Below are 56,630 nucleotides of genomic sequence, written 5' to 3'. Positions count from 1 at the left end.
ATCGTGCCTCTTGCTGACGAACAGGGCCGGTTCACGCGCTGGGTCTCTGTGCAACGGGACATCACTGAGCGTAAGCGGACCGAACAGTGCTTGAGCGTGGAGCATGCAGTGACGCGCATTCTGGCTGAAGCCACCACGCTAGAGCAAGCGCTATCCCTGATCCTACAAACTGTTGGTGAAGGTTTGGGCTGGGAGCTAGGCGAATTTTGGAGTCCTGAGCTGGGCAACGCTCAGGATCTCCCCACCCTACGCTGTAGGCAAGTCTGGCATGAGCCATCGGTTGCAATCACTGATCTGGCAACTGCAACGCAGCAGCTCTCCTTAGCTTCTGGAGATGGGCTACCCAGTCGGATCTGGCTTAGCGAAGAACTTGTTTGGCTAGCTCCGGGCACACAAGATATTGACTTCTTTCCCGGTGCTAGCGCGTCTGATGCAGGGGTACAGGTTGCTTTTGGCTTTCCTGTCTGCTGCTGCCATGAAAGGCTGGGTGTTCTAACCTTCTTTAGCTGTGCCAGCCGACAGCCTGACGAAGCCTTGCTCAAGATGGTGACGTCGATGAGTAGTCAGATTAGTCAGTTCATCCAGCGCAAGCAGGTGGAGACGGCCTTGAGGAAGTCAGAGCAAAGGCTTTCCCTCCACGTGCAGAACACGCCGATGGCAATGATTGAATGGAACTTTGATTTTGAAATCACGGAGTGGAACCCGGGCGCCGAAAAAATCTTTGGCTACAGCAGAAGTGAAGCAATTGGCCGCAATGCAGCTGAGCTGTTGGTGCCTGAACAGGCTAGGGAGTGTGTGGATAACGTCCGATCTGCCTTAATCACGCAAATGGGAGGAATCCACAGCACCAATGAGAATCTGACCAAAGATGGCCGCGTGATCATTTGCGAGTGGTATAACACGCCCCTGATGGATAGGGATGGCAACGTCATGAACGTGGCTTCACTGGCTCAGGACATTACGGAACGAGTGCGCGCTGAGCAAGAACTGCGAGAGAGCGAAGCCTCTATTCGGGCTTTGTATAAAGTAATTTCAGCTCACGAACTAACCTTTGACCAACGCCTCCAACATCTACTCGCAATGGGCTGTCGCCGGTTTGGTTTGACCACTGGTGTCATCGCTCGGGTTAAGGGCGAACGCTATGAGATTCTTGCTGCTCGTTCCCCAGGTAACAGAGTGGCTAAAGGCGATGCCTGCAATTTAAGGCAGACGTACTGCTGCGAAACGTTTCAGTCAAGGACCCCCATCTGCTTTGAGTCTGCTAGCAATACAGAATGGCGTGATCACCCTGCCTATGCTGGCTTTGACCTTGAGAGCTACATCGGCACCCGCGTAGTTGTCGCTGGTCAGACTTTTGGGGTTCTCTGCTTCTATAGCCCCACCCCACGCAGTCGGCGCTTCAAATCAGTGGATAAGGAGCTACTGCAACTGATGAGTCAGTGGATCGGCGGTGAGTTAGAACGAGCCGATGCCGCTCTTGATCTAGCTCAGGCTCGCGACCAAGCCCTCGCTGCTGCCCGTGCTAAAAGCGAATTTCTAGCCACGATGAGTCATGAAATCCGCACTCCTATGAATGGGGTGATTGGGATGACAGGACTGTTATTAGGGACTGGGCTCACCCCTCAACAGCGAGATTTTGTTGAGACAATTCGCAGTAGTGGCGATGCTTTGCTCACAATCATCAATGACATTCTCGACTTCTCCAAAATTGAGTCTGGCAAGCTGGACCTAGAAGAACAGCCTTTTGATCTGCGCGTTTGTGTTGAAGAGACCCTGGATCTATTAGCACCTAGAGCTGCAGAAAAGGGCTTGGAGCTGGTCTATTTCATCTCGCCGCAAACGCCTGATCCTGTGGTCGGCGATGTCACTCGGCTGCGCCAGATTCTAGTGAATTTATTGAGTAACGCAGTTAAATTCACCAGCACCGGGGAAGTCGTAATTTCAATTACTGCGCGGCAACTCATTGAAAGCACCCATGGTCTCGGACCTATTGTGGGACCTGTTGGGGGACCTGCGTCGTCTACTTACGAACTTTGCTTTGCGATCAAGGATACGGGGATTGGCATTCCTGCCGATCGGATGGACCGCTTATTCAAGTCTTTCAGCCAGGTAGATTCTTCTACTTCGCGTCAGTTTGGCGGTACAGGACTTGGGCTAGCCATTAGCAAACGCTTGAGTGAGTTGATGGGCGGTCGCATGTGGGTTGAAAGTCAGGTAGGGCAAGGCTCTACCTTTTACTTCACGGTACTGGTCGAATCGCCACTAGCTAGCTTGCAAAGTAACTCTTGCGCTGTTCAGCCGGACCTGTTCAGCAAGCGGCTACTGATTGTGGATGACAACGCGGCTAACCGGCAAATGCTGCTCCTGCAAAGCCAAGCTTGGGAAATGCTGCCAAAAGCAGTAGAGTCGGGTGCCGAAGCCCTAGCTCATCTCAGCCAGGGAGAGCAGTTCGATCTGGTCATTCTAGATCTGCAGATGCCAGCAATGGATGGGCTAAACCTAGCCGCACTGATTCGCAAGCAGCCTGGCTGTCAGCAGTTGCCCCTGGTGATGATGACCTCAATGGGGCGCTTGGAGACGAGTGCTGAAGCAGCACAGGCCCATTTTGCTGCTTTCCTCAACAAGCCAATCAAGCAGTCTCAGCTTTACAACGTTCTGGTTAGTGTGTTGGGGGGGCAGCTCAGCCAATCGTTGCAAGTTCGCCCAAGCTTGCTTGCAAGTCCAGTAGGCTTGGCAATGCAGCGGCCCCTGCGTATTCTTCTGGCCGAGGACAATGTAGTTAATCAGAAAGTCGCTCTACATCTGTTGCAGCAACTGGGATATCAGGCTGACATAGCTGGCAATGGGCTAGAAGTGCTCGAAGCCTTAAGCCGTCAACCCTATGATGTCGTACTGATGGACGTGCAGATGCCAGAAATGGATGGTCTGAGCGCTACCCGCCGGATTCACCAACTCTGGCTGCCAACTTTACGGCCCCGCATTATTGCAATGACGGCTAATGCCATGCAGGAGGACCGAACGGCCTGCCTTGAGGCAGGGATGGACGACTATATTAGTAAGCCCGTTCGCCTAAAAGACTTGGTTCAAGCCCTGAGCCGTTGCCAACCACCATCTGTGAAGGCTACCAATATGAACTTCATTCCACCGACGGTGCTGGCTGTTGAGGCCCTTGAAGCAATTCGTGAGATGGCAGGTGATAGCTGCACAGAGTTTCTGGTTGAGGTGATCGACTGCTACCTGGAGGATGCTCCTAAACTGCTTCAAGACATTCGTGCAGGGATTGCTCAGGAGAATGTCGCTGCCTTGAGATTAGCGGCTCACACCCTCAAGTCAACCAGTGCAGCTCTTGGCGCTACTGCTATGGCTCAGCTTTGCCAGAAACTTGAATCGATCGGAGATGGATCTATCTCAGCCGGAGCCATTGAGCAGGTGGGACAACTTGAAGCTGAGTATGTAAGAGTCAAGACAGCACTGCAACTAGAGCGTCAGCAAGCTCAGTTGGCCTAAGTAAGCCGAGCTCTGCTCACTCACGGAATTGAATTTGCTGGATGACTGGCAAAGCCCGTGTCTAAAACCTTGGTCTAAACATGGGAGGGAATTGTCTTCACGGGCTCTCAAATCAAGTGACCCAAGGTAGCGGAGATTGAGACGTAGGCCACGCCAATGAAAGAATTCGATAGCAAGCAGCCATACCAGTCCTAGCTTCCACAGATAGCAGTGCTCATGTGGAATAAAGCCGTTACTGGTCCAAAGCTTGGACAGTAGTCTCGGCCAAAACAACATGAGTGCTAGGGCAATGACCAGGACAGTAAAATCAAAGCCAAGGCCGTTTCAGCCTTCTGAATCATTGCTTCTCCTTACCTTTCCTGAACCGGGGATTTGCGCCTGCACCCCAAAACCACAGCGCAGAGCCTAGTGACCTAGGCATTAAATTTAGCTGCTCAGCCCCATTCAACTTCTAAAACCTAATAGTTCTAGAAGCGCTGCCAGAGTTTGTCGGCTTGCGGTTGTTAAGTTCTGCTACGCATCCTCTCAAGACTAGTCAAACTTAGGGCTGGCCGCGACTGCCTACTAATACTCAAGTTGGATCTATTTAGTTTTCATCTAGTTACCTAAAAGTATTTGTAACTAAAAGCTAAATCGTTGCGGTTTTAAACGCTAATTTTTGCAACCAATTGGACTGCTGCAAGCCAATTGTCTGGACAACTGCTTCAATAAGCGTAATCTTTGCTAGCAGTTCATAAGGCAGCATTCGTATCATGGACACCTGCATCTTTCTAAGATCTGTCTAACTCTTTAAAAGAAGGCGCATCTTGCAGGAGCTTCCGATGACGATGCCTTTAACTTGCTTGAACTATATAAACGGAGAGTGGCTTTCTGCCCACACAGAAGCCACGCTAGAAAGTCGTAATCCTGCGGATTGGCAGGAACTGGTGGCTACCTGCCCCCGTTCGGGAGCGCAGGAAGTTGAAGCCGCAGTAGCAGCAGCCCAACGCGCTTTTGCCTCCTGGCGGTTAGTGCCTGCACCCGCTCGGGCGGAGCTGATTTACCGCATTGGCGAACTCTTGCGTCAGCGCAAGGAAGAACTGGCTCAATTGATGAGCCGTGAAATGGGCAAACCGCTCACCGAAGCGCGAGGCGATGTGCAAGAGGGCATTGATTGCGCCTTCTACAGTGCAGGTGAGGGTCGGCGCTTGTTTGGGCAAACCACGCCTTCCGAAATGCCCAATAAGTTTGCGATGAGTGTCCGAGTGCCAGTGGGCGTCTGCGCGCTGATCACGCCCTGGAACTTTCCAGTAGCGATTCCCTGTTGGAAGGCATTTCCTGCACTTGTATGTGGCAACACGCTGGTCCTTAAGCCCGCTGAAGATACTCCCGCCTGTGCCACGCTGCTGGTCGAGATCCTCCAGGAAGCAGGCCTGCCCGCGGGTGTGATTAACCTGGTGCATGGTCTGGGCGAAGAGGCGGGTCGAGCGCTGGTTGAACATCCAGATGTGGCGCTGGTATCGTTCACAGGTTCCTCAGAAACCGGCGCAGAGGTTGGGGCTGTCTGCGGTCGCAGCTACAAACGGGTTTGCCTGGAATTAGGTGGCAAGAATGCCCAGGTCGTGATGGAGGATGCCGATTTAGAACTGGCGCTAGAAGGAGCGCTTTGGGGCGCGTTCGGCACGACGGGTCAGCGCTGCACTGCCACCAGCCGCCTGATCCTGCACCGAGCGATCAAAGATGAATTCACGCGGCGGCTGCTCGAACGCGCCCGTCGGTTGCGGCTTGGTCCCGGTACTGAGCCCGAGACTGAAATTGGTCCGTTGGTGAACGCGGCCCAACTACAACGCGTTTCTGGCTATATGGACGTGGCATATGGTGAGGGGGCCAGGGTTCTACTAGGCGGCGAGCGAGTCAGCGAAGGCAAGCTCAAGCAGGGTTACTTCTTTGCGCCTACCATCCTCGACGAGGTTAAGCCTGACATGCGGGTAGCCCAGGAAGAGATTTTTGGCCCGGTGGTGTCTCTGCTAACGGTCGATTCTTTTGAGGAAGCTATTCAAGTGCTCAATGGCACGCCCTACGGTCTGTCTTCCTCGGTCTATACCCAGGATATCAATCGGGCCTTTCAAGCAATGCGCGATATCGAGGCTGGAATCACCTACATTAACGGCCCCACAATTGGTGCTGAGGTGCATTTGCCCTTTGGTGGCGTGAAGCAGACCGGCAATGGCCACCGTGAAGTGGGCAGTGCAGCCCTTGATGTCTTTACTGAATGGAAGACTGTTTACGTCGACTTCTCTGGTCGGTTGCAACGCGCCCAGATCGATAATCGCCAAGAGTAGTCTTATGCTTAGCCTCTCAACAACCTCAGCTCTACCCCGATTGCCTCGTCTCCTGGGTGAGCTGCCTGGCCCTCGGGCTCAAGCTCTGATCGAGCGTGATCAGGCAGTGACTTCACCCTCTTACACAAGGGGCTACCCATTGGTCGCTGCTCGTGGTGAAGGCTGCATGCTCGAAGACGTAGATGGCAACGTGTTTCTGGATATGACCGCCGGTATTGCTGTGACTGCGACCGGCCACGCCCATCCTCAAGTCGTTGCTGCAGTTCAGGCGCAAGCGGCTCAGCTGCTACACATGTCCGGCACTGACTTCTACTACGCGCCGATGGTGGAACTGGCTGAAGCCTTGGCGGCTCGGGCACCCTTCCCGGCATCAGCCCGCGTGTTCTTCACGAACTCTGGGGCTGAATCAAACGAAGCAGCTCTCAAGCTGGCCCGCTACTACACCGGGCGCGACCGAGTGGTAGCCTTCCTGGGGGCCTTTCATGGTCGCACCTATGGTGCGATGTCGCTCACTGGTTCTAAAGCAGTGCAGCGGCGTGGCTTTGGTTCTCTAGTCCCTGGCATCACGCACATCGCCTACGGGACCCAGGCGGCTCTCGACCATCTAGAAGAAAAGCTATTTCCCTCGGTGTTGCCGCCTGATGAGATCGCGGCCATTCTGGTGGAGCCGATTCAGGGTGAGGGTGGCTATGTCGTGCCAGAGAACGGCTTCCTAGGGCGCATCCGCGAAATTTGCGACCACCATGGCATTTTAATGGTGGTAGATGAGGTGCAGGCAGGTATGGGTCGGACGGGTCGCCTGTTTGCCATTGAGCACTGGGACGTGCAGCCTGACATCATCAGCCTCGCCAAAGGCGTTGCCAGTGGTCTACCCTTGGGCGCGATTCTGGCCCGTCCTGAATTGATGACCTGGCCCCCTGGGGCTCATGCCACCACTTTTGGGGGCAATCCAGTGGCTTGTGCAGCGGCAATAGCAACCTTGCGGCTACTGGAGGCTGGACTGATGGAGAATGCCCTCCACATGGGTCGGCTGTTGCAAGCCAGCCTGACGCAATTGGCGCAGCAGGATTCCCGCGTTTCATTGCCGCGGGGCAAGGGCCTGATGGTCGCGGTGGATTTGTTGGATGCTCAAGGCAAGCCAGATCCAGCTCTACGTGACCAAATCGTAGACCGGGCATTCTATCGAGGGCTATTGCTGCTGGGTTGCGGCAAAGCTGCAATTCGATTTTGTCCGCCGCTAGTGATTGAGGCTGACCAGATTGAAACCTGTTTGCAAATTCTCACCCATGTATTGAGCGAGATTGGGTGAGCCAGTGCAAGGGGCCAGTGCAGGGAGCTAGTCGCCTCACTTGATTACTCAAAAGCCTTGGAAGGTACCCGGCTGGGTACTATCCAACCCCTGAGAGGCGCTGCGAGAATGCAGACACCTCTCAAGTTTTGCTCATCCCAAATTTTGCTCATCCCAGATTTGCTTAAGAGAATCTTGCTTAAAGCTTTAGTCGTTACAAAACGCAGTTACAAAACTAAGCTTCAAGCTAAAAAGATCTGGGCATTTTCTCAGTGGCTGAGAGAGATGGCGGCTCAATCCTAGCTAGATATTCAACCTAAGTATTCAAAAGGGTATTGTCCATGAGTTCTCTGGATCCCACTGTCGTACTAGCCAATGAGCTAGCAAATTCTGAACTGCTGGCTTCAGCAGGGCCATCGACCGAAACTATCCCCTCTGGCTTGCCATTTACTCGGCAGGAATGGAGTCTGGACGAAGTCGCTCAGCACCAGGCTGCTGGATCTAGTGCTAGGGCTGAGGTTGTTCCCACCGAATCCACGGTACCGCCAGCTGTACCGCCAGTTCTGCTGGACAAGCGGACTGTGAGCGGACGATACCGCAGCAGTGGCGGCTCCTATCAGTTAGAACTGCGGTTGGACGTTGACGGTCGCCGTCCGACTATGCGCATCAGCGGGGATTTCTTCCGAACATCTGGCGCTACAGTGGTCTATTTCGGCTCCTTCAATGTCGATAGCGTATCTGTGAGCACCACCGATAGCACCGCCACGCTTGAGGGTATGGGCGCTTACACTTGGTCCACCGCTGCCGCTAAGGTCCAGGTCATAATCCCGCGTACCACTATTTCTCAGTCTGCGGCGGCAGCCACATTGCAGTTTTTCACTAAGACCGGCGCGCCTGGTGCCAGTTACGCTTGTGACTTTGAGTCCGGCTATTTCCGCACGGTGCAGTACGAGCAGGACCATGTGAGCGGTGTGACGCCCTTTGACTCCTATGACACTGGTTCTTTGCCCTCGGGTGGTCCGGCTCGGGTGCTCTCGGTGGTTAAAGCCTTTGCTGAGGCGGGTGTGGAGCTGCAAACCACTGGTGGCTGGAGCGAAGTCTCGATGACCAGTATTGGCTCTGCTTGGAGCGACGCCGAACTTCACGCCAGCATGGAAACCCAGTTTAGCCAGTGGCAGGACGAGCCTCAGTGGAAGGTTTACCTGTTAGCTGCGAACTTGCATGACATCGGCACTGGCCTGCGCGGCATTATGTTCGATCAGCATGGCAGACAGCGCCAGGGCTGTGCGGTGTTCCACGATGTCATCGGTGGCAGCAGCCCCGACAGCTTACGCGCCCAACTGCGTACCTATGTCCATGAACTGGGCCACTGTTTCAATCTGCTGCACTCTTGGCAGAAATCTCTAGCTAATCCGCCCGCCCCCAACCGCCCAGATGCCCTGTCCTGGATGAACTACATTCAGTTCTATCCCGGTGGAGCTCCGGCCTATTGGGCTAATTTTCCCTTTCAATTTGACGACATAGAGCTCGTGCACCTGCGCCACGGTGCGCGTAACGACGTGATTATGGGCGGCAATGCTTTTGCGGCAGGAGCGGCGTTGCTCGAACCCCAGGCACTAGCAGAGGTAGTCGATGATCGTTCGGGGCTGCAACTGCGACTGGAAAGCCGCAAAACCTACGCGTTTGGTGAACCGGTCGTTCTAGAAATCAAACTGGCAACGACCGATTTACGGGCTAAGCAAGTGCATTCCCATTTGCATCCCAAGGGCGGTTTTGTGCAAGTGGCCATCTGTAAGCCCAATGGTCAGGTGGTCAACTACGAACCCGTCGTGGAGTATTGCATTGACGAGTCGATGGTAACCACGCTCGATCAAGAACGGCCCGCACTGTACGAAAGCGCTTACATCGGCTTTGGTCATGAGGGTTTCTATTTTGAGCAACCGGGTGCCTATGAAATTCGAGCGGTCTACTATGCGCTGGATGGCTCTTTGGTGATTTCCAATCCAATTGGCCTGAGGGTACGCAGTCCCTTAAGCGTTGCTGATGAAGAGGTTGCTGAGCTGTTCTTAGGTGACGAGCAGGGCATGCTGCTGAGTATGTTGGGCTCGGATTCAGAGCATTTGAGCTCAGGCAATGGGGCATTCGATCTGCTGCTGGACAAGTACAACGACCACCCATTAGCGGTGTATGCCAAGTTGCTGAAAGGCATTAACGCTGGACGGGAATTTAAGACCATTACCCCAGATAAAATTTTAGCGGTACGCCAGCCTAAAGCTGAGGCTAGTGTTAAGTGCCTCTCGGGAGTGGTCAACGCTGCGGGCACAGGGCGTTTGGACAACATCACGCTCAACCTGGCAATGCGCAAACTTGTTAGAGCTTACAAACTGGTAGGTGATGAAGAAAAAGTGCAGAGTGTTAAGCAAAAGATGCTCAACTTCTTCCGTCACAAGGCTCTCAAATCCCAGGTTCTGCGTCAGATTGAAGCTCAGGTGTCGGCTCTCTAATTGCAGCTCAGCTTGATTTTCTTGAATGTATCTAGGGGCGCGGTTGCTGCGCCCTTTCTGCTGTTTGCAGACTCTTATACTTAGAGATACTTAGGAAAATCAATGCGCTCTGCTCGCTTGGCCCAGTTGGTGCTCAGTTTAATCCTGATCTTGGCAGTATTTGCGGTGTTTGCCCATACAGAGCTTGGCTGGGCAGTTCCTAAGACAGTAAGGCTGCAGGAGGCTGAAATGTCATTGCTACGTCTAGATCTGCAAGATGGTTTTCAGCAGGATACAGTGGTCATTCAAGTAAATGGCAAAGAAGTATTTCGCCGCTCTCAAGTCGAAACCCGTTTGCAATTAGGCTATGCAGATAGCGTCGAAGTCAATGTGCCTGAGGGGCTCACCAAGATTGAGATTGCGGTGCCCTCTCGAAAGCTCTCAGACTCGCTCAAATTGCAGATTGCTGCTCCAACTCACTTGGGCATTTCTTTGACCTCTAAAGGCAAAATTGACTACCGAACTACCTCTGAACCGTTTACCTACGAGTAGCCATGTCTAGCCAAGCTGCTGCGCAACTGTGGGACAACCTCTGGCAGAACTATCGTCAGCGGGTGAACTATGCCCAAGTCTACGAGCAAATGATCACTGAAGCACGGGGTACGGTTGCCAATGATCACATCGCCTTTCGCTCGCTGCGGTTGACAGCGAATGGCACCAACCTAGGTATTCCTTACCTGGCTCGAATTGTTGAGAAATTAGGCTATGAAGTGGCAGGGGAATATCAGTTTCCCGATCAGCATCTTTACGCTCAGCATTTTCGCCATCCTGAGCAGGATCAACTGGACTTGCCCAAGCTATTTATCAGTGAATTGTTGGTCGAAGAACTGCCAGAAAATATTGCTGACCTGATTGCGCAAACAGTTACAACAGACGCTTGCTTTCCAGATGTTGCTTCTCTTGAACTAAATCAGCTTGCGCGTGTGTTTAGCCGTCCCTGGGATGCTCCTCGCCACTCTGTGATTGAAACTGTAAATTCTGTCAGTCAGTATGGAGCTTGGGTCCTGTTGCACGGTTATGCCGTCAATCACTTTACCGGCTACGTCAATCGCCAAAACACATCTCGCTACCCCGATATCGAGAGCACGATAGCGGGTTTGGTAGAACGGCAGGTGCCAATGAAAGCAGCAATCGAAGGCTCCTATGGCAGTGGTCTACGTCAAACGGCAACGCAAGCAGTCAAAGAACAGGTCACGGTTCGTGATGATGCCACTGGCGAACTGATTCAGATCCCCTGGACCTACGCCTACTACGAAATCGCTGAACGCAACTCGATAGAAGTCGCCCCAGGGCGAAAACAGCTCTTTGAAGCTTTCCTCGGCCCTCAAGCCAAGAATTTGTTTGAAATGACCCGTCGCCAATAATGTTGTCAGCAATGCAGAACACTAATAATTCCACTTGCCAAACGCTAAGGTGGCATTGTGACCCCCGAAACCAAAGGAGTTAGAAAGAGCAACTTGAATGGTTTGCTCTCGACTGAGATTAGGAACATAGTCCAAGTCACAATCAGCATCTAGATTGGTCAAATTGATCGTCGGCGGTATCCGGTTATTGGTAATGGCTAGAACTGTAGCTACTGCTTCAATGCCACCTGCAGCTCCGAGTAAATGGCCGGTCATAGACTTGGTAGAACTAATCGCAACCTGATAGGCATGCTCACCTAAGGCTTTCTTAATTGCCAAGGTTTCAATTGGGTCGCCAGTCGGTGTGCTTGTGGCGTGGGCGTTAATGTAATTCACCTGCTCTGGTTGCAAATGCGCGTCTTTGAGGGCTAGTTGCATGGCCCGAGCCATCTCTACCCCGCTTGGGTTAGGAGCCGTCATATGATAGGCATCGCAAGTCAGGCCATAGCCTACGACCTCAGCGTAGATTCTGGCTCCCCGGTTCAAAGCAGAATCGAGGTCTTCTACGAGCAGAACCCCTGCTCCTTCGCCTAAGACAAAACCATCTCGATCCCGATCAAAAGGGCGGCTGGCTTGCTCTGGCTGATCGTTCCGAATAGAAAGGCCCCGAGCTGCAGCAAAACCTGCCACCGTTAGAGGTGTGATCGCTGCCTCTGTTCCCCCACAAAGCATCGCTTGAGCGAACCCTTGCTGAATGAAACGCAAGGCATCACCAATGGCATTGGCGCCGGTAGCACAGGCCGTAACTGGACAAGAGTTGGGACCTTTCGCGCCGACCTGAATAGCCGTCAAACCCGAGGCCATATTGGCGAGCATCATCGGAATCATAAAAGGGCTGCAGCGCTCTGGACCTTGGCTGAGGTAAACCCTGTGCTGGTCTTCAAGTGACTTCAGACCCCCAATGCCTGTACCAATCACCACGCCCACTTGCTCAGCATTGAGCTCGTTAATTTCAAAGTTGGCATCGGTTAGAGCTTGCTTGCTGGCAGCAATGGCAAAGTGGGCGCAACGGTCCATGCGTTTGGCTTGCTTAGCAGTCATAAAATCTAGGGGATTGAAACCTTTGACCTCCGCTGCAATCCGGCAGGCGTAACGAGCCGTATCAAACTGAGTAATCGGACCTACACCACTGCGGCTTGCCATCAGTCCTGCCCAGAATTCTGCTGAAGTATTGCCTAATGGCGTAATGGCACCAACGCCTGTGACAACAACCCGTTTACGTTCAAGCTTTGCCATAGTTCAGCTAAACCTTTGTTTGAGATTGAAATGGGAATAGACAGATTTTTGGCCAATGTATTTAGAAACCCTTGACCGCTGAATCGAATTGGCTATTTGCGCTAATACGCTCAAAACTCTCTCTAAAAACTCTCTACTGAAAGCTTGATTTCTAAGCGATGTAAAATAGCAGTTCGGGCCCTAGCGATAGCTTGTGGGTCCTCGTGAAGTTGGAGCACCCAATTGGCTCCCCACATCAGGGCGTGAATTTCAAAGGCGAGTTGAGCAGCTTCAAGATTGGGGTTGAGTTCTCCAGCTTCCTGGGCCTCTTGAATCAGGCTCTCAAGCCAACTCAGCCAACCTTTCATTACCTGAGCGAGCTGGTCACGAACTGGACCAGGACGGCTGTCAAACTCAATCGATGTCGCTGCAAAAAAACAACCGCCTCGAAAGACCTTGCGTTCTACAAAAGAGAACCAAGCCTGACAAAGTGCTAACAGACGCGCCCTGCCTACTGGAGCAGTTAAGGCTGGCTGCCTAACCTCAGCGGCAAAGATGGCACAAGCCGTTTCAATAACTGCTAGTTGTAAATCCTGCTTAGAGCCAAAGTGAGCAAACAAACCGCTTTTGCTCATGCCTAGCTCTGCTGCCAAACGACCAATGGTGAGGCCTTCCAAGCCCTCCGCAGAAGCGATATCAACGGCAACCTGCAAGATAGCCTGACGTGTCTGCTGCCCAGGAGCCTTACGCCTCGATGAGCCTGGGGTCTGAGCTTGAGCCATTGAATCCTCACTCTCTGTGTAAAACGAACGTTCGTTCTGATTACACCTTCTCAGCAATCTAGAAAGCCGTCAAGGGGAGCGCCTCCTTCTATGTGAAACTGTTTACATACAAACATTGCTTGTGATAGTCTGTGTTTGTTGCCGCACAGTATGGGCACGAACCTTAGAGTGAATAGGTCAATATCATGAGTACCGTGAATCCGGAGCCGACCATTGTTTCCTTGGACAAAGGCACACACTACCTCTGTACCTGTGCTCGTAGTCAGAACTCCCCCTACTGCGATGGCTCTCACAAGGGCACTCAATTTCAGCCTTTGGTTCTGGAACTAGAGGCTCCTCAAACTGTAGAAGTGACGCCTTAAGATTTGTCCAGTTTGAGTAGCTAACCAGGGCTAAGCGCGCTCATTGCTTGCCTAGCTTACCGAAGGATTTGTCAATGCAAAGCTGGAAGTTTGCAAGGTTGCTGCTTCTGCTGAGGCATTGCTTTGGTGTGGCTAATTAGTGGCGAGTTATTACTTTGCCTTGTGCCAAAAGTAATGCTGTATATCCAATTAAACGAAGGAGCCAAGTCATGAAACTGAAAATTCTATCCTCCAACGCCAACTCGGCCCAAATTAGCAAAGCTGAACGCATTAATGGTCGCTATCTTCCTGGCAAACAGCCTTTTGTGGGAGCTAACCAGATTATTCCATTGCTAGCGCGGGTTTTGCTGGCAGCGATTTTTCTATGGTCGGGCGTCAACAAAATTCTGCATCCAGTTGCCACTCAGCAATACATGGCAGCTAATGGTATGACCTTTACCGGCTTTTTTCTAGTCGCTGCGATTGCCTTAGAGTTGGGCGGCGGTTTATCGCTAGTTCTAGGTTATAGGCCGCGTTGGGGAGCGCTGGTACTGATTTTATTTTTGGTTCCTGCCACACTGATTTTCCATACCAACTTTAGTGATCAAATCCAGGCCATCATGTTCATGAAAAATCTGGCAATGTTGGGTGGATTACTGATGGTTGTGCAGTACGGGGCAGGTTCTTTGGCTATTGATCCAGACGTCTAAATTCAATCTGCGTTTGTACCCTAGGGTTCGTTGTCTGGCATCAAACTAGGCAGCGGGCTCTTGTTAGCTTGGCAGGCCATACAGCAGGCTCAGAGGAGATTGCTAACCTAGTTGACAAGAAGCAAACCCTCATCGCAATGCTGTCCGAAGAATTGTTGAGCCGTTACGCCGCTGGTGAACGGAACTTTCGTAAAGCCTATCTGGTCTGGGCAGACCTGCTGGGGGCGTACCTGGCTGGCGCAGATTTGTTAGGGGCCTATTTAATGGGAGCCTACCTGAACGAGTCCAGCTTGGCCGGTGCTGACCTTCGACGGGCCGACTTGAGTCGCGCCTACTTATATCGAGCTGACCTCAGTGGGGCCTATCTGCGTGAGGCCGATCTCAACCACTCCGATCTCAGCCGCGCCAATCTGAGCGAAGCGAACCTTAACCGCGCCAACTTGAGTGAGGCGAACCTGACTGAAGCCAACTTGAGTCAGGCTAATCTCACTGGCGCAGACATGACCTTGGCTTACTTGAGACGGGCCAATCTCGAAGGAACCAATTTAAGCCAGGCCAATTTGACTGGAGCCGACTTGAGCCGTGCCTATCTTAACGACACCGATCTCAGAGGGGCCGACCTCAAGCGAGCCAGTTTGAAGGGTGCCAATCTCAAGGGAGCTAAGCTGAGCGGTGCCAGGATGCCGGATGGCAGCTTTCACAGTTGAGGCGGGATGGAGAATAAAATACTTGGTCTAAGAACTTGAGTCTGGAATTACCTGAGACTCAACACTTGCCCAACTCTTTTCGTGCGATCTATGCCACTCAATCCTCCCCGGTTTCATCTGGCTTTTCCGGTCTCTGATTTAGCAAAAACTCGCGCCTTTTATAGTGGCTTGTTAGGTTGCCCAGAAGGACGCAGTACTGATACCTGGATTGATTTTGATTTATTCGGTCATCAGCTCAGCGCCCATCTCAAGCCGCAAGCCTGTAGCGATGTTGCAGCTAACGCCGTCGATGGCGATCAGGTGCCTGTTCGCCACTTTGGTCTGATTCTCGATTGGGAGGCGTGGCACCAACTAGCCGCGCGACTGAAAACCGAGGCTGTCGATTTCATTATTGAGCCTCGAATTCGCTTTCAGGGGGAAGTGGGTGAGCAAGCGACTTTGTTCATTCAAGATCCGAGTGGCAATGCTCTGGAGTTCAAATCGTTTAAGAGCCAGGACCAGATTTTTGCTCATTAAGCTGACCCTTTAAACCTAACTAAGGTTTCTGGAAACTCACCACCCGAACCTCCGCCTCAGTCGGTTCCTGGCTGAAGATTAGGACCCCTTCCGCCTGCGAATTGCCTGGTACAAAGTCGAACGTTGTACTGGCTGTTTCCTCCTGACCTGCAACTGTCAGCTTGCCTTCTAGCATGACTTCACTGGCGGTTGCGTCGCCGTCATTTGTGATTGTGACCGGCAAATAAAACTGATCTAGTTCCTGACGGGTTTCGCCTCGTTCAACCTTGAAACGGGCTGGAGCTTGCGGCGGTTTTGCCCATAGAAAAATCACAGTACCAATGACGCCGGTTAACAACAACAGAGAGATAACTAAGGAAATCCACTCTGCGGTGTTGCGTGGTTTGGCATGGCGTTCGGATTGGAACTGGTTCATATGGCTAGCCTGCCTGCTGCACCGCCGATGGTGGCGGGAAAGCCTAAGACAATCGTGTAACTAACCCATTGCATCAATGGATCACCCGGACGCAGTAACTGAAAGAGCCACAGCATAATGACGGCTGTTAACAACGAGAGTAGATAGGAAAGAACCGTTTCACCTAAAGGAGTTTGTAGAATCCCTTCCTGCGTCATCCGAACCGTTTGTGAACCGAATTTCGCCTGGAACACAATGACGTACGACACCATAAGAGAGGCTGCAATTAGCGCCAATAACCAAGGCGGCGATAGAGCGCTGGCAATCATTGGCACTTCATCTGTGGGCGCAATCGAAAAGGCAACGATAATTGCCCCCATCATGGTTGCCCCAGCATCAGCTAATGTTTGCTGCCAACCAGGCTTTTTAGGACGATTGGTTTGCTCTTGTTTTGAGCCTGGGTCTTTTGAATCTGTTTCTTGGTTTTCACTGTCGTCCGATTGCAACCAGCCGTTGGCAATGCCAACGCCAAGGCCAAATGGAATGCCTTCCAAAACGATGCGGCCCATCGTAGCTTCCAGGGCAACTTCAGCCGTGACGCGGCGCAACAGAATCAGGCTGAGGGCTGCCATCAAAAGACCAATGGCCAATGATTCAGCGCTGTCGGTTAACGTGCGTAGCCAAGTCATATGTTGCTGCTTGCGAAAGCCAGTAGTGCGATTGACCGCAAGCAGAACCACGTAGGTAAGACCTAGAACAAACAATAGCCGAGGAGGGCGAGTGAAGTTGCCTTTCCACCAAACTTCCATGGTGTAGAGCAGAGGAACGCCAAACAAAAATGCGCCAGCAATTCCCCTCAACAAGTCATCTAATTCACGCCGCCAAGCAGACGGCTGCTTTCGTTTTTTGGATGGCATTTAGCCTATTCGTGTTCCCAACTTTCTCAGCGCCCATTCCTCAGCGCCTAGTTTTCCCCGCGCCCAATTTCTCAGCATAGGTCACCTGTTTCTAGCCCTAGCTGTGGTGATGGGATTCTTTACAGAGCAAGCTTCAAGGACAATCTTTACAGGACAGCCCCTGCACAGGACAGGCTCTGCAGGTTTTAGCGGCGACGCAAGAACATCTGAGTGAAGTAATACTCACCTCGGCTGTTGCGGCTAACGCCAACACCCGTCAAATCATAGGAGCCAGTCAAGTTGGCGTAGTGTCCAGGGCTGTCAATCCAACCCTGCACGGCTTGGCGGACTGGGTCGGCAACGCCTCGATTGAAAGCCACATTCTCGGCTGTTTGGCGGTAAGGGATAGCGCGGCCAACTGTGCGCACACGTTGGTCAAACCCTTGGTGGCTAAAGGGTACTCTGCGGCTGGCCATGTTTTGACTGTGGGCCCGAGCTTGGGCGCTCAGCCTTGAGTCTAGGGTGAGTGGCGGCAGGTTACGCGAGGTGCGGTACTCGTTGATTTGAGCGTGAACAGCTTGCTCCAAAGCACTGGTCGAAGCCGTGGAGGACTGGTTAGGAAAGACTGGAAGACGGTAGGTCTGTTTGAGGAGTGTCTGATTTAGGTCTATTGGAGACTGTGTCTGAGGCTGTAATGAGCTTTGTGTGGTCAGTGTGTGAGCGGGCGGCGTTTGGGCTCGACTTTCTAAAAAGCCAGCGCTAAGGACCAAGGCGCCACAAGCAAGGCCAAGGCAAACGGGTCGAATCACGGGTTTCAAGGAAAAGCAAAAACGTCTGGTGTTGAGGCGTTTAAGCCTACAGGGAGATTGACTGCAAGAGCATTCTTGGGGTTCCCAGGCGATTCGAGCCGTTGTTGCAAGATCAATTGCCAGACAAGATCAATTGCAGGACAAGATCAATTGCAAGATCAGGAGAAGGGGGATGCAGGGGACTTAAGCTTTCCTAATGTATGGGTAGGCACTGTCGCAAACTGTCCTTAATTGACATTTTGGGCAACCCTCCTAGAGCATAATGCCGAGTAATTTGCACGCCAGTCAGGAGCTAGTAATGTCCTTTTTAAGAATGAGACGGCGACAGTTCATTCAACGCTCCAGCTTTTTCTTAATGGGAGCGGGCTTGTCAGCCTGTGGTTTTGCAGGTGGCTCTGCTTCTCAAAATGCTGAGAGCACGCCAGCCGCAACTGCAGCCAGCCCAACGACCGCCGCAACTGGCACGCTCAACCTCTATACCTGGGCGGACTATGTCAACCCCGAAGTTGCTCAAGCATTCACGCAAGAGACTGGCGTCAAGATCACTGCTGACACTTACGACGCCAACGAGACCATGCTGGCTAAGGTACAGGCGGGCGGCGGCACCGGCTACAGCCTGGTTTATCCCAGTGACTACATGGTTGCTCAGATGGTCGAGCTGAATCTGCTGGAGCCCTTAGACCAGAGTCGGTTGGAAGCAGTATACGGAGACCTGGGTGACAACTTCAAAAATCTCTACTACGACCCCGAGAACAAGTACAGCATCCCCTACACCTGGGGCACGACTGGCATTGCCTACAACTCTAAGGAGCTTAAGAAAGCGCCAACTGACTTCAACTCCTTGTGGGAAATGAGAGACCAGATCAAGGGCCGTCTGACCCTGCTTGATGACGTGCGCGAAGTCATGGGCATGTCGCTGAAGTCGCTGGGCTACTCGCTGAACTCCAAAGACAAAGCACAACTGCAAGAAGCCTACGATAAGCTGCGCGAACTCAAGCCTGCGGTGGCCACTTTCACCTCCTACGACTGGCGCGACCGCATGATTTCTGGTGACATTGTTGTCTCTCACGCTTACTCTGGCGACGGCTTGCAGGTTGGCAAGGAAAACCCAGATGTCAAGTATGTGGTCCCGGCTAGCGGCTGTACGCTGTGGAACGACACTATAGCCATGCTCAAGACAGCCCCCAACAAAGACGCTGCCTACGAGTGGATTAAGTACAGCATGGAGCCGAAGAACAGCGCCGTGATTACGGAAGCGATTCTATTCGGCAACCCGCTGAAAGCGGTGCCAGCTCTACTGCCTGAAAGTATCAAGAGCAACCCAGGCTGGGCTGTTGCGCCCGATCTGCTGGCGAAGACCGAGAAGATCGAGCCGCTCGATGACACGACGCAGGCAATCTACGACGATTACTGGACCAAGCTCAAGAGCGTATGAGTGCTTCCTCTGCTTCGCCGCCTGAAGCGGTTGACTACATTGCACCCAAGCGTCGCTGGCTGCGCTGGCTAGAACCTACCGCCCTACTCGGACCCGGTGGCCTATGGCTAGTGGCGTTTCTGGTGGCCCCGGTTGGGCTGATTTTGCTGCTGAGCCTGGTGCCTAACATCAAGCCGGACAACTTCAGCCGTATCGCCCAAATTGGCTTCAATCCTGCCAATTACCTGCGGGTTCTCGACCCAATCTACCTGCTGGTGATCTGGCGTTCGCTGTTGTTGGCCTTCAATGGGGCGCTGTTCTGCCTGTTGCTGGGCTTTCCGGTGGCCTACTGGATTGCTCTGTATGTGCCGAAGCGCTGGCAAAACATAGTGTTGCTAGCGTTTGTGCTGCCGCTGTGGACTTCTTCGCTGCTGCGCACCTACGCCTGGATTACGATTCTGCGGCCAACTGGGGTGCTCAATGGCTTCTTAAGCGCTGTGGGCTTGCCGACGGTGCAACTGCTCAACTCTTACCCCGCGATGCTGATTGGGGTGACCTACAGCTTCCTGCCCTACATGGTGCTGGTGCTGTATGCCTCGCTAGAGAAGCTGGACCGGCGGTTATTAGAGGCGGCAGCAGATTTGGGAGCCAATGCCTTTCAGACGTTCTGGAAGGTGACGGTGCCGCAGACTTTGCCGGGGATTGCGGCGGGTAGCCTGTTGGTGTTTATCACCTCGCTGGGCGACTTTATCAACCCAGACTTGCTGGGCGGCACTTCGGGGCTAACTGTGGCTCGCCTGATTCAAAACCAGTTCTTGGGTGCAACTCGTAACTGGGGTTTTGGCTCAGCGCTGAGCATGGTGCTGATTATGGGCGTTGCTATTAGCATTGCCCTGCTGTTGAAGTATGGCGACCGCAGCGCTGCTGATGTGTAGATGTGTAATGCACATATATAGGCCGCAGATGTGTAGACCCGTCAAAGCTGGAAGGGGTTAGTCATGGCAGTGAGCTTGGGCAGGAAGCCCCCCGCCTGGGAGGGGTTGTTCAGCGGGCTGATGTTCGTGTTCATGTACCTGCCGATCTTGGTTCTGGCAGTTTTCAGCTTCAATACCTCGCGCTTTAGTGCCCGCTGGGAAGGCTTCACGCTCAACTGGTATGGCCGCTTTTTGCAGAACGAGGCGCTGTTGGGTGCCTTGCGCAATAGCTTGGTGGTTGCCCTGAGCGCAGTGGCGGTGTCGATTGTGATTGGCACCTTGATGGCGGTAGGACTGGCCCGCTTTCGCTTCCCCGGCAAGGGGCTGTATCGGGGGGTGAGCTACTTGCCATTGATTGTGCCGGATATCTCAATTGCGGTGGCAACCCTAGTGTTTTTTGCCGCCGTTGCCTTTCCCTTGAGCATCATCACGGTGATTATCGCTCACACGGTCTTTTGCCTGTCCTACATTGCGCTGGTGGTTTCTAGCCGTCTGTCTGGCTTGAATCCACACCTGGAGGAAGCGGCGTTGGACCTGGGGGCTACGCCGGTGCAGGCGTTTATCAAGGTGTTGCTGCCGCAACTGGTGCCGGGGATTCTGTCGGGGGCATTGCTGGCGTTTGTGTTGAGCATGGACGACTTTTTGATTGCCAGCTTCACGGCAGGGGTGGGTTCTGCCACGCTGCCAATGGCTATCTACGCCTCGATTCGCTCTGGAGTCACGCCGGAGATCAATGCGCTCAGTGTGATCTTGATTCTGGCCTCAGCGTTGGTGGCAGGTTTAGCAGAGTTTGTGCGTCACATGGGTGACCAGAGACAGGTTCGCTAGAGCTAGACGGCCTTGGGAAGAGGGATAAGAACACTAGGATGCCTGTTGTGGCCAGCAGACAGGCGTTTCTGGCTGCGCGTAGGCGCAGTCATCAGGTTTGTTTAAGCGTTACTCGATTTTGTATAAGCGTTTATCGAAGATCGATGTCCTGTTAAGCTTCCAGACTTTACTGATTGGCTTGCAGCCAGGTCTGGATCAGCTTCCAGAGTTCGTTGATTAGCTTTCAGAGTTCATTGATCAGCTTCCAGCCTGAGCTGATTGGCCTCCAGAGGTTAGTGATCGTCTTCCAGAGTTGCCAGTCAGGCTTGCAGAACTCATGGGTCGGCTTCCAGAGTTCGCGTTTCGCCTAGCAGCCAACTCTGGAAACCTCAATGCTGAGCTGGGTAGCCCAACCAGCGAGACGTATCAAAGCAGCCATCTTCAGTCCAGATGTGTTTGATGCCCTGCATCTTGACGATCAGTTTGCCAGCGTGAAAAACCAATAGCCGACCGCCTGTGGCCGGTTTAATGGTGACTTCGTGAGACAGGATTCCCTGCAACCGCAGAACGTCGGGCCCGGCTTCGTTCTCGATCACGTCAGTGCCATCGCCCGGTGCGTAAACGTAGAGGTCGCTGCCTAAGCCGCCTGAGAGACGGTCGTTGCCCGGACCACCGATCAGGGCATCATCGCCGTCCCTGCCATAGAGGTGATCGTTACCTGGACCGCCATCCAAATAGTCATCGCCATCATCGCCAGACACCGAATCATCACCCTCACTGCCTTCAGCGCAGTCATGCCCAACCCCGCTGTTGATCAGGTCATTGCCTTCTCGGCCAATGAGGATGTCATTGCCTGCGTAGCCCAGGATGATGTCGTCATCCTGGGTTGCTTTGATGTGGTCGTTGCCAGGAGTGCCGTGAATCTCTGCCATGATGCAGTTTCCTCCAGGCTGGGATAGCCATTGTTGCAATCAGAGTTTCAGTGGGCTGGCAAGCAGCCTGCAATCTGAATTACAGCTCAGCTTAATGTTACGGCTTAAGCCATGACGCGACACGCTCTAATTCCTGACTCTCCCCTTTAAGCCAATTCCAGTTTCAACCTCCGGCCCCCTTCTCCGCGTCGGGAAGAGGCTGGGGGAGGGATCCTGGCCCAAAGTGATCCGGCAACTCCTCTGGCGTGATCTGCAACAGCCTCAAAAGCGCTTTGTATTGAATAGGTGTCAGCTTCGCTTCCGTTTCCCCAAGAACCCAGCGCTGATAGGTTCGTAGCGGCACACCACAATGCACCGCAAACTCAACCTGCGATAAGTCGGTTCGCTCCAGCCTTAGACGCTCTACTGGTGAGCTATTTTCCTCCGGCCTTTTGTCTTTCCTCATCGCGCAGTCTGACACGTCAGATTGACGTATTTGCGTTTGACATGTCAAAATGACGTATCTAAAGAGCAAGCGTAGCTATCGAAAGGAGCCAGCGAAGACGGGCTTCTAACGGTTCTGCTTGTTCTTCAGTCTCTCATCTCAATGTCTGTGCTCTGATTTTCGTGCCCTGATTCCCGTGCCGAAAGCACGGCAGCTTTCCTATGGAGATTTATGGCTCTCAACGATGATGCTCAGCAAGCCCGACTTTATCCCTGGCTAATCGTGCGCCTCTTGCCCAAAATGCAACGCGTCAGCATTGGCCGCTTTCGCAAACGCGTCTACGCCGAAGGACACCTGCGCTTGCTGCGGCAGGCAGTGCCTCAAGCTAGCTTCGCCATCGTCTTTGACTGTGAGCCCTTCGATTGTGGGCCCTTCGACTGTGAACCGCAGAAGCCAGCAAACACACCAGATTCAGGTTCTTAGGTCAAACCCTGGCGATCAAACTCCAAATCTGTCTTGCGGCAGAGGGTGCTGTGTGACCCTCTACACAAACTCAGAATTGATTCAGCACAATTTCCCCTAGCTGATTGCGTCCCGGCATCTACCCAGCCTGCCAACCAGCCATCTACCAACCAGCTTTGCGGAGAAACCCGGGAGACGAACTTGAAGGTCCCTCAACAGTTAATACCCTCATGTTTTGCTATAACTCAAACCCTTGGAAAGACGAGGAAACGCTGCGCCTAATTGCCCGTGGCGTCATTACTTACAGCAACAACTTAGACCGAGGCAATCCCCCCAACGCCTACCCCCCCAGCCTGGTGAAGGGGCTGAGGTATCTCCGGCTTGCCTGTAAGCAACACAAGATTGAAGAGCCGATGGGCTCCGCTGAGCTGCTGCGTTGGTGTCAAGAAAAACCTTTAAGAACCTGGCCCCTGAGTCTATATCCCAACTCGGTCGGTTGGGGCTCAGATTTGCTGATTGACCCCGATACCCGGCAACCGACACCGATCTGTGAGAGCTGGGCCTATCTAGAGCAAGTAGAGCAATAGAGGGCGCAATAAACTGCTGCCCACTTCCCATGCCCGATTCCAGCGTAGTCGGAGATAACCCCCGATAGGTAACAACAGCTCCCCAGAAAGACCTACTAAAGTGGTCAAGAGTGAGAGTTGGGAAAGAGCTTGTGAGTTATCCGATTGTTCTCGCCAGTGCAGAAGCTGCTGAAGGCCCACTAGTTCTAGCCGCAGTTCTGCTCAGTTTGGTCGTCACTTACCTGGCTAGCAAAATCGGGGGTGAAATCTGCGCTCGCATCAACCTGCCCTCAGTTTTAGGAGAGTTGGTATTCGGAGTTCTTGTTGGTGTCTCAGCCCTCCATCTGGTGATGCTTCCTGCCGATGGCATTACAGGCTCAGACTCGATGCTATTGAAACTGCTCAACCAGAGCACACCAATGGCGTCAGAAACCTTGAACTCCGTCTTCCGCTCCCAAGGCGAGGTAATCAGCGTCCTCTCTGAGCTAGGGGTGATCATCCTGCTCTTTGAGATTGGCTTAGAGTCTCAACTCAAAGAACTGCTGCGGGTCGGGCCACAGGCGGCTGTGGTCGCCTGCGTTGGTGTTGCTGCCCCTTTCATTGCCGGTACTGCTGGTCTGATCGCGATCTTCCATGTGGCAACGGTGCCTGCCATTTTTGCGGGTGCTGCCCTGACCGCCACCAGCATCGGCATCACCGCCCGCGTGCTGGCCGAATTGAACCGACTAAGCTCCAGTGAAGGCCAAATCATCATTGGCGCTGCCGTACTCGACGACGTGCTAGGCATCATCGTCCTGGCCATTGTGGCTAGCCTTGCCAAAACCGGCGAAGTCGAACTCAGCAAAGTCGCCATCCTGATTGTCAGCGCTGGGGTCTTTCTGGTAGGCGCAATTGTACTGGGGCGCTGGCTCAGTCCGCTCCTGATGAAACTTGTCTCCGAGATGCGCACGCGGGGCCAGGTGCTAATCACCGCTCTGATTTTCGCCTTCCTTCTGTCCTACGTCGCTAACGTGATCCAACTCGAAGCGATTCTGGGCGCGTTTGCCGCCGGTTTGATTTTGGCCGAAACCGAACGCCAGGAAGAGCTGATTGAGCAGATCAAGCCCATTGCTGACATGCTGGTGCCGATTTTCTTCATCACCGTGGGCGCCCGGACCGATGTATCCGTGCTCAATCCCTTTAACCCGGCTAACCGCGAAGGATTAATCATCTCAGCCTTCTTGATCGTCGTCGCCATTCTCGGCAAAGTGATCACCGGGTGGACCGTATTCGGCAAAGAGAAGCTGAACCGCTTAGCGATTGGCGTTGGCATGATTCCCCGAGGTGAAGTCGGCTTGGTGTTTGCCAGTGTCGGCACCGCCAGCGGCGTACTCAGCGATGCCCTCAATGCCGCGATCGTCGTGATGGTCATTCTCACCACCTTTTTGGCTCCGCCCCTGTTGCGCTTGGTGTTCCAAAACCCCAACGAAGTCGCCGCAGGTCTGCCCAGCCCTGTTGGCCTTGCAGCTGGTGGCGGTGCTGAGCTGAGCCTGCTCGACGGCCAAGCCGTAGAAGCCGAGCCAGCCAAGAAACCAGAAGAGGTGTGACCGGCTGGGCGATGCGCAAGCTAGAGCAAATCTGAGCCGTAATCAGGCTCAAACCCTAGGCCAAAACCTTAGGCTAGAACCTCAGGTCAAAACCTCAGGCTGAAACTTTACTGCCAGTGCTGGCGTCCGGGTCTACAAATTCCCCCAGCACTGGCGTTGTCCTGTATTGGCGTTGATCTATATTGATGAGGTTTTAGTGGGTGTGAGGAGAAGCAACGCTTGAGGCGACCCTGGCTGCTAAAGGCACCGCCGGTTTGCTTCGCAATCAGTATTCTGAGCACCTTGGTTTGGCTCCCCAAAGCCTGGGCTGGTCAGCTCCAGAGTTGGCAATTTGACCCGAACCAGAGCCGTCTGGAGGTGGTCACCGATACCAACGTCCAGCCTCAGGTCGTCCTGATCGCGAACCCAACCCGTATTGTCATGGATCTGCCCGGCACGATCCTGCCGTCCTCAGCAATCACGCGGGCTGTGGGCGGTGCTGTGCGCGAAATTCGTGTGGCTCAATTCGATGGCAGCACCACGCGCTTAGTCATTGAACTCGACCCCAGAATCAACCTGGCGCCGACCCAGATCCAAGTGCAGGCCGCTGCCGCCAATCGCTGGATCATTCAACTTCCCCGCTTTGGTGGGCAGGCCCCGGCGCAGAATGTCGGCTCTATCCCAGCTACCGATGTCGATGCTGGGGCTGACTTTCCCAGTGCCGAACTGCAAGGCATTCAGGCAACCAACGAAGGCTTTTTCCTGCGCGTCAGGGGACAGCCCCAAGTGAGTGTCCGTCGCATCACCAGTCCCGATCGGGTAGTTGTCGATCTGGTGGGAGCCGTTGTCAGCGACAACTTTAGTCAACGCGAATTAGCCGTTAACCGCTACGGTGTGGTTCGAGTGCGAGTAGGGCAATACCAAGCTTCGCCCCCCATTGCCCGCGTTGTCTTGGATGTGGATCCGACCAGCAGCGATTGGGAGGGTTCCTACAACGCTGCACGGGGTGGGGTGAGTCTCGCGCCTGCCGGTGGCGTTGCCGATGCAACCCTCAATCCTCAAGTGCCTCAGGGGGCGGCACCCGCCCAAATCCAGGCGATTACACTCGACTCACGCACCGGCCAACTGCTGATTCAAGCTGACCGCCCCTTGTACTACGCCAGTGGTTGGGATCCGCAGACTGGTGCCTACCGTTTGAGTGTATCCCCCGCTCAGCTACCCGCCCGAGTTCAAGGTCCCCGGCTCACTGCCGATAGCCCTCTAGAGCGGATCCGCTTGCGTCAGGACGGTCCGCGCACAGTGACAGTCTTGGTGCAACCTGCGGCTGGCTTTCAGGTGCGGGAGACCACAAGACCAGGACCGCAGGCAGTCGCTCTGCAATTTCAGCAAGCGGTCGCCGCCTCGCCACCTTTACAGTCTGGAATTGGCAATCGCCGTCCGGTGGTGATTATTGACCCCGGTCACGGTGGCCCCGATCCCGGTGCCGTCGGCATTGCTGGTCAAGAAAAAGACATTGTGCTCAGCATTGGTTTGCAAGTGGGCCGTCTCCTGCAAGCTGCTGGCGTTCAGGCGGTGATGACCCGTAACAGCGACATCGACCTGGATCTGGCTCCCCGGGTTCAACTGGCTCAGCAGGTCAATGCGACGCTATTTGTCAGCATCCACGCCAACGCTCTAGATGCCAGTCGCTCCGAGGTCCAGGGGGTTGAGACTTACTATCTGCGCCCAGATAGCGAACGGCTCGCTAGCGTCATCCACTCCAATGTCATCCAAGCCACTAGGGCAGTAGACCGGGGCGTGCTGCGTGCCCGTTTTTACGTCGTTCGCGAGACCACAATGCCCTCGGTGCTAGTGGAAACTGGCTTTGTCACTAGTTCGGCAGAAGGTCCTCGCTTGGCATCGCCCGCCTATCAAACCCTCATGGCGAGGGCAATTGCGCGTGGAATCTTGCAGTATCTCCAAGAAGGCAGACGTTAAGTGCAATCCGTGATCCGCTCCTCCGATCCCCCTCAACTGAGTGCCGATGCTCCGATCGGCCTGTTTGATAGTGGTGCGGGTGGTCTGACCGTCCTGCGCGAGGTTCAGCGCCAGCTCCCCAACGAATCTGTGATTTATCTGGGAGACACGGCTCGCCTACCCTACGGCAATCGATCAGCCGCCGAGATTATCCGCTTTACTCAGGAAATCCTGGCCTGGATGCGCTTGCAGCGGGTCAAGATGGTGCTGATGGCCTGTAACACCAGCTCAGCCCTGGCACTAGAGGTGGTCCGGCAGGAAGCAGGACTGCCCGTCTTGGGAGTGATCTTGCCTGGAGCCCGCGCTGCAGTGGCCACTTCTAGCCAGCGAGGACGACGGATTGGCGTGATTGCAACCCTGGCCACAGTTACAAGCCACGCCTATCAGCGTGCAATCCAGGAAGTTGATGCTCAGGTGCAAGTGGCAGAGGTTGCCTGCCCGGAATTGGTGCCTCTAATTGAACAAAACCGAGTCTCTGATCCGCAGACTCGCTCAGTTCTTCAAGCTTATTTGCAGCCCTTGCTCGATTGGGGCTTGGACACTCTGGTCTACGGCTGCACTCACTATCCCCACTTGGCTCCGGTGCTGAGGCAGCTCTTACCCACTGCTGTTGAGCTAGTCGATCCAGCAACACACCTAGTTGCGGCGGCAGCGCAAGAACTCGACCTCATGAATCTGCGTAGCTCTCAACCTGCTGGTGCGCCTCGCTTCTACGTCACTGGTAGCCCAACCCAGTTTGCTCGGCTCTCAGTGCAGTGGCTTGGCTACCAACCTGCGACAGAGCGCATTGTTCTGCCCCCGGTGCAATCACAGGCGCAATCGCAAGTGCAATCAGCTGTAGTCCCATCAAGCCATGGAGCTTGAAGTGAGGCCCTAAGTTGGTCCTAAGTTGGCTCTGAATTGACTCTAAATTCAGAGGTTTTAGTTTTAGGGGCTCGATCCATAAACTCGACCTATAAAGAAGGACCCCTAGTTTTCCGTAGGTTCCACTCTAGAGGGAACAGAAGCCTCAACGGTTGAGACCAAATCCCGCTGCCAAATCCACCAATTTTGGTGACAGTTAAGACATTGAGAGTAGACCCGCCACAGAACACCAACCTCGCAGTAGAGCACAGAACTCATATCTTCCCATTGCCTACCAACCGTTGGGCAGTCGCAGAAGGGACAAGCTGGGTAATCGCTGAACTCTGCTTTCTGAGTCCAGGCAGGAGGGCGTTGGCGCCAACCATCAAGTAGGGAATTGAGAACCAAGAACCCCCTCCAACCAGCAATAGCATGGCGAGATTGTCTACAGTTCTGATCGTCCCCCCAAGGGTAGATTTGGCCCTGCGCCAAATCGCTTAAGTCATCTTGCTATTTCGCGCAAGCTTTTTGAGTGAGTGAACTGAAGTAGCCAAGTCCTATCTCAAGACGGAACCAGCGCCTTTCTGCAGACGGATAGGGGATCGCGGTCGCCCCCATACAGTGAAGGAGCAGGAGAGATTACTTACCAAATTCTCCTGGTTACCTTCTGTAAATTGTTGGGAGTTCGAGGAATTTTACATGAACCGCTCTAAATTGCCTTTGTTGCTTGCGACTGGTGCTCTGGGTGCTTTTGCCCTGTTAAGCAGCCCCGCCCAAGCTCAGAACCAAAGTGATCCGATAGACAACCGCCCGCAAACTTCGGCGGACGCCAACAATACTGAGCATACTCGGGACTTCAACAATCTAGGTTGGCTCGGTGCCCTCGGCTTGCTGGGTCTGATTCCCCGGAAGCGTCATCACTCGGTTGATGAGGATCGTGAGCCAGTGAGCACAACCACTAGCGACCGCTACTAAGGCATTTAGCGGGCCCATTCAGCGGGCTAATCATCACTGAGGATCTTGCTACAACCAAAAGGGTTGTAGCTTTTTTAGTCATTAAATTCAGTCATTAATATTGAAGACTCTTTTCAGTCGTGGGGTGAAAACTGTTATAATTCGGTTCGCGCCTGGAGAGGTGGCTGAGTGGTCGAAAGCGGCAGATTGCTAATCTGTTGAGGTCTGTATGGATCTCCGAGGGTTCGAATCCCTCCCTCTCCGTTCCAAAGTGCCCTTGCAAGCTAAGGTTCTGCAAGTAGTTCTATCGGTCTGTAGCCGCGGCCGTCAGCAGCAAAGATTGCTGTAATAATGAGAGGGTTTCGATTCCAGCCTTTCTCCCATGCGAACTTACTACTGCGGCGACCTGCGTGCTGAGCACATCGGCCAGACTGTGACTTTGTTCGGCTGGGTAGATCGCAGACGAGATCACGGCGGTGTGATTTTCTTAGATGTGCGTGACCGCTTGGGTGTAGTGCAGATTGTGAGCGACCCAGTGCGCACCCCAAACTCCTACGGTGTAGCGGGAGAGATGCGCAGTGAGTACGTGGTACGAGTGACAGGCAAAGTCACTCAGCGTCCTGCTGACTCCTTAAACCCCCGGCTGCCCACCGGTGAGGTCGAGATCTACGCCGACGAAATCGAACTGCTCAACCCAGTCCGTAAACAACTGCCGTTCCAGGTTTCAGGTAGTGAAGCAGAAGATGTGCGCGAGGAACTGCGCCTGCGCTACCGCTACCTTGATCTGCGCCGTCCCCGCCTGAACCAGATTTTGCTGTTGCGGAGCCGGGTGGTGCAGTTTTTCCGGCGCTACCTCGAAGACCGAGCAGGGTTTGTCGAAATTGAAACGCCAATTTTGACCCGTTCAACCCCAGAAGGGGCGCGGGACTATCTGGTGCCTAGCCGGGTGAACCCTGGTCAGTGGTTCGCACTGCCGCAGTCGCCCCAACTCTTCAAGCAGCTGCTGATGGTGTCTGGCTTCGACCGCTACTATCAAATCGCCCGTTGCTTCCGAGACGAAGATCTGCGTGCTAACCGACAACCCGAGTTCACGCAGTTGGACATGGAGATGAGCTTCATGGACCAGGAAGAGGTCTTGCAACTCAACGAGACGATGATCTGTGAGCTATTCAAGCAGACTATTAATGTTGAACTGCCACGTCCATTTCCGCGTCTGACCTTCGCTGAGGCGATGGCTCGCTACGGCTCCGACAAGCCGGATACGCGCTTCGGTCTAGAACTGGTGGACGTGTCCGATCTGTTTGCCCAGTCTGGCTTTAAGGTTTTTTCTAGTGCCATTGCTGGAGGCGGTTTGGTCAAAGCCCTGCCCGTTCCTGGTGGCTCTGACTTGGTCTCCAACACGCGGATCAAGCCCGGTGGTGATCTGTTCAACATTGTGGTTGAAGCGGGAGCCAAGGGACTGGCCTTCGTGCGGGTGCGCGAGGGTGGCGAGATTGACACGATTGGCGCGCTTAAAGACAGCCTGAGCGAAGAGCAGAAAACTGAGCTGTTGCGGCGCACAGGGGCAGAAGCTGGCACGATTCTGCTATTCGGCGCTGGACCTACCAACATTGTCAATGAGTCACTGAACAGGTTACGTCTGCGGTTGGGGGCTGAACTGAAGCTGATTCCGGAAGGCACGTTCAATCTGCTGTGGCTGATTGAGCCGCCCATGTTTGAGTGGAACGCTGAGGAAAAGCGTCTGGAAGCGCTGCATCATCCCTTCACTCGCCCGAATCCTGAAGATCTCAATGACCTCAAAACTGCCCGTGCTCTAGCCTATGACTTGGTCTGTAACGGTGAAGAGATTGGCGGTGGCAGCCTGCGCATCTATCAGCGTGAGATCCAGGAGCAGGTGTTTGAGGCCATAGGCTTAACTCCAGAAGCGGCTCGCGAGAAATTTGGCTTTTTACTCGAAGCCTTTGAATACGGGGCACCACCGCACGGTGGTATTGCCTATGGCTTGGACCGACTGGTCATGATCCTGGCTGGCACTGAATCGATTCGGGATGTGATTGCCTTCCCCAAAACGCAGCAAGCTCGCGACTTAATGAGCGAAGCTCCCTCCGGCGTGGACGACAAGCAACTGCGGGATCTGTATGTCAAATCGACCTATGTCCCACCAGAGACTAAGTCCTAGTCACATAATCTCAGGCACACCCAGTCTCAAATTCTCAGCCTCATAACCTAAATCACAGCAGCCCTGCCATAGCCCTACCCTTGTGTTGGGGTATTGTGTTGGGGCTCTGTGACAGAGTGCGTCATCCTGCTCTACGCAGGGAATAGATTCTACTGATACAGTGCTTGCAAGGGGCCGTGGGGGTACCAGACCTAGGTGGCCCTGGGTTTTTATTTGGGTTTTGAAGCAGGCAAACGCGAAGGGCGGAGCAAATGGTTAATACAGTCAGTACAAATGGCGCTACGGAAAATTCTGGTAGTGCCCTGCCCCAGGCATCAAATCAATCGGCATCGAGTCAACAGGCGAGCACTAAAAACATTGGTTTGCGGGGGATTCCCGTTGCCGATACCCGCATTTGCGACATTGATGGTGAGCAGGGCATCCTCATCTATCGAGGCTATAACGTTGTGCCTCTAGCGGAGCAGTCCACATATGAAGAAGTGGTTTACCTGCTGAGCTACGGTAACTTACCTAGCGCTGAGGAACTGGCTCAATGCCGAGCCATGCTTGCTGGGCTGCGTCCCATTCCTGAATCGGTGTTGCAGATGCTCAAAACCCGCCCAGCCAAGGCCCATCCGATGGATGTCTTGCAGTCGGCGGTGCCAATGCTGGTTGACCATGAGCCAGACTTGCGCGATGACTCCCGCGAAGCTAATCTGTGGCGAGCACTAGCCCTGACGGCTAAATTCGCGACGATTGTGGCAGCTTGGAGCCGGGTGCGGCAGGGGCTGGAGCCAATCAGCCCGGACCCTGAGTTGGGTCATGCAGCGAACTTCCTCTACATGGTGACGGGCGAAGTGCCGGGTCCTCAGGCCGAGCGCACCTTTGATGCCTGTTTGGTTTTGCACGCTGAGCACTCCTTCAATGCCTCCACCTTCACAGCTCGGCAGGTTGCTTCAACCCGTGCACATATGTACGCGGCAGTCACTGCGGCGATTGGGGCTCTGGGTGGAGCCCTACATGGTGGTGCCAATGAAAGGGTGATGGAAATGATGCAGGCAATTGGCAGCGTGGAGCAAGTCAAGCCCTGGATTACCAGCCGCTTTGAACGTAAAGAACGGGTTATGGGCATGGGTCATGCCGTCTACAAAACTGAAGACCCCCGCGCGCGCGTATTACGTCAGCTAGCAACTACCCTAGCAGTCGAAACCGGACGTGAAGAACTGCTAGCTTTGGCAACCGAAATCGAGCAGGTGACCCGGGAGGAGTTCCGCCGCCGTAAGGGGAGCGAACTTTATCCGAACGTCGATTTCTATGGGGCACCGGTCTATGCCATGTTGGGCATCGACACTGACCTGTTTACAGCAATCTTTGCGGTGTCGCGGGTCATTGGTTGGTGTTCTCATGTGATCGAAGAGAAGTTTGCCGAGGCGCAACCTACGCCTGCACTTTACCGGCCTTTGGCTGAATATATTGGCAGCTACTGTGGTCCAGCCGGTTGTCAGTATGTTCCTTTAGCAAAGCGTAGCGCTGGCTAGAATTAAATGCTGAGATTGGTCTAGAAGCTTAGGGGCGGTGTCGGTTCACCGATACAATAGGTCGCACAAGCTTTTGTCATGAGACTCACCGGGAGGATATTGTGGACTTTCTAAGCAACATCAACTTTGAAGTCATCGCCCAGCTCACGATGGTGATGCTGATTCTGGTTGCTGGACCTGCAGTGATCTTTCTGCTGTTTTTACGCGGCGGCGATCTGTAGTTCTGATCTATCCCGGAACCGTCCTGACATAACAGGTTTTCAACGGCTCTGGATGTGGGGGCTCAGTGTAGCTGATCTGGGCTGAGCCTCCTAAAATTGCCAAAGCTACGTTCGAGGATTGGCCATGATCGTGCTTTGCATTGATATCGGTGGCAGTGGTCTCAAAGGTGCTTTGGTTAACGAGCAATGCGAAATGGTGAGCGAACGGCTGCGCTGTGAAACCCCACAACCAGCTAGCCCTGAGCCAGTCCTAGCGGCTCTCACGACCCTGCTCAAGCCAATGAAGGGCTACGAGCGCATTGCCGTAGGTTTCCCTGGGGTTGTGACGGAGGGCATTACTCGCACAGCTCATAATCTTCACCCTGAGTGGCAAGACTTTCCCTTAGCTGAGCGACTGTCTCAAGTGTTTGATGTGCCAACGCGAGTAGCTAACGACGCGGATGTCCAGGGCTATGGCGCTGTTGCTGGTAAGGGGGTTGAATTAGTGATCACCTTGGGCACGGGCTGCGGTTCAGCCCTGTTCACTGAGGGGCAACTAGTTCCTAATCTGGAGATGGGGCACCATCCCTTCCGTAAGGACAAAACCTACGAAGAATTGCTGGGTGACGCTGCCCGACAGGAGTCCAAAAAAGACTGGAACCGCAACTTGGAATTGGCGATTGAGCAATGGCGTAAGTTGTTCTCTTTCACTCGGCTCTACCTCGGCGGGGGAAACGCCTCGAAGATCAAGTTTGACCTGCCAGTGGATGTTGAGGTCGTCAGCAATCAAGCTGGAATTTATGGGGGTGTTGCCCTTTGGCTAGGCCCTAGGTTCAAGTCCTAAAACTTCAAGCTCTAAAATCTAAGCTCTAAAAAAATCAAGCTCTGAAAAACCGCTGCCAGACTTGCAAGCCAGTAAAGGCTAGAGCCAGCAAATCTAAGCCATGCTCAAAGAGGAAAAACCAGCGAGCGCCATACTGAGGCTCCCAATAAGAAACCGGGCCTCGCACAATCCAGGGTGCAATTGGCCAAAGTAGGGGACGTGCATCGGAGACATGGGTGAGCGTATCTACAATGGCATGGCCACCAAGGCCTAACACTAAGCCCAGCCCAATAGGATGCGGCCATAACCAAATTGCTAAGGCTAAGAGGGAAACCACAAACCAGGAATGCAGAAGATTAGTTGGCACCGCTAGAACGGGCCGTTCATAGTATTCCTCAAACAGTTGCCAGCTCCAATCGGGCCTAGATTTTAAAATCACAAAGGCAACAATCATCGGGACATCTGGCAGAACCGCGCCAACAACGGCAGCAATTCGGGTTGCCGGTGGCAAGGCTGCGGTCGCGGCCCAAGTCAGGATGGCGTGGGAGTAAGTTTGCACCTTTATACTGAACCGCCAGAGTTTGGCTTTGAGTGGAGCGGGAGCTTGGCTGCGAAACTCCTAACTGCTTGTACCGCTCACAAGCATAAAGCTCCCAGTCCCACAGTAGCTCTAAAGTTTTGAGCCCCAATGGTTCCGAGAACGAATGCAAGACGGCAGATACAACCTGGGATAAGGGCCAGATTGGTCTCATTAAGCTTGTTTGAAATGTTGCTCCTGCACTAGCGGCAGCTTGTTGCTAGTGCAGGGGCTGACCCTCAAAATTCAACAACAAGTGTGAATTAGTTAGTACCGAAATACGGCTGCGACTGGCGCTTTGTCTGGCACTTGTCCAGGTTCAACTGCATAAACTGTGCCGCCATTTAATAAGGTGTGAATAGCAGCGAAATCGAGCAGATCCTCGTCGTTTGGCTCTGCCTCTCGATGCAGCTGTACGGTGTAGGTTTCTGGATCAAATTCACCCCATTGCTGCTGTCCCACAGCCACAAACAGCGAGTCGATGCGCTGATAATAAGCAGCTGGAATAATGTCCTCCAGCTTTGTAGAGGTTTGCTCGGTTGCCGATAGTTCCTGGTAGCGTTCAATCGCTTGCTGTTGTACTTGTTGAAATAAAGGTTCAACAATAGCCCAGACTTGATCTCGCAGCTCCTCTGGCTTAACGTCCTCCGGATTCCCCTTAATACCCTCTTCGATCAGGTGCGGATAGTTGTTGGCGTCTTGGTACAGAGGTAGCAGATACTCGACTCCAGCCAAGACTAAAGGTGCTTTCTCATCTTTGATCTGCTCATACAAGCTGTGGTCGATTTGACGAAAGAATTGCACAATATCCTCTCGAACACCATCAGTTTCTGGGCTACCCTGGCCGTGAAAAGTGCCTGCGTGCTGGAACGGATTTGACGTGCCACCTTTAGAGGTACTGATGCGGTTTTGTAGCTGTTTGCCAGTGCTATCGTAATTCAGCGCTTCATCCATGCTCTTAGGCACACCCTCCAGTTCAATTTCCTGGATATCGTATGGGCTAGCCTTAAAGAATTTGAACTGATTTTGACTGAGCGCCAGAATATAAAAATGTTCGTCCTGTGTAAACAAAGGCAACAAAGGTTTGAGGTGAAAACGCCCATTGACGACCACTAATTCAGCCAACTCAACAGGCAGTTGGTAGTAGTGGAGGACACTGGGCGCGATGAACATTGCTAACCCTTGATCTTGATGCTGCCAAAAGTCTCCCGTATCGAGATCGTGAGCTGGCTTAAGTAGATCTAGAACTTCAGTGTGGCGCATGCCTGTAGCGGTGAGACGTTCTTCTGCTTCTCTAATTAAATTCTTAAAGCGAATAGGATTTTGGCGTGTCTCTGGCCCTGCTTTTTGCGTGGGCATATACAGAGAAACGCATAACCCCTCAGGTTGCTCAATCAGAGTCTTTAGTTCATCTCTAGACAATAATGCCATCTGTTTAACTCCTTTTTGCTAGGGGTATCGTGTCAATAAATAAATTGGAATAAAAAAATAGGCTTACTGTCAGTAACTCAGAGCCTATCTTGCCCATTTCGATGAAGAGGCTTTGATCCCAATAAACTGGCCTTGCTCTGCCCTGACCTCTCCCTTGAGAAATATCCTGTTGAACGTATTCAGGCTGCTAAATTTCTAAAAATAATCATGCTCGATTACTCAATTAAATGATTCTAGTCTTGTCTTTCGCTCAAGCCAGCCAGCCAATCGTAAACAAACACAAGTGATTGGTATTTTTTGTTGCGAATTCTCCTGACTCTGGACTCGCAGATCCAGTATGGAGATGAGCCTTTAATCCGGGTTCAATTCTGAAAACAAGGCTCAACCCACTCTGAACAAGGGAGAAACGAGGGAGAGCAGTATGTTTCACAAAATTTTAGTGGCGCTAGATGCAGCTAAGAGCAGCCAACGTGTCTTCAGTGAAGCTTTAGCAATGGCGCAAGCGATGGGTGCCCAGCTCATGCTGCTTCACGTCTTGTCCCCAGACGAAGAAGGCAGCCCAGACATCTCAACATTCTCCAGTTTGGTCTATTATCCCGGCCTGCGTGATGACAATCTCAAGGGCTACCTAGAGCAGTGGGAAGCTTTTGAGCAGAGGAACCTTGAGCTATTGCGCTCCCGAGCCACAGAGGCCGCAGCAGTTGGCGTTACGGCTGAGTTTAGTCAAAATACTGGTAGCCCGAGCCGGACGATCTGTGACTTAGCTCGCATTTGGGGTGCTGACTTAATCATCATGGGGCGTCGAGGCCGTTCTGGTTGGAGCGAGGCGCTCTTAGGTAGCGTCAGTAACTATGTGAATCACCACGCACCCTGCTCAGTTCTGACCATCCAGGGCGCAAGCGGCAAGGATATTGCTACCGCGGATTCTCTGGAAGTGCAGGTACCCAGAGGGTTTGACCGCTAGAACCTGGCTGCTAGGCTTTGGCAGCTAGAACTCGGCAGCCAAGACTCGGCAGCCAAGACCAGTGCCTAGGATTTCTCTAGCCGACTTGTTCAAGTGCGGTTCAAGCGCAGTTCAAGCTCAACTCAAGTCCAGCTCAGTTCTGGAAGCTATTGACAATTGTTTTCAATAAGCTACAGTGATTGCAGTGTTCTCCTCTCAGAGGATCGGCAAGGGGGCCATTTCAGCAATGCTGAGTGGTTCCCTGTTTTTGTCTCTCAGGCTTGTCAGCCCAAGCCGGAACCAGTCACAATTGGGGAACTTCCCACCCGGTGCTCGCTTCTCAAAGAATGCAGGCACGAAGATAAGAAAGTGCTCTGGTTGGCATGTGCAGGAGCTTGGCAATGTTTTCGACCCGTTGGTCTTCCCGTTCTGTTTTGGCTCTGGCTGTGTTGTTGGCCAGTGGTCTGATCGGTCTACCCGCCTCGGCCCAGACAGCCACTGAAGTGCTGCAGGCTCCTCCGGTGGATGGGCAGCAAGGTATTGATGGCAGCAATTTCAATGTGCTCGATTTTGTGAATCAGGCGGTTCTGCGCGGTAATGGTCCGAGCCCTGCTCAGTTTGAGGCCGAGCAGCAGCGCAGCCTCAACCGCGAGTACACCAATTACCGGCAGCAACGGCAGCAGCTACAGATTGGCCCGACTATCAATTCTTCCCCGTCCCAAGCGCCGACTGGCCAACCCAACCAACCTGCTGTAGTGCCAACTACCACTCCGTGAACTCCAAGCCACAAGTCGCTGTGCTCGGGCTAGGGGCATGGGGTTCCACTCTAGCGCTGTTGATCAAACGTTCTGGCTATGAAGTCCGAGGCTGGAGCCGTTCTTGCCAAGTTTCTTTAACAGAAACTATCGCTCCAGCTCAAGTAATTGTCTCGGCTCTGCCGATGCGCAGCTTGAGCGAGATTGCGCAGCGCGTGGCTGACTTCGAGCTGTCTGCTGAAACTATTCTGGTTAGCGCCAGTAAAGGTTTGGAGCCAGATAGTAAGCAGGGCCGACCTCGCACGCCTTCACAAATCTGGCAGACCTGTTTGCCTCACAACCCAGTCGTGATTCTGTCTGGGCCCAATCTCTCTGAGGAGATTTGTCAAGGATTACCTGCCGCTAGTGTGGTTGCCAGCCGGGATGAAGAGGCAGCGGAACAGGTACGCAACCTGTTCGCGGCTCCCAAGTTTCGGGTCTACACCAACCCTGACCCTGTGGGTGTAGAACTGGGCGGTGTGCTCAAAAACATCATGGCGATCGCCTGTGGGGTGAATGATGGGCTGTCTTTAGGCACCAATGCCCGTTCAGCCTTGATCACCCGCGGCTTGGTCGAAATTGTCCGAGTGGGTGTCCACTGGGGCGGACAGCCTGAAACCTTCTACGGTCTCTCCGGTCTAGGCGATTTGCTGGCGACCTGTACCTCATCCCTATCCCGCAACTATCAGGTGGGTTGGGCTTTAGCTCAAGGTAAGCCCCTAGCAACTGTGCTGAGCACTCTGGTCGGCACTGCTGAGGGCGTCAATGCTGCGCCTGTACTGGCTGCCTATGCCCAATCCCGCGATCTAGAGGTGCCCATCACTGAGGCTGTTTGCTCGGTTCTGTCGGGTCAATGCGCGCCTGAAGCCGCAATTGCTGATCTAATCAATCGCCCTCCCAAAGCCGAACGGCTTTGACCACTCAACCTGAGCACTAAACCTAAAGGATCAAATAAGGATCAAATCTAAGAGTAGAAAAGATCACTGAACACAAAAATAAGCGCACGCTTGAAGTTTGCGGTGCGCTTAATATTCCTAACCCTTTCGGTGCAACGTACCCGTTTGTCCTTAGAGCAATAAGTTATAGCCTGCTCTCATATAAGGTGAGAAAGGTTAATCTATTTTTTAGGTTTTCGTGTAGATTTGTATTCTCTGAGCAGCAACCTCACCGCTTCTGCACGCTCTCAAACGCCTTATAACTTCAAGTTGACCCCAATCAGCCAGCAAAATGAGCAGAGCATCATGGCTATCTCTATCCGATTTTTGCCAGACGATGTCACTGTAGAAGCCCAAGCGGGGGAGTCTTTTCTAACAGTTGCGGCACGGGCAGGCATTCGCATCCCCACTGGTTGCCTGATGGGGTCCTGTCACGCCTGCGAGGTTGAGGTTGAGGGCTTGGGCGAAATCTGCACCTGTATTTCGGCGGTGCCCTCCGGCCAGTCTTCGCTGACTGTCAATCTCTACAGCGACCCCAGTTGGTGACATTCATGCTCAATCCCAAGCTCAACCTACGCAGACAGTGATCTGGCTAGTAGCGGCAGCGACATTGGCAGTAAGCGCTACCGTCCTAGGACAGGCCGCCGCTCAAGCCCCAGCGACGCAACGGCAGCCGCTGCTGGAGGCTGCGAGGATTCAACGGCTCCTTCTAGGCGGATCGCTGCTCGGGCTGCTCCTATCGATGCTAATAATGGGGCGATAGAGGCCAGCGCAAAGAGGTCGGGATGGGATTAGACGCCTTCCAGGTATGCGAGGACGATTTGAGTGAACAAGCGCTTGTTCACTACGCCCAAGAGCAGGCTATTGCTGTCGATACCGAAACTATGGGCCTTAAGCCTCAGCGCGATCGCCTCTGCTTGGTTCAGATTGCTGATGCATCGGGTCGAGCGACATTAGTGCGTTTAGCCAAAGGCATTACTCAGGCTCCTAGGCTCAAACAACTGCTTGAAAATCCTCAAGTCGAAAAGGTTTTTCACTACGCCCGTTTCGATATAGCGATGTTGCGTTATCACTTGGGCATTGACACAGCACCGATTTTCTGTACCAAGATTGGCAGCAAGTTAGCGCGGACTTATACCCCCCATCACGGCCTCAAAGATCTGGTGCGAGATTTGACTCAAGTTGAACTTGACAAAACGGCGCAGAGCTCAGACTGGGGCAACGTTCAAGCTCTTTCCGAAAAGCAGCTCCGCTACGCAGCGAATGATGTCTTGCATTTACTGAAAGTTCGGAGCGTATTGCAAATGATGCTGGAGCGTGAGGGTCGCTGGCAACTAGCTCAACATTGCTTTCACTGCTTACCAACTGTTGTTCAGCTAGATCTGTTGGGGTACGAAGATATCTTTAATCATTGAGCTGTACGAAATGTTGTACGAGAGCAAATGTATCAAAATCGCAAAATTCAGACTCTAGAGGGAGAAACTTTTCCAACCTAAGTGACACGCTAGATCCAGCCTTTGACTAACTGAATCTAGATAGGTTCTGGAACTGCTGGTTAGTTGCGGCTAGCCCATCCTTCGTCAGTTGACAGAGATGGACTTGAGGATACTTCCGATGGCTTCGTAACCCGCCTGCTTGAAGGGAACTCAGCCTACTTCCAGAGTAGGTGAGAACCTAATGGGCAGCCGTGCAAGGCCGGGAGCTGGTGTGATTGTCTAGTTTTCTGCCTGTGTCGTCTTGAGTTCCTATGAACTTTCCTAAGTCCGCCAAACCTGAACGACCGAGTCGCATCCTGGTGGTTGATGATCTACCCGACAACCAGTTTCTGATTCAGAACATTCTGCAGGACGACAATGAGGATTATGAGATCTGGGTTGAAGACAACGGTGTTAAAGCGTTAGATCGAGTCTTCAAAACTCCCCCCGATCTGATTCTTCTAGACGTCATGATGCCGGAGATGGACGGTTACGAGGTGACTCGTCGCATCCGAGCTTCAGATCTGCCCTACATCCCTATCCTGCTAATCACCGCCTACAGTGGTCCGAGCGTGGTTAAAGGCTTAGATTTAGGCGCCGATGACTTTATCCGCAAGCCGGTAGACCCTGACGAGATTATTGCTCGGGTTGACTGCTTGCTGCGCCTGAAGCACCTCATGGATGAGCAACTACGTCTGGCTCGTCAACGCGAAGACTTCGTCTCTCGCCTGACTCATGACCTCCGCACGCCGCTAGTTGCCGCTGACCGGATGCTGACCCTGATCAGTCAGGGGGTGTTGGGGGAGCTATCGGAGCCTATGCATGAAGCTCTGACCACCATGGCTCGCAGCAACCAGAATTTGCTGAGCATGGTCAACAAACTGCTGGAGGTCTACCGCTACGAAGCAGGCCGTAAGACCCTAAACTTTAACGCTATCAACATCGGCTCTCTGTCCCGTGAGGTTATTCAAGAACTGCAACCTCTGGCTGATGAGAAGAATCTACACCTGAATCTAGTGGTGGACGAAGGTTTACCAGCCTTGCAAGGGGACAACTTGGAACTGCGTCGCGTACTCACGAATTTGGTGGGTAATGCGATCAAGTTTACCGACCAGGGTGAAGTTCAGGTCAGCTTACGGGCGCCTTCTAATGGACTGCTAGAAATCCAAATCCGCGACACTGGACCCGGTATTCCAGCGGATGATCAGGTTCATTTGTTTGAGAGCTTCTATCAAGGTCGCCACCACAAAGGTGGTAGCGGCTTAGGTCTAGATTTGTGCCGCCGCATTGTGGCTGCCCACCAAGGCAAGATCAGGCTTGACTCAGTGGTGGGTGAGGGAACGACCTTTACTGTCTGTTTGCCTCTGCAACCCCAGCAACAGCGTGTGGCAAGCTGATTCAAGCGCCTCAAGCTGCAAACCCCAACTAGCTGATCTCCTTATCTCTTCGGTATCGGTAGTCTCATAAATGAACTGTCTCGCCAGTTTCTGCAGCACGACGGGCAGCATCCGCCACCTGCAGAGCATACAGACTTTGCTGCGGCGAGACGTAAAGGGGCTCACCTTCGAAGAGATGTGCCAGTACCGCTGCACTATCACGGGCAAACAGGCCACGACGACTGCCCAGTTCTAGCGGCGTTTCGCCTTGAGCATCTCGCCGTACGCCGGTCTCGCCATCGATCAGCAAGGCACCAGCCTTGCAATGGATTTCTAAAACTCGTTCGGATCGCCACAGCGCCTCACCTTTGCCATAGACCACCTCTGCTACAGAACCCTGAGCAAATTGGAGGTGGGCACTGGTCAGGCAGGTATTGAAGAACTCTCCATCTCCCCAAACACGACTTTGACAGCTGACTGATTGAACCGGCCCGAACAGGTCAGTGAGCCGATGGATTCGAGACACAGCCCCCATCAAGGGAAAGCCGAACAGCTCTGACGCATAGCTCCAGCGTTGCGGTGCTGGTCGCTTCTCGGTCAGGTCACTGTAGCGGATGTAGAGCACTTGGCCTAGCTTAGGTAGCCCTTGGCGCAGGGCCGTATGAATGCCACTGAGTAATTCGATGTGCTCAACATGTAGCAGCCGCTGCTGAGCTGTGGCCAGTTCGAGGAGCTGCTGTCCTTCTGCCAGATTAAGGGCCAGTGGATATTCCAGGACCACATGCTTGTTCGCCTGCAGGGCCGCTCTAGCAATGCGAGCATGGTCCCGATTGACGGTGCTGATCACCACCAAGTCTAAATCGGGCCGCTGTACCAGCTGCGTCCAGTCGTCCACTGCCACCAAACCAAAACTTTCAGCGAACTCGGCGGTGCGCTGATGACCACTGACTGCGAGCAGTTTGACCCGGGAATCACTACCCAGGGTTTCGGCTCGTACCTTAGCGGCGTAGCCGGTGCCCACCAGACCTACCCGCAGAGGGTTGTTAAGTTCCATGACAAAAGCCCGAGAGCCTCATAATATAAACTTTGCGCTAAAGTTCAGGCTATAGCGATTTGCGCTCCTCAAGGCCATCCGCGATGTCCCAATCGTCCTCTGTCGTCTGTCCCGTCCCTCTAGAGCAACGTCCGCTCAATGAGTATGAAGAACTCAGGGAGTCCTGGTTTTTCAGTTGGGCCACACTAGATATTCCAACTTTTGTCAAGCGCTTGGCTGTCGTTTGGCTAGTGGGCTGGTCTGTGAGTGCGCCTGTTGCGGCCTACAGCTTCTCGCCTTCGCGCGCGACGCTGCAGTTTCTCCTGTTTGCAGCGGCAGGAGCCAGTTTGCCCTTGGGTCTGGTGCTATTGCGGCTTTATCTCGGCTGGAATTACATTCGTAGTCGACTACTCAACGCCACGATTCCCTACGAGGAATCGGGCTGGTATGACGGTCAGTATTGGACCAAACCGACTGAGGAGCTGACCAAAGACCGCTTGGTATTTACCTATCAGGTCCAGCCACTACTACGCCGCCTGGAACGGACCTTCATGGTTTTAGGAGTGCTGCTGGTTTTGGGCGTGTTGGCTTGGAGTTTGACTTAGAGAGGAGTCGAGTATGCAGCGGCTCACTGGCTTATTGACTAACTTACTGACTGGTCTGGTAATGGGAGTGCTCCTCTTGAGCCTGGTAGTGCTTCCAGCCAAGGCTGACCTTAACCTGAACCCTCAAACTGCTGTGTCTGTAAGTGTAGAACTGGGCAAAGCGGATGGGGCCTTGCGGTTTAGCCCTGATACCCTAACCTTTCAAGCGGGGCAACTCTACAAGCTGGCGCTGAGCAATCCCAGTAATCAGAAGCACTACTTCACTGCTAAAGACTTTGCCGATGCAGTCTGGACCCGAAACATCAAAGCAGGTGGTGTGGAAATCAAGGGAGCCATTCACGACTTGGAGCTAAAGCCGGGAGCCCAAGCCGAGTGGTCATTTGTGCCCCTTCGTTCTGGTACCTATACTCTGCGCTGCACGGTTCCGGGTCACACTGAAGCCGGGATGGTTGGTATACTGACGGTCCGCTCTTAGTTGTCTGGTGGGCTGTTTTGAACGCCTGGCTCGCTCTCTTGCGTAAGCATCGCGCCATTGCTGTAATTCGCAGCCGAAACTCTAGCTGTGCCCATCGGTTGGCCTTAGCAGCGGCGGCTGGGGATCTCCGCTTACTGGAGATTACTTGGGATACGCCGGGAGTTGAAAGGCTCGTGCCCCGATTGCGGCAAGAACTGCCCGACTGCGTGATCGGCGTCGGTACTTTACTCAACCGGGGGATGCTGGAGCAAGCGCTTGCCTGTGGTGCTCAGTTCTGCTTCAGTCCTCACACCGACCTAGAACTCATTGCTATCGCTAATGCTGCTGGTATTCCTTTAGTACCCGGAGCATTAACGCCCACAGAGATTGTGAGAGCTTGGCAGGGAGGAGCAAGTAGCGTCAAAGTCTTTCCAGCTGGTAGCGTTGGTGGGCCTGCCTATGTCCAAAGTTTGCAGGGGCCACTAGGTTCTATCCCCTTAGTGCCAACGGGTGGCATTACCATGGAAAATGCCGCTGCTTTCTTGCAGGCCGGAGCCATTGCAGTGGGCTTGGCAGGCAGCCTGTTCCCGAAATCCCTGGTTGCCGCCCAAGATTGGCATCGCATTGCCGAACGCTGCCGCTGTCTAGCACAGAGTCTGCAGAACAAAAATAGAGCCTAACTGCCTAGAAACACCCACTTTTGGTGGTTGCGCTACACTAGAGGAGCAGTGTGTCGCTGCCAGTCCTACTGGCTGGGATGCCAAGTGCCAGATTTCGTGAGATGGAGCATTTCATGGAAGGTGGGTCAAGCCCACTTTTTTTATTGTCAGTTGTAGCTGAAAGCTTATGAGTCATCCTGTCATTCCCCAGGTTCTGAGTTTGGCAACTCCCATTGCCGAGCAGTTGGGTCTTGAACTGGTCGGAGCAGTGTTTCATACCAATCAGAATCCACCAGTCCTTCGGGTTGACATTCGCAATCTAGAGCGGGACACCGGCTTGGATGATTGTGAGCGGATGAGCCAGGCATTGGAACCAGCTCTAGACGAGGCTGATCTACTACCAGGCGCTTACGTTTTAGAAGTATCCAGCCCAGGCGCTTCCCGCACGCTGAGCAGTGACCGTGAATTTACAGCCTTCAAGGGCTTTGCAGTTCTGGTAAGTACCCATGACCCTCTTGAGGGCAGCAAGGAATGGTCAGGGCAATTGATTAAACGAGATGAAACTGCTGTTTACATCAACCAGAAGGGTCGTACTGTCGTCTTGCCACGAGATGCAGTGGCAAAAGTTCAGCTCCAAGACCCCCGCTAGCCCTTCACCTGCCCCTTGCCCCTAAGACGCACAACCGAAGAGTTCAGGAGAACAAGCAATGTCGATGGTCAGTTTGCACGGGCTTGGCGAGATGATTGAAGTCATCAGCCGTGAACGCAATTTGCCCAAGCATGCCGTCCAAACGGCCCTGCGTAAAGCTCTGCTCAAGGGCTACGAGCGTTACCGCAAGACCTATAAAGCTGAAGCTATAAGCTTTGAAGATGAGTATTTCGACAACTTCGACGTGGAGTTGGATGTTGAGGAGGAGGGCTTCCGGGTCCTTGCCACCAAGACCATTGTCGAAGAGGTCAACGACTCTGATCACCAGATCTCGCTATCCGAGGTGCAGGAAGTTGCGCCGGAAGCTCAATCTGGTCAAGAAGTTGTGGTAGATGTTACGCCGGACCAGACCGAGTTCGGGCGCATGGCAGCTATTCAGACCAAGCAGGTACTGGCCCAAGAACTGCGTGACCAACAACGCCGCATGATCCAGGAAGAATTCCAGGATCTAGAAGGCACAGTCCTGCAAGCGCGGGTGCTCCGCTTTGAGCGTCGCTCTGTGATCATGGCGGTTAGCAGTGGCTTTGGCAGACCTGAAGTAGAAGCCGAATTGCTTCACCGCGATCAACTACCCAACGAACGGCCCTATCGAGCCAACGCTACCTACAAGGTTTATCTCAAGAAAGTGTGTGAGGGTTCGCGCCGTGGCCCACAACTGCTAGTTTCACGAGCTGATGCTGGCTTGGTGGTCTACCTGTTTGCCAACGAAGTGCCCGAGATCGAAGATGAGATCGTACGCATTGTGGCTGTCGCTCGCGAAGCTAACCCCCCTACCCGTTCCGTCGGTCCCCGGACTAAAATAGCAGTAGACACTCTCGAACGCGATGTTGATCCGGTCGGAGCCTGCATTGGTTCACGGGGATCTCGCATCCAAGCCGTTGTCTCTGAGTTGCGGGGCGAAAAGATTGATGTCATCCGTTGGTCGCCCGATCCGGCCATTTACATCGCTAATGCCCTTTCCCCGGCTCGTGTGGACGAAGTCCGCCTGATGAACCCGGAGGAGCGCCAAGCGCATGTCCTAGTGCGTGAAGATCAGCTGAGCTTGGCTATCGGTAAGGAAGGGCAAAATGTGCGTCTGGCTGCTCGCCTAACAGGTTGGAAAATTGACATTAAGGATTCTGCCAAGTACGACTACGAAGCTGAAGACCGAAAGGCTGAGGAGTTAGCCGCCCAGATTGCAGCTCGCCGCGCTGAAGAAGAGGCTGCCTACGCAGAGGCTTACGGGTACGACGATGACGACGATTATGAGTATGCTGAAGAGGACGAAGAGGTTAACGGTAGCGCTTCCCTTTCCCATGACGAGGATGCCTCTGATCACCCCTCCACAGCAGAGCCCGTCTATGACGAGGAGGAATAGCTCCCCTGAGATCGAAGCCTAACTATCGTCGCTGTCTGAGCTGCCGTCGGATCGATCATCGGTCAAGTTTTTGGCGGATTGTGCGGTCATATCCGTCGCGAAAAGTACAATTGGAAGGAACGGGTCGCTCCGCTTATCTTTGCCCCCAAGCAGAGTGCTTAGCAGTAGCCCGCCGCAAAGATCGCCTAGGACGAGCCCTCAAAGTTCCTGTTCCTGATGAGATTTATCAGATTCTTCAGCAACGGCTCGGTACGCTGCCAAGCACAGCCAAGCCGGGCTTTCATCAGGTAGACCAAGGGAGAACTGGAGAGGGACTGTTGTAGGTCGAGATTACTGGTTTCGTGCCCCTGTCTACCCAGTGAGTTCAGTTTGTTACCCGTCATGGCAGAGCAAACCACCATGTAGCAACCAATCGCGTTCGAAGAGGGAAGTGTGGATGAGTAGCGGCAAAGTGAGAATTTACGAGCTATCTAAAGAGTTGGATTTGGACAACAGAGATATCCTTGCAGTTTGTGAGCAATTAAAGATTCCAGTCAAAAGTCATAGCAGCACGATCAGTGACGCTGAAGCCGAGCGCATCCGCACCGCCGCTGAAAAGTACAGTCGATCCCCAAGCAGCACTCCATCCCATTCGTCCTCATCGATGACAGATCGCCCCACTCCCTCTGCCCAAAACCTGGTGCAAAAGCCCAAGAAGCAGCAGATTTTGGAGGTCCGTAAGCCTGCTGTCCGTTTGGTTCCCCCACCGGAGAAACCCGCTAGCAATGGCGCGGAGGCTCCAGATTTGGGTGACTCATCTCCGGCCCCAGCACCCCCTCGTCCCACAGCTCCTGTAACTCCGCGTGCTGCTGGTGCTGGCGCCGCGAATCCTCCGGTGCGCCCGGTGCGCCCAGGGGGGACAGACCGATCACTACCCGAGCGCCCAGTTCCCACACCTGAGCGTGCAGCTGGGGAACGCAGCATTGCCCCAAAAAGGGCTCCTGAACCAGCTCGCTCGGAAGAATTGCCAGCACGATCTATACCGGCAGCAGATGCTGGTAGCCCAGCAGATGTTGCGCCTAGTGTTGCTCCCAGCGTTGAAGTGCCAGCCCGTGCACCTTTACGCAGCGCCCCAGTTCGGCCTCAAACCAATGGCGATGCTAACCGACGGGTTGCTGCCGAGTTGGCCGCTCCGGAGGGAACAGCCTCTCAAGACTTCGCCACCCGTGAGCCCCGCAGCCTCACCAATCGCCCATTAATTAAGCGCCCAGCAGCTCGTGGCGAGCAGGATGGGCAGACGGCAGCGCCTGCTCCAGTTGTTGGACGTCGTGAAGGAACTGAGGGCATTCGCCGTCCTGAGCGTCCCAATCTGGACTTACAGCGTCCACGGCCTGCTCAGCCTGGTAGCCCACAAGCACCCTCCACGCTGCCTCGCCCAGTTCGCAATCCCGGTGGTTCTGCTCCCGGCTCGGTAGCGACTGATCCTAATGACAGTGTGTCGTTGCTCAATCGGCCTACACCGCCACGCCCGCCGAAGCAGCGCAGCAAGGCTGAGGAAGCTGAGGATGAAGCCAATGAAATGGCGAAGCTCAAGGCGGCGGGCAAAACCAAACGCCGTCCCGTCTACATTGTGGACGAAGATGAGGAGCTGCTCGAAGATGCCAGCGGTACGGCATCAACTGCCATTGAAGTCAGCCTATCTCTGGCCCGACCAGCAGCTCGACCCAAGCAGAAGACAGCTCAGCCCCGACAGGTAACAGCAAAGGTTACACCTGCATCTGGTGGACGCCGTCATACAGCTCGTGACCGTCGTGAACAACGTCGTAACCAAGAGCAAGAGCAGGAGAAACCAACAACCCTGGTGCTGACTGGCGATCTCACAGTGCAGGAGCTCGCTCAGAAACTGCATATTCCCGAGACTGACATCATCAAGGCCATGTTCCTCAAAGGTTCCATGGTCAATATCAACCAGAGCTTGGATATCGAGACTGCCTCAGCAGTTGCCAAAGATCTGGGCTTTGAAGTCGAGACTCAGGAACTAGCTGCTCCGGCCCGTAAGGTCACGGAGATGCTGGATGCAAAAGATCTGGAGTACTTGATCCGCCGTCCGCCGGTGGTCACGATCATGGGTCACGTCGACCACGGTAAGACAACCCTTCTAGACTCGATCCGTAAGACTAAAGTGGCTCAGGGCGAGGCTGGGGGCATTACTCAGCACATTGGGGCCTACCACGTAGAGGTGGAGCACAATGGCGAGCCAGAGCAGATTGTCTTCCTAGACACGCCGGGTCACGAAGCCTTTACCGCTATGCGGGCACGCGGTGCTCGGGTCACGGACATTGCGATTCTGGTTGTAGCCGCAGACGATGGGGTTCGGCCGCAGACGATTGAGGCGATCAGCCACGCTCGGGCTGCAGAAGTGCCAATCGTGGTTGCTATCAACAAGATCGACAAAGCCGATGCACAGCCCGATCGGGTGAAGCAAGAGCTGAGTGAGCACGGTCTAGTCCCCGAAGAGTGGGGCGGTGACACGATTATGGTCCCGGTCAGTGCTATTGCCGGTGACAACCTGGATACCCTGCTGGAGATGCTCTTGCTGGTATCTGAGGTAGAAGATCTGCAAGCCAATCCAGGTCGGGAGGCCAAAGGTACAGTTATTGAGGCTCACCTGGATAAGGCCCGAGGCCCAGTGGCTACCTTGTTGGTTCAGAACGGTACCCTGCATGTAGGCGATATCCTCCTAGCGGGCCCGGTCTTTGGTAAGGTCCGTGCCCTGGTCGATGACCGAGGCAAGCGAGTTGACGTGGCTACTCCTTCCTTTGCGGTAGAGGTGCTGGGTCTGAGCGATGTACCTGCAGCAGGTGATGAGTTTGAAGTCTTCACGGACGAAAGACTCGCTCGCGCTACAGCGGGCAACCGGGCCGATGCCCAGCGCACCAGCCGACTGCAGCAGTCGATGTTCTCGCGCCGTGTCACCCTGGGCACCCTATCGGCTCAAGCTCAGGAAGGCGAGCTAAAGGAACTCAACCTGATTCTCAAAGCCGACGTACAAGGTTCAGTCGAGGCTATCCTCGGTGCTCTGGGACAACTGCCTCAAAACGAAGTGCAGGTTCGGGTGCTGCTGTCTGCTCCAGGTGAGATCAGTGAAACTGACGTTGACCTAGCCGCAGCCAGTAACGCCGTTATCGTGGGCTTCAACACCACCCTTGCCCCAGGCGCAAGGCAAGCGGCTGACCGCTTGGGTGTGGACGTACGGGATTACAACATCATCTACAAGCTCCTGGAGGATATCCAGGGTGCGATGGAAGGTTTGCTGGATCCCGAAACGGTCGAAGAAGCGTTGGGCCAGGCAGAGGTTCGAGCTGTTTTCCCAGTCGGTCGCGGTACGGTCGCCGGTTGTTATGTCAAGGAAGGCAAACTGGTCCGCAACTCTCGCATGCGTGTGCGGCGGGGTGGTGAAGTGGTCTTCGAGGGCAACCTGGATTCGCTCAAGCGCATGAAGGAAGATACTCGCGAAGTGGCCTCCGGCTATGAGTGCGGCGTTGGCTCTGACAACTTCCAGCTCTGGCAAGAAGGGGACATTATCGAAGGCTTCCGCATGGTGTCTAAGCGACGGACTCTATCAGCCTCGTAGTGCCTAGCTAACTGCATCTCATTAGAGTGGCTGCCTCCTACTGGAAGGCAGCCACTTTGTTTTAGGCCGATCTGTCTTAGACTGAACTTGGTTTTCTTAGCTGAGCTTGTTAGGTGATGTCATGACCGTTGCCGCCGCTCGCAAAGGGCTGCCCCCCTTCTGGGATGAGCCTTTCCTGTGGATCCATTTAGCAGGTCTGGCGGCTGTGCCTCTGGCGCTATGGGTTTGCACGTTAGGCTTAGCCGTTGGCAATCCAGCCTTGCCGGTAGAACTGGAGCTTTTGCTGGTTGCTGCGATTGGCATTGGCCCAATCCTGTGGATGCAGTGGTATAAGCCTTTCGATATTTTCAGCATCATAGCGGTCTGCCTGCAACCGACCGTTCTCACTGATAATCAGCGGCGTGTGCTGCGCCTGTTCAAAACTCCTCTAACTCGGGTTGTAACAGTGGTGGGGGCGGTCCTGATGGTCCTCCTGCTGCGACGCCTCTACGATTTATCTCCGTTGCTTGCTGACATTGCGCCTTTACCAGCAAGCTGGCGGTTGCTCGGTCTACTACTTGCTGGTGCAGGTTTTCTGGCAGCCAACCTGTTTTTGCAAGTGCCCCTCAGCGTGTTGCGGGTTCTGACTGTTAGTCAACTCAGCTTTGAGTCTTTAGAGCCTTACCCAACTGAACAAGTCGACGTTGATTTCACGCTCTTGGGCTGGCAAGTTCAGCAAATTCTACCGAAATCAGAACCACTCATGGCTGAAACCCCTGTGGTGACTCCCCCTGTTGTTACTGGGTCTTCTGTCACTGAACTGCCTGCGATTGACCCTTCTGCTACGGAACCTGCGTCAGCAGGGGCTGTTGTCGCTTCAACCTTGGCGGAGGCAGCAGACGATGTTTGGGCAGACTCAGAGCTACTAGAGGAGACGACTGAGTCAAGGACAGATGAAATACCTACCGCCACCATTGAGGATCCCCCCGCTACTGACAGCCCTGAGAATGCTGGTTAGGCGCTGGAAAGTGTTTGCAGTGACAAACTCAGCTTGAGGAGTCGGGCTATCCTGAAGGAGTGAGCCGCGTCTAACCAGGTTCGCTCTCGAATCCTCACTTGCTTCCCGTGCTGCTATGAGTCGTCCGCTCTCTCCTCAGTGTTCTGATTCCCTGTCTGATCCCGAGACCTGGGAGAGCCTGAAGCGCGTTATTTTCTCTAGCTCAGGCTTCAGCCGTTGGCATCAAGAACGCCTAGGTCATCAGGGCATCGACCCCAACACTCTGCCCGATGAACTAGTGCGTTCCTATCTACGCGAAACTCTAGAGACGCTGGCTTACTAGAGGACATGGCTCCCTCCTGTGGCATTGGAGCTAGGTTAAGTCCTGTAACGACTCCTGCTCAGCGCTGGTGATTTCCTACAATAAGCACAGTCCAGCGCTGCCGTGAGGCCTGTTCCTGAGCTTATGACCAAAACAGTTGCTGACATCATGACCCGAGACCTGGTTGTGGTGCGGCCTGAAACCCCTTTGAAGGAAGCCATTCAAATCCTGGCAGAACGTCGGATTAGTGGCTTTCCTGTTGTGGCTGAAGATGGCAAGTTAGTGGGGGTGCTGTCAGAAACAGATTTAATGCGGCAGGAAGCTGGAGCGGTACCGCCAGCCTATATTCTGTTTCTAGACAGTGTGATCTACCTCGAAAGCCCCAATCGCTATGAGCGAGACCTACAAAAGGCTTTGGGGCAAACTGTCGGCGAGGTCATGACTCGTAAACCGATCACGATCACTGCTGCAGCCAGTTTACGGGAAGCTGCACGAGTGATGGCTGACCGCAAGATCAACCGCTTGCCCGTAGTAGACAGTGCTGATCGGGTAATCGGCATCGTGACTCGCGGTGACATTGTGCGAGCCATGGCTGCTGAGTAGAGCCCCTAAACACCCCTAAAAAACTGACCTGATGCCCCTTTCTAGGCTTGTTGCCTGACCTTATTCTTGTTGCATCTCAACCTATGACCATTACGCCGGAGTCTGTACGCGAGCTACTCAGCTCTGAAGATTATGGAGACCGCCTGCGGGCAGTCAACCAAATACGCCAGCTAGAGTTAGCTCCTGCCTTCGAGCTGGCTTACACGGCTAGCCAGGACACAAATACTCGGGTGCGCTATGCCGCCTTGAGCCAAATGGATACTTTGGGCCCGCAAGATTTGCCACGGGCTCTCGAACTCCTACGCGACCGTCTGCTCAATGATCCAGAGGCTGATGTTCGCGCTGCTGCTGCTGACTGCTTAGGCGCGCTCAAGCAGCCAGAGGTTCTGGACGAGTTATGCCAGGTCTACGAGCGGGAAAACGAGTGGCTGGTCCAGGTGAGCTTGATTGCTGCTTTGGGTGAATTGGGAGATCCAAAAGCAATCCACCTACTCACTAAAGCTCTAGCTTCGGACACTGACTTAGTGCGTACCGCCGCAGTTGGCGCTTTGGGAGAACTTGGCAACCCTGAAGCCGTGCCCCTGCTAGTGCCTTTTGCCCAAGATCCAGATTGGCAAATGCGTTATCGAGTTGTGCAGGCACTCGGGCGCTTAGGCGGTCCGGAAGCGCTAAGCGTGCTGCAACAAATGCAAAACGATGAATCGGAACTGGTCTCCCGCGAGGCGAAGGCCCACCTGTAATAGCCCACCTGTAATAAAGGTAAGTTGCGCGTGGCGTTAGCAGTGACCTGCCGGATCCACTGCTACAGCTTGCAGAAGCGTGACTTCCCACACCAGGCGAGGCTGGACATAGCTGACCAGTTGGCTACGTACTTCCTCTAAAGTCTTGAGAAAGCCCAGATCAGGGCGGGTCGAGATGCGCCAATAGCGCTGTTGCAGATAACTGGCTAACCATAACTGCACCTCAGGCTCCAGGCTGCTGATTTGCTTGGCGAGAGTCAGCGCTTCGCGAGGCGTTGCTGGTAATAGTTCGCAAAGTTGCAGGATTGCTGTAGGAATTTGAGTGAGCTGTTGAGCGCTTTCAATGGCGGCCCCAGGGCTACCCTGAGCCATCAACAGGACCTCAGGCTGCTCCAGAATGGCGGCATGTCCACAGCGCTCTAGCACCAAGGCCATATCCTGAGTAGACAGTCGGTGAAAAGGCACGCGAGCACACCGAGACACCAGAGTTGGTAGTAAGGCTTCTGTGCTAGGAGCGAGTAGGATCAGCGTCGCCTGACCGGGCTCCTCTAGAGTTTTCAGCAGCGCATTGGCTGCCGCCTCAGCCATAGTCTCTGCTCCCTCTAAAACCACCACTGAATGAGTGCTTTCTAGGGGGGGGTGGCTGACAAAGCGACCGACTTCGCGCACTTGTTCTAGACGAATTTGCGGCGGGGCTCGTCGTTTGAGACCGCTGGCTTCTGCCTCGGCAGCGCTGAGGAGCTTGCCTTGGTGCTGATAGGTTGGCTGTACCCAGAGCACGTCCGGATGGTTTCCCTGGCGTAGTCGTGCCACTAGCTCTAACTGCTGGCTCGGTTGCAAATCAGGCGGTGAGACTAAGCCTGCAATGAAACAGCGAGCTGCCTCAGCTCGTCCAACTCCCTCCGGTCCAGCGAACAGGTAGGCTGGAGCGATGCGTTGCTGTCGTAAGGCAGCCGCCAAGATACTAATTGCCGCAGTCTGGCCCACAACCGGGCTAAATAGAGCATTGCTAAAGCTCACCATAGGCCCAGACGTTCTTGTAGAGCGGTCTGCACTGCCTGCTGAACTTGCTCTGGTGACTGGCTGGCATCGACACGCACGATGCGTTCCGGATAAGTTCGAGCCAGGGCTGTAAAACCCTGCTGCACTGAAGTATGAAAGCTCAAGGCAGCGCGCTCTAGCCGATCGGCTTGGCTCTGTCGCTGCTGAATGCGGCTAAGCCCGTGGGCGGCGTCTAGATCAAGCCAGAGTGTCAAATCAGGTTGCAGACCTGCGGTGGCAATTTGGTTGATCGTGGCAATTAGGTCGTGGGGTAAGCCCCGACCGTAGCCCTGGTAGGCCAGGGTGGAGTCAGTGTAGCGATCGCAGAGCACTATATATTCCGCTTGTAATGCAGGACGTAGCACAGTGTCTACATGGTGAGCTCGATCGGCGGCATACAGCAGCAACTCTGCTCGTTCAGAGACCGTATCGCTATGCAGCAGCAAGGAGCGGATCTGAACCCCCAGGGCTGTCCCCCCTGGTTCCCGCGTCACTTGGACCTTGTAACCTTCTGCTACTAGCCAGGTTTGGAGTCGTTCTAACTGAGTGGTTTTGCCTGCCCCTTCCACGCCCTCGAATGTGATTAGCTTTCCACCCATTCTCAAAACCTTCTGCGATAAGTCTCCGGATGGCTAAGGGTCCAGAAGCGCATAGTACAGTGGGGAAGAAACGGAGGCAATTGAGGTCTCCAATAAGTTTCGCCACTGGCACCACACATCGAGAGTCTACGTCTCCTTCTGGAAGAGGGCACTGCCTCAGATTGCATTCCAGGGTTACGCCTTTAGAATCTGTGTAAGTGCTGTAACATTTTCCTGACGACCGCGCTCCTTTTCACTCCGTCTGCACTGCGCTATGGCTCGCTACACCCAGTACTTTACCGTTGCAGTCCCTCCAGATCGCTTCCGCCAAACCCTGGTGGATACGCTATCCTCCTGTAACCTCGATATCATCTACGACACCCAAGACTATTTAATGGCGCGTGAAATTCCAGGGGGAGTTCCCTTTGCGAAACTAGTGACCATCGAAGTCTTGATCGACCAGACTCCGGAGTCCAAGATTCGCCTCACCTGTGTTGCCAAGAACGAGGAGCTACCGCTCCAGCGCAACAACCACTGCTATCAGATGTTTGACCAGGTCAACCAAGCTGTTAGCCAAAACCAAACTTGGCAACTTCTGGAGAGCATCACTGGTTAATCTAGCTCATGGCTGACCTTTCTCCAGAAGACCGAACTCGACTCAGAGCTGAAGTGGCAGCGCCCTATCGGGGGCTGCGTAAGTTGGTTTATGGAGCCTGTGCCGCTTCCGGTCTGATCGGGGCGCTGGTGTTTGGGGTGAAACTTTTAGCTGGACGTGAGTTGGAGAGTAGCCTGCCTAGCTTTGCCTTGCAGACTGGTGTCGTGGCCTTGATGATTTGGTTGTTTCGGCTAGAGCAACGAGCGGATGCCCGGTTGCAGGAGCGCATGCGCAAGCGGGAGGCGAAACGTTAGGCTTGTTTGTCCCCTGCTCTTTGATTACTTTGCTCAAGACTTCAGCTGTCTGTGAAGGTTCCTGAGCTAAAAGTACCGTCCCCTTGTCTCAGCAGTCGTCTCTGAATCATTTGAGAGGCCTGGTTCGTCGGTAAACTGCTTTTCCCATTAATTTGTAAAACTATTTGAGCTGGGCAGTCCTACGCTGCCAGCTCGCTCAACCCTCAATCTTTAGCCCATAACTAAGCTTGAGCCTGGTTTGGCTCTGGTTTAGGCCATCCCGCTCTCAATCGCCCAACGAGCCAATTCTGTACGGTTGTGTAGGCCAGTCTTGCCTAACATGTTGCTGACGTGGCTCTCAATCGTACGTTGACTAACGTTGAGCTCCTCCGCGATCTCGCGGTTTGCCATCCCTCGAGCCACAAACTGAATTACCTTAAGTTCCGTCGGTGTGAGTTCAACGTCAAAGGCGACCTGAATCTTCGGCTGACCATCACCCGTGCGTGTATTGTGCTGAATTAAGCGTGAGGCGGCCTTAAGTGAGGACTCGACTTGAGCGACTAACTCTTCGGGTTCGAAGGGCTTGACCATGTAGACATCGGCTCCAGTGTTGAGCCCTTTAACCCGGTCTGCGCTCTGACCCTTTGCAGACAGAAACAAGACTGGAATCCAATTAGTGCGGGAGTCGCCCCGTACCTTTTGAACAAAAGCGTAGCCGTCCATTTCCGGCATCATGATGTCGCAGATGATCATATCTGGCAAATTACGCTCTAGTACCTCAAGCGCCTCGCGCCCATTGCCAGCCGTGATGACTTCGTATCCGCGAAATTCAAGATAGTCCTTGACCAGCAGAATCAAATTCGGGTCATCATCGATCAGCAGAAGCTGCCTGTGATCGCCTGAGCTGGTGTCCTTCATGCTGCCCTATCCATTTATCTATTTGAAGTCGTCTGGTGAAAGTTACCCTACTCGCCTGACCCTGCTCATTTGCCTTGGGAGCTGGGGGATGCTTGCCAGCACACTGACAGCTTTCAGTCTGCCCTACATTCTACTGAACGTATCTCGATCTGTCGGAACCTTCTAGACAAGATTACATAGTGTTCCTGTAGAGACGACCGCAATTTTGCGGGTGAAGAAGGTCACTCTGGTAAAGTGAAGCAGTCTCCAAGGTGGAAATTACAACAGTTTGTAATGGTAATCACTGGTTAAGACGCAGCCTCGAATTCGTCATCGTTAACAATCATGGATTTACTGGAATACCAGGCGAAGCTGCTATTTCGGGAGGCCGGCATTCCGGTATTGCTCTCCCAACGAATTGACCGTCCTGAAGATTTAAAAGGGCTCAAGGTACCCTATCCAGTTGTGCTGAAGTCTCAAGTCCGCTCTGGCGGTCGGGGCAAAGCCGGAGGGATCAAATTTGTTGAAAATACGATTGATGCTGTAGCTGCTGCCCAAACAATATTTGGTTTGCCAATTAATGGGGAATACCCAGATGTTTTGCTGGCAGAAGCCAAATTTGCCGCCCGGCAGGAGTTCTATCTGGCAGTGATGCTAGACCGTCAGGTGCGGCGGCCGGTGCTGCTGGGCTCGCAGGCCGGCGGAATTGAAATCGAATCTCTTTCAGATCAAATTCAGCAAGTAGTCGTGGAGGATGAGTTTTCCTCCTTCTACGCTCGACGGCTGGCGTTGCGCATGGGCTTAACTGGCGACCAGATTCAGTCGGTGAGCCTGATTTTAGAGAAAATGTATGGTCTTTTTGCCAGCGAAGACCTGGATCTGATCGAGATTAATCCTTTGGGTGTCAGCGAAAGCGGTCAGATCATGGCCTTGGATGGCAAAGTTAGCGTCAACGATGATGCTCTCAACCGCCATCCCGATTTGCTTTGTCTTAAACCTGCAGCCCGTGCAGGAGACCGTGAAGATGAAGCCCGATCTCTGGGCTTACAACTGGTTACCCTGAACGGCAATGTGGGGGTGCTCTGCAATGGTGCTGGTCTCACGATGGCCACGATGGATCTAATCAATCTGCAAGGCGGCAAACCCGCCAACTTCTTGGACGTTGGCGGTGGTGCTGGCCGTGAGCGCATTGAACGGGGCCTGGAACTGGTGGCTCAAGACAAAAATGTGCGGGTACTGCTGGTCAATATTTTGGGAGGTATTACCTCTTGTGATGAAGTAGCCGCAGCGGTAGAAGCTTATCGTAGTCGGCTGATGCGCGAGCAGGTGAAAGACGCACCGCAATTGATCGTGCGCCTCCAGGGTAACGACATGGATAAAGCGCGGGAGCGCATGGCGGCATCGGGACTACCCTTGCTAGAAACTCTAGATGAGGCGGTAGACATAGCCGTGGCCGCAACTGCCTCAGCCCGCCCCTTGAAGAAGTGATGCTTGCGCTAGCTTATAAACCCCTATG

57 protein-coding genes and 1 tRNA gene (2 of these 58 cut by a window edge) are annotated in these 56,630 nt (G+C 53.8%); 45 read left to right on the top strand and 13 right to left on the bottom strand.

From position 1 onward, the window contains the following. From H6F94_RS06700 to H6F94_RS06675, 6 genes are all read left to right on the top strand, one after another. Positions 1-3,507: the 3' portion of a PAS domain S-box protein gene (locus H6F94_RS06700; RefSeq protein WP_190801448.1), read on the top strand. It extends 774 nt beyond the left edge of the window; the window shows 3,507 of its 4,281 coding nt (coding positions 775-4,281); its start codon lies beyond the left edge, outside the window; its stop codon occupies positions 3,505-3,507. Positions 3,508-4,328: 821 nt separating this feature from the next. Then, a complete protein-coding gene (locus H6F94_RS06695) occupies positions 4,329-5,828 on the top strand; it encodes an aldehyde dehydrogenase family protein (protein ID WP_190801447.1) in 1,500 nt (499 codons plus the stop codon). Positions 5,829-5,832: 4 nt separating this feature from the next. Further along, the gene (locus tag H6F94_RS06690; protein ID WP_190801446.1) at positions 5,833-7,137 is read left to right on the top strand and encodes an acetyl ornithine aminotransferase family protein; all 1,305 of its coding nucleotides are present in this window, start codon (positions 5,833-5,835) and stop codon (positions 7,135-7,137) included. Positions 7,138-7,457: 320 nt separating this feature from the next. After that, positions 7,458-9,620, top strand: coding sequence for a hypothetical protein (locus H6F94_RS06685; RefSeq protein WP_190801445.1), 2,163 nt, complete (start codon positions 7,458-7,460; stop codon positions 9,618-9,620). Positions 9,621-9,722: 102 nt separating this feature from the next. After that, on the top strand, positions 9,723-10,151 hold the full coding sequence (locus tag H6F94_RS06680) for a hypothetical protein (protein ID WP_190801444.1): 429 nt from the start codon (positions 9,723-9,725) through the stop codon (positions 10,149-10,151). A 2-nt stretch (positions 10,152-10,153) separates the two neighbouring features. Continuing rightward, positions 10,154-11,023, top strand: a complete 870-nt coding sequence (locus tag H6F94_RS06675; protein WP_190801443.1) for a DUF1338 domain-containing protein — start codon at positions 10,154-10,156, stop codon at positions 11,021-11,023. A 21-nt stretch (positions 11,024-11,044) separates the two neighbouring features. Here the strand turns inward: H6F94_RS06675 and fabF are convergent, their stop codons facing one another. Next, a complete protein-coding gene (fabF, locus tag H6F94_RS06670; RefSeq protein ID WP_190801442.1) occupies positions 11,045-12,298 on the bottom strand; it encodes a beta-ketoacyl-ACP synthase II in 1,254 nt (417 codons plus the stop codon). 122 nt (positions 12,299-12,420) lie between these two features. Further along, on the bottom strand, positions 12,421-13,059 hold the full coding sequence (locus H6F94_RS06665; RefSeq protein ID WP_190801441.1) for a TetR/AcrR family transcriptional regulator: 639 nt from the start codon (positions 13,057-13,059) through the stop codon (positions 12,421-12,423). Positions 13,060-13,244: 185 nt separating this feature from the next. Between H6F94_RS06665 and H6F94_RS06660 the strand changes: the two genes are divergently transcribed. The 4 genes from H6F94_RS06660 (at position 13,245) to H6F94_RS06645 (ending at position 15,333) form a co-directional block, all read left to right on the top strand. After that, on the top strand, positions 13,245-13,421 hold the full coding sequence (locus H6F94_RS06660; protein ID WP_190801440.1) for a CDGSH iron-sulfur domain-containing protein: 177 nt from the start codon (positions 13,245-13,247) through the stop codon (positions 13,419-13,421). A gap of 209 nt (positions 13,422-13,630) precedes the next feature. Further along, positions 13,631-14,110 carry a DoxX family protein gene (locus H6F94_RS06655; RefSeq protein WP_190801439.1) on the top strand — a complete coding sequence of 160 codons (480 nt, stop codon included), beginning with the start codon at positions 13,631-13,633 and terminating at the stop codon, positions 14,108-14,110. Between the two features lie 137 nt (positions 14,111-14,247). Next, positions 14,248-14,817, top strand: coding sequence for a pentapeptide repeat-containing protein (locus tag H6F94_RS06650; protein WP_190801438.1), 570 nt, complete (start codon positions 14,248-14,250; stop codon positions 14,815-14,817). A 90-nt stretch (positions 14,818-14,907) separates the two neighbouring features. Further along, the gene (locus tag H6F94_RS06645) at positions 14,908-15,333 is read left to right on the top strand and encodes a VOC family protein (protein ID WP_190801437.1); all 426 of its coding nucleotides are present in this window, start codon (positions 14,908-14,910) and stop codon (positions 15,331-15,333) included. Between the two features lie 19 nt (positions 15,334-15,352). Here the strand turns inward: H6F94_RS06645 and H6F94_RS06640 are convergent, their stop codons facing one another. The 3 genes from H6F94_RS06640 to H6F94_RS33215 form a co-directional block, all read right to left on the bottom strand. Next, entirely contained in the window at positions 15,353-15,748 is a 396-nt protein-coding gene (locus tag H6F94_RS06640) for a hypothetical protein (protein WP_190801436.1), read from the bottom strand. After that, positions 15,745-16,644, bottom strand: a complete 900-nt coding sequence (locus H6F94_RS06635; RefSeq protein WP_190801435.1) for a TIGR02587 family membrane protein — start codon at positions 16,642-16,644, stop codon at positions 15,745-15,747. The genes H6F94_RS06640 and H6F94_RS06635 overlap by 4 nt, the downstream gene beginning before the upstream one ends. Positions 16,645-16,829: 185 nt before the next feature. Further along, entirely contained in the window at positions 16,830-17,432 is a 603-nt protein-coding gene (locus H6F94_RS33215; protein ID WP_313949234.1) for a CAP domain-containing protein, read from the bottom strand. 298 nt (positions 17,433-17,730) lie between these two features. Here H6F94_RS33215 and H6F94_RS06625 point away from each other — a divergent pair, with 298 nt between their 5' ends. From H6F94_RS06625 to H6F94_RS06615, 3 genes are all read left to right on the top strand, one after another. Next, positions 17,731-18,867: an ABC transporter substrate-binding protein gene (locus H6F94_RS06625; protein WP_190801434.1), complete on the top strand. Its 1,137-nt coding sequence runs from the start codon at positions 17,731-17,733 to the stop codon at positions 18,865-18,867. Further along, positions 18,864-19,781 (top strand): ABC transporter permease, encoded by a 918-nt coding sequence (locus tag H6F94_RS06620; protein WP_190801433.1) that lies wholly within the window; start codon positions 18,864-18,866, stop codon positions 19,779-19,781. Before H6F94_RS06625 ends, H6F94_RS06620 begins: the two co-directional genes overlap by 4 nt. Before the next feature lie 63 nt (positions 19,782-19,844). After that, positions 19,845-20,648: an ABC transporter permease gene (locus H6F94_RS06615; RefSeq protein WP_190801432.1), complete on the top strand. Its 804-nt coding sequence runs from the start codon at positions 19,845-19,847 to the stop codon at positions 20,646-20,648. Between the two features lie 368 nt (positions 20,649-21,016). Here H6F94_RS06615 and H6F94_RS06610 read toward each other — a convergent pair whose 3' ends face one another. Further along, positions 21,017-21,559 carry a calcium-binding protein gene (locus H6F94_RS06610; RefSeq protein ID WP_206757708.1) on the bottom strand — a complete coding sequence of 181 codons (543 nt, stop codon included), beginning with the start codon at positions 21,557-21,559 and terminating at the stop codon, positions 21,017-21,019. Between the two features lie 163 nt (positions 21,560-21,722). Continuing rightward, positions 21,723-22,004 (bottom strand): helix-turn-helix domain-containing protein, encoded by a 282-nt coding sequence (locus H6F94_RS06605; RefSeq protein WP_190801431.1) that lies wholly within the window; start codon positions 22,002-22,004, stop codon positions 21,723-21,725. A gap of 210 nt (positions 22,005-22,214) precedes the next feature. Here H6F94_RS06605 and H6F94_RS06600 point away from each other — a divergent pair, with 210 nt between their 5' ends. The 11 genes from H6F94_RS06600 to H6F94_RS06550 all read left to right on the top strand — a co-directional run bounded on the left by H6F94_RS06600 (position 22,215) and on the right by H6F94_RS06550 (position 33,129). Next, entirely contained in the window at positions 22,215-22,466 is a 252-nt protein-coding gene (locus H6F94_RS06600; RefSeq protein WP_190801430.1) for a hypothetical protein, read from the top strand. Positions 22,467-22,675: 209 nt separating this feature from the next. Next, positions 22,676-23,032 carry a pPIWI_RE_Y domain-containing protein gene (locus H6F94_RS06595; protein ID WP_190801429.1) on the top strand — a complete coding sequence of 119 codons (357 nt, stop codon included), beginning with the start codon at positions 22,676-22,678 and terminating at the stop codon, positions 23,030-23,032. 131 nt (positions 23,033-23,163) lie between these two features. Continuing rightward, a complete protein-coding gene (locus H6F94_RS06590; RefSeq protein ID WP_313949233.1) occupies positions 23,164-24,597 on the top strand; it encodes a cation:proton antiporter in 1,434 nt (477 codons plus the stop codon). 219 nt (positions 24,598-24,816) lie between these two features. Then, positions 24,817-26,553, top strand: coding sequence for an N-acetylmuramoyl-L-alanine amidase (locus tag H6F94_RS06585; protein WP_190801427.1), 1,737 nt, complete (start codon positions 24,817-24,819; stop codon positions 26,551-26,553). Further along, positions 26,554-27,456 (top strand): glutamate racemase, encoded by a 903-nt coding sequence (gene murI, locus H6F94_RS06580; protein WP_190801426.1) that lies wholly within the window; start codon positions 26,554-26,556, stop codon positions 27,454-27,456. A 678-nt stretch (positions 27,457-28,134) separates the two neighbouring features. Beyond that, positions 28,135-28,410: a WGxxGxxG family protein gene (locus H6F94_RS06575; RefSeq protein ID WP_190801425.1), complete on the top strand. Its 276-nt coding sequence runs from the start codon at positions 28,135-28,137 to the stop codon at positions 28,408-28,410. Positions 28,411-28,564: 154 nt separating this feature from the next. Continuing rightward, a tRNA-Ser gene (locus tag H6F94_RS06570) sits at positions 28,565-28,653 on the top strand. Between the two features lie 118 nt (positions 28,654-28,771). After that, positions 28,772-30,568, top strand: a complete 1,797-nt coding sequence (gene aspS / locus H6F94_RS06565; RefSeq protein WP_190801424.1) for an aspartate--tRNA ligase — start codon at positions 28,772-28,774, stop codon at positions 30,566-30,568. A 251-nt stretch (positions 30,569-30,819) separates the two neighbouring features. Then, positions 30,820-32,085, top strand: a complete 1,266-nt coding sequence (locus tag H6F94_RS06560) for a citrate/2-methylcitrate synthase (RefSeq protein WP_190801423.1) — start codon at positions 30,820-30,822, stop codon at positions 32,083-32,085. Between the two features lie 101 nt (positions 32,086-32,186). Continuing rightward, on the top strand, positions 32,187-32,306 hold the full coding sequence (psb30, locus tag H6F94_RS06555) for a photosystem II reaction center protein Ycf12/Psb30 (RefSeq protein WP_190801422.1): 120 nt from the start codon (positions 32,187-32,189) through the stop codon (positions 32,304-32,306). 124 nt (positions 32,307-32,430) lie between these two features. Beyond that, positions 32,431-33,129, top strand: a complete 699-nt coding sequence (locus H6F94_RS06550; protein WP_190801421.1) for an ROK family protein — start codon at positions 32,431-32,433, stop codon at positions 33,127-33,129. 34 nt (positions 33,130-33,163) lie between these two features. On the opposite strand, the gene H6F94_RS06545 is transcribed toward H6F94_RS06550, so the two are convergent. Together H6F94_RS06545 and H6F94_RS06540 are read right to left on the bottom strand one after the other, a co-directional pair. Further along, a complete protein-coding gene (locus H6F94_RS06545) occupies positions 33,164-33,667 on the bottom strand; it encodes a hypothetical protein (RefSeq protein WP_190801420.1) in 504 nt (167 codons plus the stop codon). 285 nt (positions 33,668-33,952) lie between these two features. Next, a complete protein-coding gene (locus tag H6F94_RS06540; protein ID WP_190801419.1) occupies positions 33,953-35,116 on the bottom strand; it encodes a baeRF3 domain-containing protein in 1,164 nt (387 codons plus the stop codon). Between the two features lie 421 nt (positions 35,117-35,537). Between H6F94_RS06540 and H6F94_RS06535 the strand changes: the two genes are divergently transcribed. The 6 genes from H6F94_RS06535 to H6F94_RS06510 all read left to right on the top strand — a co-directional run bounded on the left by H6F94_RS06535 (position 35,538) and on the right by H6F94_RS06510 (position 40,660). Next, on the top strand, positions 35,538-36,080 hold the full coding sequence (locus H6F94_RS06535; RefSeq protein WP_190801418.1) for a universal stress protein: 543 nt from the start codon (positions 35,538-35,540) through the stop codon (positions 36,078-36,080). A 380-nt stretch (positions 36,081-36,460) separates the two neighbouring features. Continuing rightward, positions 36,461-36,835, top strand: a complete 375-nt coding sequence (locus H6F94_RS06530) for a hypothetical protein (protein ID WP_190801417.1) — start codon at positions 36,461-36,463, stop codon at positions 36,833-36,835. Further along, positions 36,832-37,770 (top strand): NAD(P)H-dependent glycerol-3-phosphate dehydrogenase, encoded by a 939-nt coding sequence (locus tag H6F94_RS06525; RefSeq protein WP_190801416.1) that lies wholly within the window; start codon positions 36,832-36,834, stop codon positions 37,768-37,770. Before H6F94_RS06530 ends, H6F94_RS06525 begins: the two co-directional genes overlap by 4 nt. Positions 37,771-38,094: 324 nt before the next feature. Then, a complete protein-coding gene (locus tag H6F94_RS06520; RefSeq protein ID WP_190801415.1) occupies positions 38,095-38,334 on the top strand; it encodes a 2Fe-2S iron-sulfur cluster-binding protein in 240 nt (79 codons plus the stop codon). A gap of 239 nt (positions 38,335-38,573) precedes the next feature. Next, positions 38,574-39,203: a ribonuclease H-like domain-containing protein gene (locus H6F94_RS06515; RefSeq protein WP_190801414.1), complete on the top strand. Its 630-nt coding sequence runs from the start codon at positions 38,574-38,576 to the stop codon at positions 39,201-39,203. Positions 39,204-39,535: 332 nt separating this feature from the next. Next, the gene (locus H6F94_RS06510; protein ID WP_190801413.1) at positions 39,536-40,660 is read left to right on the top strand and encodes a hybrid sensor histidine kinase/response regulator; all 1,125 of its coding nucleotides are present in this window, start codon (positions 39,536-39,538) and stop codon (positions 40,658-40,660) included. Between the two features lie 64 nt (positions 40,661-40,724). On the opposite strand, the gene H6F94_RS06505 is transcribed toward H6F94_RS06510, so the two are convergent. Continuing rightward, complete coding sequence (locus tag H6F94_RS06505; protein ID WP_190801412.1) at positions 40,725-41,693, bottom strand: Gfo/Idh/MocA family protein; 969 nt, start codon at positions 41,691-41,693, stop codon at positions 40,725-40,727. Between the two features lie 83 nt (positions 41,694-41,776). Here H6F94_RS06505 and H6F94_RS06500 point away from each other — a divergent pair, with 83 nt between their 5' ends. The 11 genes from H6F94_RS06500 to nblB all read left to right on the top strand — a co-directional run bounded on the left by H6F94_RS06500 (position 41,777) and on the right by nblB (position 51,710). After that, the gene (locus tag H6F94_RS06500) at positions 41,777-42,277 is read left to right on the top strand and encodes a CGLD27 family protein (protein ID WP_190801411.1); all 501 of its coding nucleotides are present in this window, start codon (positions 41,777-41,779) and stop codon (positions 42,275-42,277) included. A 13-nt stretch (positions 42,278-42,290) separates the two neighbouring features. After that, positions 42,291-42,752 (top strand): plastocyanin/azurin family copper-binding protein, encoded by a 462-nt coding sequence (locus H6F94_RS06495; RefSeq protein WP_190801410.1) that lies wholly within the window; start codon positions 42,291-42,293, stop codon positions 42,750-42,752. 17 nt (positions 42,753-42,769) lie between these two features. Next, on the top strand, positions 42,770-43,411 hold the full coding sequence (locus tag H6F94_RS06490) for a bifunctional 4-hydroxy-2-oxoglutarate aldolase/2-dehydro-3-deoxy-phosphogluconate aldolase (protein WP_190801409.1): 642 nt from the start codon (positions 42,770-42,772) through the stop codon (positions 43,409-43,411). A gap of 166 nt (positions 43,412-43,577) precedes the next feature. Beyond that, positions 43,578-44,039 (top strand): ribosome maturation factor RimP, encoded by a 462-nt coding sequence (gene rimP / locus H6F94_RS06485; protein ID WP_190801408.1) that lies wholly within the window; start codon positions 43,578-43,580, stop codon positions 44,037-44,039. 58 nt (positions 44,040-44,097) lie between these two features. Beyond that, a complete protein-coding gene (gene nusA / locus H6F94_RS06480) occupies positions 44,098-45,456 on the top strand; it encodes a transcription termination factor NusA (RefSeq protein WP_190801407.1) in 1,359 nt (452 codons plus the stop codon). Next, positions 45,453-45,779 (top strand): YlxR family protein, encoded by a 327-nt coding sequence (locus H6F94_RS06475; RefSeq protein WP_313949248.1) that lies wholly within the window; start codon positions 45,453-45,455, stop codon positions 45,777-45,779. Before nusA ends, H6F94_RS06475 begins: the two co-directional genes overlap by 4 nt. Before the next feature lie 113 nt (positions 45,780-45,892). Continuing rightward, a complete protein-coding gene (gene infB, locus H6F94_RS06470; RefSeq protein ID WP_190801406.1) occupies positions 45,893-49,069 on the top strand; it encodes a translation initiation factor IF-2 in 3,177 nt (1,058 codons plus the stop codon). 121 nt (positions 49,070-49,190) lie between these two features. Further along, complete coding sequence (locus H6F94_RS06465; protein ID WP_199320252.1) at positions 49,191-50,066, top strand: low-complexity tail membrane protein; 876 nt, start codon at positions 49,191-49,193, stop codon at positions 50,064-50,066. A gap of 115 nt (positions 50,067-50,181) precedes the next feature. Further along, on the top strand, positions 50,182-50,388 hold the full coding sequence (locus H6F94_RS06460; RefSeq protein ID WP_190801405.1) for a hypothetical protein: 207 nt from the start codon (positions 50,182-50,184) through the stop codon (positions 50,386-50,388). Between the two features lie 123 nt (positions 50,389-50,511). Next, on the top strand, positions 50,512-50,970 hold the full coding sequence (locus tag H6F94_RS06455) for a CBS domain-containing protein (protein ID WP_190801404.1): 459 nt from the start codon (positions 50,512-50,514) through the stop codon (positions 50,968-50,970). An 83-nt stretch (positions 50,971-51,053) separates the two neighbouring features. Continuing rightward, positions 51,054-51,710, top strand: a complete 657-nt coding sequence (gene nblB / locus H6F94_RS06450) for a phycobilisome degradation protein NblB (RefSeq protein WP_190801403.1) — start codon at positions 51,054-51,056, stop codon at positions 51,708-51,710. A 36-nt stretch (positions 51,711-51,746) separates the two neighbouring features. Here the strand turns inward: nblB and H6F94_RS06445 are convergent, their stop codons facing one another. Both H6F94_RS06445 and tmk read right to left on the bottom strand, forming a co-directional pair. Then, positions 51,747-52,733, bottom strand: coding sequence for a DNA polymerase III subunit delta' (locus tag H6F94_RS06445; protein WP_190801402.1), 987 nt, complete (start codon positions 52,731-52,733; stop codon positions 51,747-51,749). After that, a complete protein-coding gene (gene tmk / locus H6F94_RS06440) occupies positions 52,727-53,350 on the bottom strand; it encodes a dTMP kinase (protein WP_190801401.1) in 624 nt (207 codons plus the stop codon). Before tmk ends, H6F94_RS06445 begins: the two co-directional genes overlap by 7 nt. A 253-nt stretch (positions 53,351-53,603) precedes the next feature. Between tmk and H6F94_RS06435 the strand changes: the two genes are divergently transcribed. Further along, positions 53,604-53,945, top strand: a complete 342-nt coding sequence (locus tag H6F94_RS06435) for a hypothetical protein (protein ID WP_190801400.1) — start codon at positions 53,604-53,606, stop codon at positions 53,943-53,945. An 8-nt stretch (positions 53,946-53,953) separates the two neighbouring features. Next, entirely contained in the window at positions 53,954-54,238 is a 285-nt protein-coding gene (locus tag H6F94_RS06430) for a DUF3493 domain-containing protein (RefSeq protein WP_190801399.1), read from the top strand. A gap of 249 nt (positions 54,239-54,487) precedes the next feature. Here H6F94_RS06430 and H6F94_RS06425 read toward each other — a convergent pair whose 3' ends face one another. After that, positions 54,488-55,135: a response regulator transcription factor gene (locus H6F94_RS06425; RefSeq protein ID WP_190801398.1), complete on the bottom strand. Its 648-nt coding sequence runs from the start codon at positions 55,133-55,135 to the stop codon at positions 54,488-54,490. 324 nt (positions 55,136-55,459) lie between these two features. On the opposite strand from H6F94_RS06425, the gene H6F94_RS06420 reads away from it, so the two are divergent. Both H6F94_RS06420 and sucD read left to right on the top strand, forming a co-directional pair. Next, entirely contained in the window at positions 55,460-56,602 is a 1,143-nt protein-coding gene (locus H6F94_RS06420; protein WP_190801397.1) for a succinate--CoA ligase subunit beta, read from the top strand. Positions 56,603-56,627: 25 nt separating this feature from the next. Beyond that, on the top strand, positions 56,628-56,630 hold the 5' portion of the coding sequence (sucD, locus tag H6F94_RS06415) for a succinate--CoA ligase subunit alpha (protein WP_199320251.1). 888 nt of this gene lie beyond the right edge of the window; only the first 3 of its 891 coding nucleotides appear in the window; the start codon lies at positions 56,628-56,630; the stop codon falls past the right edge of the window.

It is taken from the genome of Leptolyngbya sp. FACHB-261, assembly GCF_014696065.1.
In the GTDB taxonomy this organism is placed as follows: Bacteria; Cyanobacteriota; Cyanobacteriia; order FACHB-261; family FACHB-261; genus FACHB-261.
This window is presented reverse-complemented; position numbering and strand designations above follow the sequence as displayed.

Coding starts and splice junctions, on each gene's coding strand:
- H6F94_RS06535 (WP_190801418.1), top strand. CDS start 35,538: ATGTTTCACAAAATTTTAGTGGCGCTAGATGCAGCTAAGAGCAGCCAA.
- H6F94_RS06495 (WP_190801410.1), top strand. CDS start 42,291: ATGCAGCGGCTCACTGGCTTATTGACTAACTTACTGACTGGTCTGGTA.
- H6F94_RS06680 (WP_190801444.1), top strand. CDS start 9,723: ATGCGCTCTGCTCGCTTGGCCCAGTTGGTGCTCAGTTTAATCCTGATC.
- rimP (WP_190801408.1), top strand. CDS start 43,578: ATGAGTCATCCTGTCATTCCCCAGGTTCTGAGTTTGGCAACTCCCATT.
- infB (WP_190801406.1), top strand. CDS start 45,893: ATGAGTAGCGGCAAAGTGAGAATTTACGAGCTATCTAAAGAGTTGGAT.
- H6F94_RS06610 (WP_206757708.1), bottom strand. CDS start 21,559: ATGGCAGAGATTCACGGCACTCCTGGCAACGACCACATCAAAGCAACC.
- H6F94_RS06425 (WP_190801398.1), bottom strand. CDS start 55,135: ATGAAGGACACCAGCTCAGGCGATCACAGGCAGCTTCTGCTGATCGAT.
- H6F94_RS06445 (WP_190801402.1), bottom strand. CDS start 52,733: ATGGTGAGCTTTAGCAATGCTCTATTTAGCCCGGTTGTGGGCCAGACT.
- H6F94_RS06540 (WP_190801419.1), bottom strand. CDS start 35,116: ATGGCATTATTGTCTAGAGATGAACTAAAGACTCTGATTGAGCAACCT.
- H6F94_RS06635 (WP_190801435.1), bottom strand. CDS start 16,644: ATGCCATCCAAAAAACGAAAGCAGCCGTCTGCTTGGCGGCGTGAATTA.
- H6F94_RS06605 (WP_190801431.1), bottom strand. CDS start 22,004: ATGAGGAAAGACAAAAGGCCGGAGGAAAATAGCTCACCAGTAGAGCGT.
- H6F94_RS06620 (WP_190801433.1), top strand. CDS start 18,864: ATGAGTGCTTCCTCTGCTTCGCCGCCTGAAGCGGTTGACTACATTGCA.
- H6F94_RS06465 (WP_199320252.1), top strand. CDS start 49,191: ATGACCGTTGCCGCCGCTCGCAAAGGGCTGCCCCCCTTCTGGGATGAG.
- H6F94_RS06690 (WP_190801446.1), top strand. CDS start 5,833: ATGCTTAGCCTCTCAACAACCTCAGCTCTACCCCGATTGCCTCGTCTC.
- aspS (WP_190801424.1), top strand. CDS start 28,772: ATGCGAACTTACTACTGCGGCGACCTGCGTGCTGAGCACATCGGCCAG.
- H6F94_RS06655 (WP_190801439.1), top strand. CDS start 13,631: ATGAAACTGAAAATTCTATCCTCCAACGCCAACTCGGCCCAAATTAGC.
- nusA (WP_190801407.1), top strand. CDS start 44,098: ATGTCGATGGTCAGTTTGCACGGGCTTGGCGAGATGATTGAAGTCATC.
- H6F94_RS06660 (WP_190801440.1), top strand. CDS start 13,245: ATGAGTACCGTGAATCCGGAGCCGACCATTGTTTCCTTGGACAAAGGC.
- H6F94_RS06560 (WP_190801423.1), top strand. CDS start 30,820: ATGGTTAATACAGTCAGTACAAATGGCGCTACGGAAAATTCTGGTAGT.
- nblB (WP_190801403.1), top strand. CDS start 51,054: ATGACCATTACGCCGGAGTCTGTACGCGAGCTACTCAGCTCTGAAGAT.
- H6F94_RS06435 (WP_190801400.1), top strand. CDS start 53,604: ATGGCTCGCTACACCCAGTACTTTACCGTTGCAGTCCCTCCAGATCGC.
- H6F94_RS06685 (WP_190801445.1), top strand. CDS start 7,458: ATGAGTTCTCTGGATCCCACTGTCGTACTAGCCAATGAGCTAGCAAAT.
- H6F94_RS06645 (WP_190801437.1), top strand. CDS start 14,908: ATGCCACTCAATCCTCCCCGGTTTCATCTGGCTTTTCCGGTCTCTGAT.
- H6F94_RS06550 (WP_190801421.1), top strand. CDS start 32,431: ATGATCGTGCTTTGCATTGATATCGGTGGCAGTGGTCTCAAAGGTGCT.
- H6F94_RS06695 (WP_190801447.1), top strand. CDS start 4,329: ATGACGATGCCTTTAACTTGCTTGAACTATATAAACGGAGAGTGGCTT.
- H6F94_RS06665 (WP_190801441.1), bottom strand. CDS start 13,059: ATGGCTCAAGCTCAGACCCCAGGCTCATCGAGGCGTAAGGCTCCTGGG.
- H6F94_RS06675 (WP_190801443.1), top strand. CDS start 10,154: ATGTCTAGCCAAGCTGCTGCGCAACTGTGGGACAACCTCTGGCAGAAC.
- H6F94_RS06430 (WP_190801399.1), top strand. CDS start 53,954: ATGGCTGACCTTTCTCCAGAAGACCGAACTCGACTCAGAGCTGAAGTG.
- tmk (WP_190801401.1), bottom strand. CDS start 53,350: ATGGGTGGAAAGCTAATCACATTCGAGGGCGTGGAAGGGGCAGGCAAA.
- H6F94_RS06515 (WP_190801414.1), top strand. CDS start 38,574: ATGGGATTAGACGCCTTCCAGGTATGCGAGGACGATTTGAGTGAACAA.
- H6F94_RS06595 (WP_190801429.1), top strand. CDS start 22,676: ATGTTTTGCTATAACTCAAACCCTTGGAAAGACGAGGAAACGCTGCGC.
- H6F94_RS06505 (WP_190801412.1), bottom strand. CDS start 41,693: ATGGAACTTAACAACCCTCTGCGGGTAGGTCTGGTGGGCACCGGCTAC.
- H6F94_RS06455 (WP_190801404.1), top strand. CDS start 50,512: ATGACCAAAACAGTTGCTGACATCATGACCCGAGACCTGGTTGTGGTG.
- H6F94_RS06600 (WP_190801430.1), top strand. CDS start 22,215: ATGGCTCTCAACGATGATGCTCAGCAAGCCCGACTTTATCCCTGGCTA.
- H6F94_RS06530 (WP_190801417.1), top strand. CDS start 36,461: ATGTTTTCGACCCGTTGGTCTTCCCGTTCTGTTTTGGCTCTGGCTGTG.
- H6F94_RS06460 (WP_190801405.1), top strand. CDS start 50,182: ATGAGTCGTCCGCTCTCTCCTCAGTGTTCTGATTCCCTGTCTGATCCC.
- H6F94_RS06615 (WP_190801432.1), top strand. CDS start 19,845: ATGGCAGTGAGCTTGGGCAGGAAGCCCCCCGCCTGGGAGGGGTTGTTC.
- H6F94_RS06500 (WP_190801411.1), top strand. CDS start 41,777: ATGTCCCAATCGTCCTCTGTCGTCTGTCCCGTCCCTCTAGAGCAACGT.
- H6F94_RS06650 (WP_190801438.1), top strand. CDS start 14,248: ATGCTGTCCGAAGAATTGTTGAGCCGTTACGCCGCTGGTGAACGGAAC.
- H6F94_RS06420 (WP_190801397.1), top strand. CDS start 55,460: ATGGATTTACTGGAATACCAGGCGAAGCTGCTATTTCGGGAGGCCGGC.
- H6F94_RS06520 (WP_190801415.1), top strand. CDS start 38,095: ATGGCTATCTCTATCCGATTTTTGCCAGACGATGTCACTGTAGAAGCC.
- H6F94_RS06510 (WP_190801413.1), top strand. CDS start 39,536: ATGAACTTTCCTAAGTCCGCCAAACCTGAACGACCGAGTCGCATCCTG.
- H6F94_RS06625 (WP_190801434.1), top strand. CDS start 17,731: ATGTCCTTTTTAAGAATGAGACGGCGACAGTTCATTCAACGCTCCAGC.
- H6F94_RS06640 (WP_190801436.1), bottom strand. CDS start 15,748: ATGAACCAGTTCCAATCCGAACGCCATGCCAAACCACGCAACACCGCA.
- H6F94_RS06575 (WP_190801425.1), top strand. CDS start 28,135: ATGAACCGCTCTAAATTGCCTTTGTTGCTTGCGACTGGTGCTCTGGGT.
- fabF (WP_190801442.1), bottom strand. CDS start 12,298: ATGGCAAAGCTTGAACGTAAACGGGTTGTTGTCACAGGCGTTGGTGCC.